Source organism: Furfurilactobacillus rossiae DSM 15814, assembly GCF_000428925.1.
Lineage (GTDB): Bacteria > Bacillota > Bacilli > Lactobacillales > Lactobacillaceae > Furfurilactobacillus > Furfurilactobacillus rossiae.
This window is the reverse complement of record NZ_AUAW01000008.1, coordinates 57,226-114,896: the sequence shown is the minus strand read 5'-3', so window position 1 is coordinate 114,896 and position 57,671 is coordinate 57,226. Positions and strand designations below refer to the sequence as shown.

50 protein-coding genes, 1 pseudogene and 1 CRISPR repeat array (2 of these 52 only partly in view) are annotated in these 57,671 nt (G+C 43.7%); of the genes and pseudogenes, 34 read left to right on the top strand and 17 right to left on the bottom strand.

The annotated features are described in order from the left end of the window. The 6 genes from G400_RS0106935 to G400_RS0106910 all read left to right on the top strand — a co-directional run. Positions 1-16, top strand: the 3' end of a protein-coding gene (locus tag G400_RS0106935; RefSeq protein ID WP_017261379.1) for a PTS ascorbate transporter subunit IIC. The gene continues 1,361 nt to the left of window position 1, outside the view; 16 of the gene's 1,377 nt are visible here — the last part of the coding sequence; its start codon lies beyond the left edge, outside the window; the stop codon is at positions 14-16. 60 nt (positions 17-76) lie between these two features. Continuing rightward, a complete protein-coding gene (gene tkt, locus G400_RS0106930; protein ID WP_017261378.1) occupies positions 77-2,062 on the top strand; it encodes a transketolase in 1,986 nt (661 codons plus the stop codon). Positions 2,063-2,284: 222 nt separating this feature from the next. Continuing rightward, positions 2,285-3,619: an MFS transporter gene (locus tag G400_RS0106925; RefSeq protein WP_017261377.1), complete on the top strand. Its 1,335-nt coding sequence runs from the start codon at positions 2,285-2,287 to the stop codon at positions 3,617-3,619. 69 nt (positions 3,620-3,688) lie between these two features. Further along, a complete protein-coding gene (locus tag G400_RS0106920) occupies positions 3,689-4,294 on the top strand; it encodes an NAD(P)H-binding protein (RefSeq protein WP_017261376.1) in 606 nt (201 codons plus the stop codon). A gap of 16 nt (positions 4,295-4,310) precedes the next feature. Continuing rightward, complete coding sequence (locus tag G400_RS0106915) at positions 4,311-5,351, top strand: zinc-dependent alcohol dehydrogenase family protein (RefSeq protein ID WP_017261375.1); 1,041 nt, start codon at positions 4,311-4,313, stop codon at positions 5,349-5,351. A 122-nt stretch (positions 5,352-5,473) separates the two neighbouring features. Then, positions 5,474-6,301, top strand: coding sequence for a histidine phosphatase family protein (locus G400_RS0106910; protein ID WP_017261374.1), 828 nt, complete (start codon positions 5,474-5,476; stop codon positions 6,299-6,301). A gap of 92 nt (positions 6,302-6,393) precedes the next feature. On the opposite strand, the gene G400_RS0106905 is transcribed toward G400_RS0106910, so the two are convergent. Together G400_RS0106905 and G400_RS14720 are read right to left on the bottom strand one after the other, a co-directional pair. Continuing rightward, entirely contained in the window at positions 6,394-7,068 is a 675-nt protein-coding gene (locus G400_RS0106905; RefSeq protein ID WP_017261373.1) for a hypothetical protein, read from the bottom strand. Between the two features lies 1 nt (position 7,069). Further along, positions 7,070-7,549: an NUDIX hydrolase gene (locus tag G400_RS14720; protein WP_017261372.1), complete on the bottom strand. Its 480-nt coding sequence runs from the start codon at positions 7,547-7,549 to the stop codon at positions 7,070-7,072. A 175-nt stretch (positions 7,550-7,724) separates the two neighbouring features. Between G400_RS14720 and G400_RS14715 the strand changes: the two genes are divergently transcribed. The 10 genes and pseudogenes from G400_RS14715 (at position 7,725) to G400_RS0106850 (ending at position 17,412) form a co-directional block, all read left to right on the top strand. Further along, positions 7,725-8,267 carry a PadR family transcriptional regulator gene (locus G400_RS14715; RefSeq protein WP_017261371.1) on the top strand — a complete coding sequence of 181 codons (543 nt, stop codon included), beginning with the start codon at positions 7,725-7,727 and terminating at the stop codon, positions 8,265-8,267. Then, on the top strand, positions 8,251-9,831 hold the full coding sequence (locus G400_RS0106890) for an MFS transporter (RefSeq protein ID WP_017261370.1): 1,581 nt from the start codon (positions 8,251-8,253) through the stop codon (positions 9,829-9,831). The genes G400_RS14715 and G400_RS0106890 overlap by 17 nt, the downstream gene beginning before the upstream one ends. Positions 9,832-10,434: 603 nt before the next feature. After that, positions 10,435-11,805, top strand: a complete 1,371-nt coding sequence (gene brnQ, locus G400_RS0106885; protein WP_017261369.1) for a branched-chain amino acid transport system II carrier protein — start codon at positions 10,435-10,437, stop codon at positions 11,803-11,805. A gap of 132 nt (positions 11,806-11,937) precedes the next feature. After that, the gene (locus tag G400_RS0106880) at positions 11,938-12,537 is read left to right on the top strand and encodes a TetR/AcrR family transcriptional regulator (protein WP_017261368.1); all 600 of its coding nucleotides are present in this window, start codon (positions 11,938-11,940) and stop codon (positions 12,535-12,537) included. Next, positions 12,527-13,105, top strand: a complete 579-nt coding sequence (locus G400_RS0106875; protein ID WP_017261367.1) for an NAD(P)H-dependent oxidoreductase — start codon at positions 12,527-12,529, stop codon at positions 13,103-13,105. The genes G400_RS0106880 and G400_RS0106875 overlap by 11 nt, the downstream gene beginning before the upstream one ends. An 11-nt stretch (positions 13,106-13,116) precedes the next feature. Next, positions 13,117-13,506, top strand: coding sequence for a hypothetical protein (locus tag G400_RS0106870; protein WP_017261366.1), 390 nt, complete (start codon positions 13,117-13,119; stop codon positions 13,504-13,506). A 73-nt stretch (positions 13,507-13,579) separates the two neighbouring features. Beyond that, positions 13,580-14,167: pseudogene (locus tag G400_RS16075) on the top strand (DJ-1/PfpI family protein). A 114-nt stretch (positions 14,168-14,281) separates the two neighbouring features. Beyond that, positions 14,282-14,830 (top strand): PadR family transcriptional regulator, encoded by a 549-nt coding sequence (locus G400_RS0106860; RefSeq protein ID WP_017261363.1) that lies wholly within the window; start codon positions 14,282-14,284, stop codon positions 14,828-14,830. Continuing rightward, the gene (locus G400_RS0106855; protein WP_017261362.1) at positions 14,823-16,187 is read left to right on the top strand and encodes an MFS transporter; all 1,365 of its coding nucleotides are present in this window, start codon (positions 14,823-14,825) and stop codon (positions 16,185-16,187) included. Before G400_RS0106860 ends, G400_RS0106855 begins: the two co-directional genes overlap by 8 nt. Before the next feature lie 421 nt (positions 16,188-16,608). Then, the gene (locus G400_RS0106850; protein ID WP_017261361.1) at positions 16,609-17,412 is read left to right on the top strand and encodes a MetQ/NlpA family ABC transporter substrate-binding protein; all 804 of its coding nucleotides are present in this window, start codon (positions 16,609-16,611) and stop codon (positions 17,410-17,412) included. A 140-nt stretch (positions 17,413-17,552) separates the two neighbouring features. Here the strand turns inward: G400_RS0106850 and G400_RS0106845 are convergent, their stop codons facing one another. The 5 genes from G400_RS0106845 to G400_RS14695 all read right to left on the bottom strand — a co-directional run bounded on the left by G400_RS0106845 (position 17,553) and on the right by G400_RS14695 (position 20,947). Further along, the gene (locus tag G400_RS0106845) at positions 17,553-18,137 is read right to left on the bottom strand and encodes a hypothetical protein (protein WP_017261360.1); all 585 of its coding nucleotides are present in this window, start codon (positions 18,135-18,137) and stop codon (positions 17,553-17,555) included. Positions 18,138-18,165: 28 nt separating this feature from the next. After that, entirely contained in the window at positions 18,166-19,590 is a 1,425-nt protein-coding gene (locus G400_RS14700; protein ID WP_049973571.1) for an MFS transporter, read from the bottom strand. A 56-nt stretch (positions 19,591-19,646) separates the two neighbouring features. Further along, entirely contained in the window at positions 19,647-19,859 is a 213-nt protein-coding gene (locus G400_RS0106835; protein WP_017261358.1) for a hypothetical protein, read from the bottom strand. Positions 19,860-19,925: 66 nt separating this feature from the next. Further along, a complete protein-coding gene (locus tag G400_RS0106830; protein ID WP_017261357.1) occupies positions 19,926-20,507 on the bottom strand; it encodes a hypothetical protein in 582 nt (193 codons plus the stop codon). 17 nt (positions 20,508-20,524) lie between these two features. After that, positions 20,525-20,947 (bottom strand): MarR family winged helix-turn-helix transcriptional regulator, encoded by a 423-nt coding sequence (locus G400_RS14695; RefSeq protein WP_017261356.1) that lies wholly within the window; start codon positions 20,945-20,947, stop codon positions 20,525-20,527. 350 nt (positions 20,948-21,297) lie between these two features. Between G400_RS14695 and G400_RS0106820 the strand changes: the two genes are divergently transcribed. After that, on the top strand, positions 21,298-22,251 hold the full coding sequence (locus tag G400_RS0106820) for an aldo/keto reductase (RefSeq protein ID WP_017261355.1): 954 nt from the start codon (positions 21,298-21,300) through the stop codon (positions 22,249-22,251). A gap of 385 nt (positions 22,252-22,636) precedes the next feature. Here G400_RS0106820 and G400_RS0106815 read toward each other — a convergent pair whose 3' ends face one another. Continuing rightward, positions 22,637-23,194 (bottom strand): TetR/AcrR family transcriptional regulator, encoded by a 558-nt coding sequence (locus tag G400_RS0106815; RefSeq protein ID WP_017261354.1) that lies wholly within the window; start codon positions 23,192-23,194, stop codon positions 22,637-22,639. A 114-nt stretch (positions 23,195-23,308) separates the two neighbouring features. Between G400_RS0106815 and G400_RS0106810 the strand changes: the two genes are divergently transcribed. The 3 genes from G400_RS0106810 to G400_RS0106800 all read left to right on the top strand — a co-directional run bounded on the left by G400_RS0106810 (position 23,309) and on the right by G400_RS0106800 (position 28,781). Beyond that, a complete protein-coding gene (locus G400_RS0106810; protein WP_017261353.1) occupies positions 23,309-24,343 on the top strand; it encodes an SDR family oxidoreductase in 1,035 nt (344 codons plus the stop codon). 192 nt (positions 24,344-24,535) lie between these two features. Continuing rightward, a complete protein-coding gene (locus G400_RS0106805; protein ID WP_017261352.1) occupies positions 24,536-25,651 on the top strand; it encodes an exonuclease SbcCD subunit D in 1,116 nt (371 codons plus the stop codon). Position 25,652: 1 nt separating this feature from the next. Further along, positions 25,653-28,781 carry an AAA family ATPase gene (locus G400_RS0106800; RefSeq protein ID WP_017261351.1) on the top strand — a complete coding sequence of 1,043 codons (3,129 nt, stop codon included), beginning with the start codon at positions 25,653-25,655 and terminating at the stop codon, positions 28,779-28,781. Positions 28,782-28,846: 65 nt separating this feature from the next. Here the strand turns inward: G400_RS0106800 and G400_RS15715 are convergent, their stop codons facing one another. From G400_RS15715 to G400_RS0106785, 3 genes are all read right to left on the bottom strand, one after another. After that, entirely contained in the window at positions 28,847-29,434 is a 588-nt protein-coding gene (locus G400_RS15715; RefSeq protein WP_017261350.1) for a helix-turn-helix domain-containing protein, read from the bottom strand. A 110-nt stretch (positions 29,435-29,544) separates the two neighbouring features. Then, the gene (locus G400_RS0106790; protein ID WP_017261349.1) at positions 29,545-30,639 is read right to left on the bottom strand and encodes a DNA alkylation repair protein; all 1,095 of its coding nucleotides are present in this window, start codon (positions 30,637-30,639) and stop codon (positions 29,545-29,547) included. Between the two features lie 74 nt (positions 30,640-30,713). Continuing rightward, positions 30,714-31,619, bottom strand: a complete 906-nt coding sequence (locus G400_RS0106785) for a helix-turn-helix transcriptional regulator (RefSeq protein ID WP_017261348.1) — start codon at positions 31,617-31,619, stop codon at positions 30,714-30,716. Between the two features lie 233 nt (positions 31,620-31,852). On the opposite strand from G400_RS0106785, the gene G400_RS0106780 reads away from it, so the two are divergent. Together G400_RS0106780 and G400_RS15710 are read left to right on the top strand one after the other, a co-directional pair. Beyond that, the gene (locus G400_RS0106780) at positions 31,853-32,284 is read left to right on the top strand and encodes a nuclear transport factor 2 family protein (RefSeq protein ID WP_017261347.1); all 432 of its coding nucleotides are present in this window, start codon (positions 31,853-31,855) and stop codon (positions 32,282-32,284) included. Positions 32,285-32,417: 133 nt separating this feature from the next. Continuing rightward, on the top strand, positions 32,418-33,209 hold the full coding sequence (locus tag G400_RS15710; protein ID WP_017261346.1) for a class I SAM-dependent methyltransferase: 792 nt from the start codon (positions 32,418-32,420) through the stop codon (positions 33,207-33,209). 100 nt (positions 33,210-33,309) lie between these two features. Here the strand turns inward: G400_RS15710 and G400_RS0106770 are convergent, their stop codons facing one another. Both G400_RS0106770 and G400_RS0106765 read right to left on the bottom strand, forming a co-directional pair. Beyond that, entirely contained in the window at positions 33,310-33,843 is a 534-nt protein-coding gene (locus tag G400_RS0106770; protein WP_017261345.1) for a PadR family transcriptional regulator, read from the bottom strand. Positions 33,844-33,905: 62 nt separating this feature from the next. Beyond that, the gene (locus G400_RS0106765; protein WP_026017084.1) at positions 33,906-35,648 is read right to left on the bottom strand and encodes an MFS transporter; all 1,743 of its coding nucleotides are present in this window, start codon (positions 35,646-35,648) and stop codon (positions 33,906-33,908) included. Between the two features lie 158 nt (positions 35,649-35,806). Between G400_RS0106765 and G400_RS0106760 the strand changes: the two genes are divergently transcribed. Further along, positions 35,807-36,751, top strand: coding sequence for a zinc-binding dehydrogenase (locus G400_RS0106760; RefSeq protein WP_017261343.1), 945 nt, complete (start codon positions 35,807-35,809; stop codon positions 36,749-36,751). Positions 36,752-36,805: 54 nt separating this feature from the next. Here G400_RS0106760 and G400_RS0106755 read toward each other — a convergent pair whose 3' ends face one another. Beyond that, complete coding sequence (locus G400_RS0106755) at positions 36,806-37,735, bottom strand: cation diffusion facilitator family transporter (RefSeq protein ID WP_017261342.1); 930 nt, start codon at positions 37,733-37,735, stop codon at positions 36,806-36,808. A 75-nt stretch (positions 37,736-37,810) separates the two neighbouring features. On the opposite strand from G400_RS0106755, the gene G400_RS14680 reads away from it, so the two are divergent. Together G400_RS14680 and G400_RS0106745 are read left to right on the top strand one after the other, a co-directional pair. Then, on the top strand, positions 37,811-38,413 hold the full coding sequence (locus tag G400_RS14680) for a TetR family transcriptional regulator (protein WP_017261341.1): 603 nt from the start codon (positions 37,811-37,813) through the stop codon (positions 38,411-38,413). Positions 38,414-38,701: 288 nt separating this feature from the next. Further along, positions 38,702-40,156 carry a YhgE/Pip family protein gene (locus tag G400_RS0106745; protein WP_017261340.1) on the top strand — a complete coding sequence of 485 codons (1,455 nt, stop codon included), beginning with the start codon at positions 38,702-38,704 and terminating at the stop codon, positions 40,154-40,156. Positions 40,157-40,202: 46 nt separating this feature from the next. On the opposite strand, the gene G400_RS0106740 is transcribed toward G400_RS0106745, so the two are convergent. From G400_RS0106740 to G400_RS16070, 3 genes are all read right to left on the bottom strand, one after another. After that, the gene (locus tag G400_RS0106740; RefSeq protein ID WP_017261339.1) at positions 40,203-41,036 is read right to left on the bottom strand and encodes a metallophosphoesterase; all 834 of its coding nucleotides are present in this window, start codon (positions 41,034-41,036) and stop codon (positions 40,203-40,205) included. Between the two features lie 46 nt (positions 41,037-41,082). Further along, a complete protein-coding gene (locus G400_RS14675) occupies positions 41,083-42,078 on the bottom strand; it encodes an agmatine deiminase family protein (RefSeq protein WP_049973570.1) in 996 nt (331 codons plus the stop codon). A gap of 121 nt (positions 42,079-42,199) precedes the next feature. Next, entirely contained in the window at positions 42,200-43,012 is an 813-nt protein-coding gene (locus tag G400_RS16070; RefSeq protein ID WP_017261337.1) for a MerR family transcriptional regulator, read from the bottom strand. 93 nt (positions 43,013-43,105) lie between these two features. On the opposite strand from G400_RS16070, the gene G400_RS14665 reads away from it, so the two are divergent. From G400_RS14665 to csn2, 9 genes are all read left to right on the top strand, one after another. Further along, complete coding sequence (locus G400_RS14665) at positions 43,106-43,714, top strand: NAD(P)H-dependent oxidoreductase (protein WP_017261336.1); 609 nt, start codon at positions 43,106-43,108, stop codon at positions 43,712-43,714. Between the two features lie 341 nt (positions 43,715-44,055). After that, on the top strand, positions 44,056-44,973 hold the full coding sequence (locus G400_RS0106720) for an aspartate carbamoyltransferase catalytic subunit (RefSeq protein WP_017261335.1): 918 nt from the start codon (positions 44,056-44,058) through the stop codon (positions 44,971-44,973). After that, the gene (locus G400_RS0106715; RefSeq protein ID WP_017261334.1) at positions 44,957-46,276 is read left to right on the top strand and encodes a dihydroorotase; all 1,320 of its coding nucleotides are present in this window, start codon (positions 44,957-44,959) and stop codon (positions 46,274-46,276) included. The genes G400_RS0106720 and G400_RS0106715 overlap by 17 nt, the downstream gene beginning before the upstream one ends. Continuing rightward, positions 46,263-47,348 (top strand): carbamoyl phosphate synthase small subunit, encoded by a 1,086-nt coding sequence (locus tag G400_RS0106710; RefSeq protein WP_017261333.1) that lies wholly within the window; start codon positions 46,263-46,265, stop codon positions 47,346-47,348. Before G400_RS0106715 ends, G400_RS0106710 begins: the two co-directional genes overlap by 14 nt. Beyond that, complete coding sequence (gene carB, locus G400_RS0106705; RefSeq protein WP_017261332.1) at positions 47,341-50,517, top strand: carbamoyl-phosphate synthase large subunit; 3,177 nt, start codon at positions 47,341-47,343, stop codon at positions 50,515-50,517. The genes G400_RS0106710 and carB overlap by 8 nt, the downstream gene beginning before the upstream one ends. Positions 50,518-50,708: 191 nt before the next feature. Further along, positions 50,709-54,818 carry a type II CRISPR RNA-guided endonuclease Cas9 gene (cas9, locus tag G400_RS0106700; protein WP_017261331.1) on the top strand — a complete coding sequence of 1,370 codons (4,110 nt, stop codon included), beginning with the start codon at positions 50,709-50,711 and terminating at the stop codon, positions 54,816-54,818. Positions 54,819-55,026: 208 nt separating this feature from the next. After that, entirely contained in the window at positions 55,027-55,932 is a 906-nt protein-coding gene (cas1, locus tag G400_RS0106695) for a type II CRISPR-associated endonuclease Cas1 (RefSeq protein ID WP_017261330.1), read from the top strand. Then, complete coding sequence (cas2, locus tag G400_RS0106690) at positions 55,910-56,215, top strand: CRISPR-associated endonuclease Cas2 (RefSeq protein WP_017261329.1); 306 nt, start codon at positions 55,910-55,912, stop codon at positions 56,213-56,215. The genes cas1 and cas2 overlap by 23 nt, the downstream gene beginning before the upstream one ends. Next, positions 56,212-56,880, top strand: a complete 669-nt coding sequence (gene csn2 / locus G400_RS0106685) for a type II-A CRISPR-associated protein Csn2 (protein WP_017261328.1) — start codon at positions 56,212-56,214, stop codon at positions 56,878-56,880. The genes cas2 and csn2 overlap by 4 nt, the downstream gene beginning before the upstream one ends. Positions 56,881-56,909: 29 nt before the next feature. Beyond that, positions 56,910-57,671: a CRISPR direct-repeat array (repeat unit 36 nt; unit sequence GTTTTAGATGTATGTCAGATCAATAGGGTTAAGAAC); it runs 105 nt beyond the window's last position.

Sequence of the window (57,671 nt, the reverse complement as noted above, 5' to 3'; positions counted from 1 at the left end):
AGAAGCAACAAAATAGTGTTTTTGACCCGGTCAAGTTATTCTACCGGGTCATTTTTGAAAGGAAGATAAAAGAGAAATGACATTTACTGAAAAAGATACCGCTGCCGTTAATGCAATCCGCTTTCTGAGTGTTGACATGATTCAAAAGGCTAACAGTGGCCACCCAGGTTTGCCAATCGATGCTGCACCGATGGCCTATGTTTTATGGGAAAGATTGATGAATTTCAATCCCGAAGATCCTAAGTGGCTTAACCGTGACCGTTTTGTATTGAGTGCCGGCCACGGCTCGGCATTGCTTTACAGTTTGCTGCACCTTAATCACTTTGGCTTAACAACTGACGATTTAAAACAATTTCGTCAGTTAGGGTCGCTAACGCCTGGACACCCAGAGGTAACTGAAACAGCGGGTATCGATGCGACAACCGGTCCTCTTGGACAGGGATTGGGAATGGCCGTTGGGATGGCCATGGCGGAAAAACATTTAGCAGCTATGGTGAACCGACCAGGATATAATGTGTATGATCATTACACGTATGCGCTTGTTGGTGATGGTGACTTGATGGAAGGCATCAGTCATGAAGCGATTAACATTGCTGGTGACAAGCGCCTAAATAAGTTAATTGTGCTTTATGATTCAAATGATGTGTCATTAGATGGTCCACTCTCATTAAGTGCCAACGATGAGGTCAGTGCGCGTTTTAAAGCAGCTAAGTGGGACTATGAACGTGTTTTGGATGGCAATAATTTGGACGACATCTACGCCGCAATTAAACAGGCCCAGCAAAACGATCGGCCAACTTTGATCGAAGTTAAAACAATTATTGGTTATGGTACGCCTGAAGCGGGGACAAATAAGGTTCACGGCTCTGCACTGGGTGAAGAAAATGTTGCCAAGATGCGTGAATTTTATGACTGGTCCGCTGCTCCGTTTGAGATTAGTGATGACATTTATGGTACTTATAATGCAGCTGTGGATGAAAAACAACGCGATTACAAGAATTGGCAACGCATGTTTGCTGACTATCAAACGAAATTCCCAGATGTTGCTAAGAAATATTTGGATAATAAGCTGGATTTAGCGAATGTTTCGTTGGACTATGACACGTACAAGAAGCCGACGGCAACTCGGGTGGTTAATGCTGATTTGATGCAACAGATTGCCGCAGAGAATGACAATTTCTGGGGCGGTGCCGCTGATTTGTCCTCGTCCAACAAGACGAGTTTGAAAGCCGACGAAGCCTTTACACCATTAACGCCAAAAGGTCGCAATATTTACTTTGGTGTGCGTGAATTTGGCATGGCGGCAGCAGTTAATGGGATTACGTTGCATGGCGGTACGCGTGTGTTTGGTAGTACGTTCTTCGTCTTTAGTGACTATCTAAAGGCGGCCGTTCGTTTGGCTGCTATCCAGCAAATACCATCAACTTTCATCTTCACGCATGATTCATTGGCTGTAGGTGAAGATGGGCCAACCCATGAACCGATTGAACAGTTAGCCGCTTTGCGAAGTATTCCAAACGTTAATGTGCTGCGCCCGGCAGATGCAAACGAAACATTGGGTGCTTGGCAGACTATTGCCCAGATGACTGATCGGCCCAGCGTACTTGTCTTGACGCGACAGGCCACACCACTGATTGAAGGGGCGGCCGCTGATAAAGTGTCAAAAGGTGCGTACGTGATCTCACCCGCTAAGAGTCAAACACCTGATGGCATTTTAATTGCTACTGGTTCAGAAGTAGCCTTGGCGATAGAGGCACAGCAAACCTTACGCGATCGGTCATATGATGTATCCGTTGTTTCGATGCCAAGTATGGATATTTTCAAACAACAATCGGCCGAGTATCAAGAATCCGTCTTACCTAGAGATGTCCAGTTGCGTATATCCATCGAAATGGCGTCTTCGTTTGGATGGGGTGCCTTCACGGGTACTCGCGGCGCCAACGTGAGTGTTGATCGCTTTGGCGCAAGTGGTAAAGGAGCAGAAGTTGTTGCTAAGTATGGCTTCACACCTGAGACGATTATTACAACCTTTGAGCAGTTATGGAAGGTGAATGATAAATAGCTGATTTTAAAAAAATGCCTTGGTCTATGACCGGTTTTAAGAATACAACACTGTGAAAGATTAAAAATAGAACTGCTAATTGATTACCTAATGAGGGTAGTGGTTAGCAGTTTTTTTATCCATATGAATGGCGATTCGCCGAAAAAAGAAACTTTTCTTGTTGCGTTGAAGTGCAGTTGAAGGTCTAAGCTTTCAAACATTGCATAACAACAGGAGGACAACATGACAACGAAGAAAAGATTTGATTGGATACTATTAGTTATTTTGATGAGTTACTTTATGATCCTGCTCGATAATTCAATTATTTTTACGGGAACTGTCAAAATTGCTCAAGATTTACAGCTAAATCAGCAAACTTTATCTTGGATTAGCAGCGCCTATTCGTTAACGTTCGGTGGATTTTTACTGCTTGGCGGTCGGGCAGGGGATTTGTTTGGTCGGCGACGTGTATTTCAAATTGGTCTGGTTATCTTTGGAATAGGTTCGCTACTAGTTGGATTATCAGTTAATGCACCGATGATTATCGCTTCCAGAGCCTTTCAAGGAATTGGCTCGGCCATTCTTGCACCAACGACCTTGGCTATTTTGATGGATACTTATGACGGTCCTGCACGTGTACGTGCCATTGCATATTATGGTGCTATGGCCGGAATTGGTGCGAGTGTTAGCTTAGTTATTGGTGGCGTGTTTGCCAGCCTGCTGACATGGCGTGTTGGATTTTTCATCAATGTTCCTATCAGTATGTGGATGTACTACTTATCTGTTCGTCATTTACAGAAGGATGGCGGTCAATCTGGAAAGCTGGATTGGCTTGGTACGTTAAGCTCTTTATTTGGAATGAGTGCGTTGGTGTACAGCATTGTTGGTACTTGGGGAAAGTTATCCGCGCTCATACTGGCAATTGTGCTACTGGTGATCTTTGTTTACCAAGAATATCGAACGAGCCAGCCGATTATGCCGTTACGGTTGTTTAAAAATCGTGAACGTATTGGCGCGTACTTAGGACGTTTCTTATATTTGGGCGCAATGCTTGGCTTTTGGTTTATTACACCACAACTGATGCAAAGACAATTAGGCTTTAGCGCGTTAATGGCTGGTGTCGCTTTCTTTCCATTGACGATCGTTAACTTTATCGTGGCTCTACAAGTAGCTCGTTTAACAGCGAAGCTTGGCAATGGGCGCTTACTGACAATTGGTATATTCTTAACGTTGATTGGTATGACATGGATGAGTTTCTTTACGGTTAGCACTGGCTATTGGCTTGGCATTGCTTTACCAATGGTTGTCATTGGCGTTGGGCAAGGACTCTCGCTTAGTCCATTTACTGCTGCGGGCGTAGCCCACACTGATGTAAGGGACGCTGGTGCGGCATCTGGTGTTGTCAACGTGATGCATCAGATTGGTGGATCCGTGGGGTTGTCAATTTTGGTTAGCGTTCAAGATCTGTTTAAAAATCAGGTGATAGGCTTTCACTATGCTATTTTAATCGGCGCAGGTTTATTGCTGATTTCGTTGTTGGCAGCGATTTTCTTAATTTTGCCAGAAAAGCAAAAGTAAGTGTTGCCTTCAAGTTACTGTAAGGTTGTAAAGTAATCATTGTTACACGTGAAACAGGAGGTAAATTAAATGGCAAACGTACTTATTATCGGCGCCACGGGCTCAATTGGTCAGGTGACACGTCAATATTTCTTGGAACACACGGATGATCAGTTAACGTTAATGGCACGCATTCCAGATCGGTTAGGCAAACTGAATGAGCAGCGCGAGCGAGCAATTCAGGGAAATGTGACTGACACTCAAATCTTAAACGATGCACTTCAAAAGCAGGATGTTGTATTCGCTGCTTTAAGTGGCAATTTACCAGAAATGGCCACGGCAATTGTGTCAGCGATGGATCGTGCCAATGTTGACCGACTGTTATTCATTACGTCGATGGGAATCTACAACGAGATTCCGGCCAGCGTTGGTGCAGACGGTAACCTTGAACATAATCCAATGTTGCAAACATATCGGGATGCTGCCGATATTATTGAGGCATCTGATCTGAACTATACGGTGATTCGTCCGGGATGGTTTGATAACCGGGATGATACGGACTATCAAGTGACGAAAAAAGGAGAACCGTTTGGCGGCCACGATGTTTCACGCGAAAGCATTGCTGACTTAGTGATGCATCTTGCCCATGACGCCACGTATGGGTCACGTGATAGCCTCGGTATTAATAGAAAATAATTGGAGGACGTTAATAATGAAAACAGCAGTGTTTGTAGAGCCAGGAAAAGTTGAAACGCAGGATTTACCTAAGCCAGAAATTAAGCAGCCAACAGACGCAATTTTGAAAATCGTTCGGGCCTGTGTTTGTGGATCAGACTTGTGGTGGTATCGTGGCATTTCTGACCGACCAAAGAATACGCCAGTCGGGCATGAAGCCATCGGCATTGTCGAGGAGGTCGGCTCAGAGGTAACTGACGTTAAACCTGGTGACTTTGTCATTGCGCCATTCACACACGGTTGTGGTCACTGTGCCGCTTGTTTGGCTGGTTTTGATGGTGATTGTTTGAATCCAAGTGACGATGAAGTGGTCGGCTATCAGGGTGAATATTTACGATTTAAGAATGCCAATTGGGCGCTGGTTAAGGTGCCTGGACAGCCATCAGATTATACAGATGACCAATTGAACGATCTGTTAACATTAGCCGACGTTATGGCAACAGGTTATCATGCTGCGTCATCCGCTGAGGTTAAGAAGGATGACACCGTTGTTGTTATGGGCGATGGTGCTGTTGGTCTGTGCGGTGTAATTGCCGCTAAGTTGCGTGGTGCCAAACGGATTATTGCGATGAGTCGTCACGAAGATCGTCAAAAATTGGCCAAGGCATTTGGTGCAACAGATATCGTTGCAGAGCGCGGGGGTGATGCAGTGAAGGCTGTGATGTCCCTGACAGATGGTGCTGGCGCCGATGCCGTTTTGGAATGTGTCGGAACGGAACAATCAGTTGACACAGCAGTTAAGGTCGCACGTCCAGGTGCCGTTGTTGGTCGTGTCGGTGTGCCACAAAAAGCGGACATGAATACCAATAATTTATTCTGGAAAAACATTGGTCTCCGTGGTGGAATCGCTTCTGTAACGACTGATGATCGGAACATTCTCTTGGACGCAGTGTTAAAGGGTGAGATTCATCCAGGTAAGGTGTTCACTAAGCAGTTCGACTTGAACCACATTGCCGACGCATATGCCGCAATGGACAAACGTGAAGCAATCAAGTCATTACTCATAGTGAGTCAATAATTTACATTATGAACATTTCCTAATAAAATTGGCGAGTTCTCTAATAAACAGAGAACTCGCCAATTTTATTTGATATGCTTATGTAAGCGGTTTCTAGAACACTTAATTGAGGAGATTTTCATATGTCATTTAAGAAGAAATTTGCACTTATTCTAGGTACTATTACAGCTTTAGGGACGTTTGGAATGGCCAACGTTACTAGTGAACCGGCTATGGCTACTAGCACAAAACCAGTGACCATTTACTTGACTCGGCACGGAGAAACGACTGCCAACGTTATGATGCGTGTCCAGGGCTGGAGCAACTTTCCACTGACTAAGAACGGGGTTAAAGTAGCCGATGATTTAGGCCGTGGCTTGAAAAACACTAAGTTCAAGGCAGCCTACACAGGGGACTTAACCCGACAAACAGTAACAGCGCAGGAAGTGTTGAAGTACTCAGGCAATAAGCATGTCTCTGTTAACCAGAACAAAGATTTGCGCGAAGGTGGTTACGGTAGTTTTGAAGGTGACAGTATCGCTGCCGATAATAACAAGATTGCCGGTGTATATGGCTACAAGACTGGCGATGAGTTCATGCAGAAAACGGGTAAGGATTACTGGAATCAGCTGCAGGACGCCTACCACAAGCTCGACACTCAAAACAGCCAGGAGACTAAATTAGTCAAAGCTGATCGTGCCGAAAGTGCTAAAGAGGTGCAGCAACGGATGACGACGGAACTTAACCACATTGCGAAGACAACTTCGAAAGATGGCGGTGGTAATGTGTTGGTGGTTAGTTCAGGAATGTCCATCAACGAATACTTGTCCACAATGAGCAAGAAGTACGAGGGCAAGCCATTAAAGAACGCGGCTGTCACTAAGCTTGTTTACAAGAATGGTAAGCTCCAAGTGTCTGGTCCAATTGGAACATTAAGCTACGTTGATAAAGGCGCAAAAGCCAGCAAGTAATTTTCACATAATGAAACAAATTTAGAAACCGCGAAAAGCCCTGCATAGGCGACCAAACATTGGTCGTCTAGCAGAGCTTTTTTGAGTTCAGTTCACTTTTGTAAAGCATCAGGAGTAAGCGAGTCTAGCTCCGTCAACCATTGAACACTGTCTTCGTCTGCATCAGCTGGAATAGTGTACGTGAGCGGCTGAAAAACAGTGGCGACGGCTTGCCAATCCAGACTCTGCTCAGTTTGGAAACTGTGACGCAATTGAGCAATTTGTTGATTGGATACATTGCTTAACTGCTGTTGATTCCCCTTAAACATCAACAAGAAACTGTTGACTGTCAGTTGTGTGCTAAGCGATGTATGCCAATCATTTGGAGTTAGTTGATTGTCTGTAAGACGTTGATCTGCAAGCGGCACTGCAGGCACTTCTTTGGTTAAAAAGTGCTGCAGATGTGACCATTCGTGATTAATGATTGCGTAGAATTGCCATGGCACCTGAATGGCGAAAGCTTTCAAAGTATTGGTTGTAATTGTCGCAATGTTCCAAACAGACGTGTTAGTTTGTTGAGCCTGTTCGAGCCAAGTGCGTAAGAAGTGCTGCGTGGTTTGTTCAACCAACTGCGTCTGATTATGCTGAGTTAAATGCCAGCGGACGAGCAAAAAGTCGACTAAATCGGCCTCACCAATCGTATGTTGGCCTTTATTGCTAATTCGCTGCCGTAAATTGCGTAGCTGCTTTTGCCGACTACTGCCAGCGTATTTACCCTGTTTAACCATGTTACAAATTGTCCCTCCATTGGATGTTAACGTGCTTTTCAAACTGACGTACAATCGCCAAGTCGACTGGATCAATATTGATTGTATTCAGGTCTTGGCTGGGCACAAACTTGATTTTATCCATTTCGTCACCCTTGTGAAAAATAAAGGGCGTTGGTTGTAAAATATCACAGGCACAGACGGCACGATTTCTGGTCTCTTTTTTGTCTTCATCGAAGATAGTAGCTATTCCGCAAAGCGTCAAGTGCTGTGCGGTTTGATGTGTTTCTTCACACAGTTCGCGAATAGCCGTTTGTAAAACTGATTCAGTTGGCGCTTCTTTAGGCTCACGTTTGCCAGCGGGAATTTCCCATCGCAAACGCCAGTTGTTAAAGCCGACGAGGTAACGTGCCTGAAATTGACAGATGACAAACGCACTGGAAAATAGGTCATCCGGATATTGTGATGGATCAGTTATAGTTGTGTAGTCTTTTAAAAGCATTAGGCCATCATCTTTCATATTGCGCTATTTTAAAACTATCGTACAAGTGTGCCGCTACGGATGAAAGCAATTTAATTAAAAAAAACCGTTTTAAGTTCATTATTGACGAATGTATCAGTCTGATATATGATAATTTCACGAATAACATATCTGACTGATATATGGAGGTGTCATAATGTACGAATTATTTGTTTTGGGACAACTGACAGATAAACCGATGACTGGCTATCTGTTACGGAATGTTTTACAACGAATTGTCGGTAACCGGCGAAAAATTAGTTTTGGCATGATCTACCCGTTATTGGATCGACTGGAAACAAAGGGATTTATTACATTGACGGATAGTCAGGATGACGCTAATCGTGGCAAAAAGGATGCCACACTGACTGAGCTGGGTAGAGAACGATTTGAAGAACTCATGACGGCTCCAGTTCCATTGAATCAAAACACTGATTTTACGTATGAAGTTAAGTTTCGTAATTTTCATCAAATTGAACCGAGTTTGCAACTCAGTATTTTAGGCGAATTTGAACATTATTTGGAAAATAAAATTGAAGATGTTGCAGATGCCGAAGCTTATTTACAGCAGACGAAGATCACGCCAGATGATCTTAAAGATGCCGTTCGGCTGATGGCGTTGACTAAGGTTCAGGCAACGGCGGCATTGAAATGGACTAAGTCAACAATTGAGGAGGTACAGAATGGAAACAAAGACTAATGTTGGTGGGGTTCGCCGCTGGTTGAGCTTGGCAACACTGTGTGTGGCGGTGTTTATGTCACTGTTGGATGTGACGATTGTTAACGTGGCGTTGCCAACGATCCAAAAAAGCTTTAATGAATCATTTAGTGACGTTCAATGGATTATCAATGCGTATACCCTGGCGTATGCTGTTGTCTTATTGGTTGCTTCCAAACTCGGCGATATTTTTGGACGCAAACGAATTTTCTTTATTGAATTAACAATTTTCACGTTAGGATCACTCGCCTCAGCATTATCAACAACGGGGTTACAGCTTAACTTATTCAGAACGATTCAAGGAATTGGTGGCGCAGGCATTATGGGGCTGTCGATGACGATTGTGGCATCTACCTTTGTCGGACGTGACCGTGGACTGGCGTTTGGTATTTGGAGTTCCGTGATTGGGGTCGCCACCGCTATGGGGCCGCTACTTGGCGGGTACTTAATTCAGCTATTCAATTGGCGGGCTATTTTTATGATCAATGTTCCGATTGGTGTTATCGCACTGCTAGGTGCCATTTACTTTGTCGATGAAAGCTACGGTAATCGACAGGGTTCAATTGACTGGATTGGCATGTTGATAAGTATTGCCATGGTGTTTAGTCTCGTATTTGGTCTGGTTCAAAAGGAGACCCATTCTGCATGGCATTGGTCAAACGTGCATGTTGCCAGTTATTTGATTGCCGGAATTGTGCTACTTATTGTTTTCATTTTGCTGGAACGTCACCTTAAGAGTCCAATGATTGATTTAGCCATTTTTAAATCAATTTCCTTTGATGGCACCATTATTGCTGCTTTCTGTTTGGGCGCTGGGTTATATGCTTTCTTCACGTATTTGACGATTTGGATGCAAGATTATCTTGGATATTCTGCTATGCAAACGGGGGTTAGACAGTTAGCAATCAGTATTTTCAGTATGATTTTGGGTCCTATTGCTGGCATGTTGTCCGGTCGTTGGCAAAAACGTTGGATGATCAGTGGTGGGCTGTTGTTAATTGGCTGCGGCTTTTTGATTATTTACCACGCTGTTAGCCTCAACGTTATGTATATTGACTTTGTGGCTGGCTTTGCGCTTTTAGGCATCGGGAATGCAATTGTGAACCCGCCTTTGTCCTCGGCAGCGATGGATAGCGTGAAAATGAGTCAGGTTGGTATGGCAAGCGGCGTAATGAATGTCTTTCGGCAATTAGGGATCAGTTTTGGAGTGGTTATTTACGGTTTACGTTTGAGCCATATTTATGACCCTGCAGTTACGACAAACATAAAAGCAATTAGCCAGTTACCACAACAAGCAGTGGCAGGAATTACGAAAGGCCTTCACCAGGCAGGACCAATGGCCGGCCATAGTGTTGTTGAAGGCGCAAAGAGATTTACTGCACATTATGTAAATGGATCGGAAGTTTTACGACAAATGAACAAAGCGGTGTTCAGCGCATTTAATCAGGGCTATAAAGGTGTTCTTGTGACAGCTATTACCCTAGTTGTTGTGGGCGCAATTGCTGCAGGTCTTATGATTAAGGAACCGCATCACGCGCAAAAATAATGATGTGACATTTCCCGGGAAATACATTTTACACTGTTTCAGATTAAAATCTATTGACATTTCTCATCAATTATTTAGAATATCTAACAATAGATAAAACAAGTTATGAAGCAGAGGAGTAACAGGCAAGATGTGCTTGAAGCGAGCCCTAGTTGATGAGAATGGGTGGCACAATGTTTGTGAAAGTAACCTGTGAGCTTTTGAATTCCAAACGAAATTCAGTGGGGTGGTGGCCATTATCGTCACCAAACTCTAGTCGATTGATGGCTGCAGTTTATGAGATTATGCTGGTGACAGTGTAACGATGCAAGGTGGTACCGCGTTCGCGCCCTTCGCAACAGAGATGTTGCGGGGGCGTTTTTTTGTTTAGAGTGATGCCGAAGCTCGGGAAGGGCCGAGCAATAACGTAAAGGTGGCAACGTGTAAGAGCATTTTGCTTGCATGTTGACAGCTTTGGGTTATGCACAGGGCCTTGAGCGACAGGTGCACGTTTATGTGAGTGTGACCAACTCCGGTTGGGAGCGCGTTATAGCCATGTAGCAGTAACCATTCCAAAGACACTAGTCTCCTTAAACTTGGACCACAGAAAGCGAGGTTGACCATATGGATCAACGAGAAAAACATTTAACAAGACGCGATTACTACGTCTTAGGATCACTACTATTCGGTTTGTTCTTTGGTGCCGGCAACTTAATTTTCCCGATTCACTTGGGTCAACTGGCCGGTAAGGGATGGATCACCGCTACAATTGGTTTCCTACTCTCTGCAATTTTATTGCCGTTGCTGGCGATTATTGCTATCAGTGTGACACGTAGCGATAGCATGTATGATCTGGCTAGACCAGTGAGTAGACGATTTGCATCTTTCTTTCTGCTAACGACCCACGCCAGTTTGGGACTGTTGATTGCCTCGCCCCGGACGGCGACGGTTACGTTTGAAATCGGCGTCGTTCCTTTTATTCCAAAAGGGACTGAAACAATCAGTTTAGCCATTTTTTCATTTTTATTCTTCTTGGCGACATTCCTGCTGGCCAGCAATCAACAAAAAATCACGCTGTATGTTGGCAAACTCCTCAATCCAATGTTTCTCCTGTTATTAACGTTTATTTTCTTCTGGGCCTTGGTAATCAAAGGTGATTTAACCCATGTGCCCTTTGTGAGCGCGGCTAATTCAATTGGTGGGCTGACAAACGGATTTCTACAAGGGTATAACACGATGGATGCTCTGGCCGGTCTTGGATTTGGGGTAACGATTGTCAATGCGCTCAAGTATATGGGGGTGCACAATGAGGGCGCTCAGTCACGGGCCATCGCTAAGATTGGTCTTTTCTCAATGTCACTAGAAACAATTATTTACACGTTTTTGATCATGCTTGGTGCCGTTAGTTTACGGTACACATCAATGAGTGCTAACGGTGGGCTAGCCTTTGGTCAGATTATGGAACATTATACCGGGCTGATTGGGACGGCCTTATTAGCCGCACTGACGTTGCTAGCCTGTTTGACCACCGCCATCGGGCTCATCACATCACTGGCACAAGACCTCAGTCGTCGTTTTCCACGTGTTCAGTACCGGACTTTTTTGCTGGGGACGACGGTGGGAGCTTTTTTGATTGCTAATATCGGCTTAACTCAGATTATTGCCTTCTCAACGCCATTATTAATGTTGTTATATCCATTGGCTATCAGTCTGATTGTGCTGGGGATCTTGCAGCCTTTGATTCATCAGAATGCCACAATTTATCGGACGACGATTTATCTAGTACTAATTCCGGCAATCTTTGACTTCATTCATGCATTACCACCAGTGTTTGCCAGATTGACGGTTGTTAAAGCTTGCAATCGTTTTGCCCAACAGTTCTTTCCCTTGTTCAAAGATGGACTGGATTTCTTACCGTTTATGCTTATCGGTTTAATTATCGGTCTGGGATTAGTCGCCTTACAACGAAATCCAAAGCAAAATTCGGTTGAATAGTGTTGCACCTAAAGTGAATTAACGAAGCGAACTTTATTGGCTAATGAGAATTAGGCCGAAGTTCGCTTCTTTTATTGTCAATTTAGGTGAACGGTGTTATCCTAAAATCAAAATTCAAAGGAAATGATAGATGTGGCAGATTTGAGGACAACGGATACGCGCCAGCGAATTGTTGAGTATGCCGTTGAGTTTGTCGGTGAGAACGACTTTCACCTGCTATCTTTACGGACGGCGGCTAAGACCGTTGGTATTGCGCCATCGGCAGTGTATAAGCATTTTAAATCAAAAGATGATTTGTTGGATGCAGCCTTGCAAGAGGTCTCACGTCAGTTTGAAACCGAGGCTATTCAAAGTGTGGCGCAACTTAGTCCCAAGGAACACCGGGAGATTATTGCAAAGCTAGGGAAAATGATTGTGTCTTGGGCAGGAATAAAACCGCACGCAGTGGCGTTTCTTTTCTTTAGTCCTAGGGCACTTGCTGAGTATCGGCAGCAGAATTTTTTCAGTAATACTGAGGAGCCCTTTTTACGTTATATGAGTCAGGAAGTCTCAGGGTTAAAGCATGACTATCATCTGACCGAAGAGAGTGACTTGTTGTTTACCAAGCTGTGGTCTTTCATCTTTGGCTATGCGCAACTCATTGTTAACGGTGCGCTAACTTATGATGAGGCTGTTGTGGACAGTATGATTGATGACATTGTGAAAAATGGGGGCGTTAACGATGCAAAGTAAAACAACAATTGTTTATTGCCATCCGTATGATAAAAGCTTTAATCATCAGGTGTTGATGACGGTTCAAGAAAAGTTAGATCAGTTAGGTGAGGCGTATAACGTTATTGACCTTTATAAAGATCAATTTGATCCACGTTACTCGGTAGCTGAATTGGCCAAGTTTAAAGATGGTGACACCACGGATCCACTAGTCATTAAATATCAAACGGTGTTGCGGAGTAGTACGAATCTTATTATCATTACGCCGATTTGGTGGAACGACCTACCGGGTATGTTGAAAGGTTTCTTTGATAAAGTTATGAAGCCTCAGTTTGCTTACATCAATACTCCTCGAGGTGTTAAGGGTCGGATGACGAATATCAAACGGGCCGATGTTTTAACGACGTCTACGTCACCAACCTGGTATTTGAAGTTGTTTTCCGGGAATGCAATTAAGCGTGTTTTTATGGGGGCAACGCTTAAACAGCTGGGAATCAAGCAGCGGCACTGGACCAATTGCGGCGGCATTACGAACAGCCATTTTAGTCAACGACAAGCGTTTTTAAAACAAATTGTGAATCAAATTTGAGGGTGATCTTAATGCAAATTGGATCTTTAGCGGATTGGTTTACGGGTGCAGCGACGTTTGCAGCGGTGCTCACGACATTACTTTTCAACTTTTTCGAACGACGACGGGCGGCCAAACAGAGCATTTACAGGGCTAAGACAGCCATGGCACGTTTAAGTTTGGATGTGATTCGACAAGTTGATGGTTTGACTGACAACGTTAGCGATGGTGATTCATTGAGTGCCATTCATACAATGAGGATCTACGTCTTTGTGCTAACACTGATTGGCAATCATCAAGTCAGTGAACTCTTGGAGGCTAGCGAACTGTTTTTGGTGACTGCCAACAAGGCGGCTGTCGGTAAAACAGATAAGTCTGAATTGAAGGAAGCTTATGATCAGTTAGTAGCAAGGACAATCTAGAGTGGCTCTAATAATTCCCCAAAGGGTGTACACTATAAATGCGAACGTACATTCGGGAAATGGGAGATTATTTATGAAAATAGCAGAGTTTGTCCTTTTGGATCAATATGCTGACTGGGAGGGAGCCTATCTTTCCAGTCAATTGAATCAGAAGAAAGATTGGCAGGTTAGGACGGCATCAATCAAGTCGTCAGTCAAATCTATCGGTGGATTTACAACCCAAGTCGATGATCTGATTTCTGATGTCCCTGAGCACATTGATTTATTGGTTCTAATCGGTGGCAATTCTTGGAGCATTACCGATGAGGCACTTTATTAGCTTATTTCTGGTAGTCTAACAAACGAAATTCCAGTTGGGGCCATCTGTGGGGCCGTTGATTTTCTAGCGAGAACAGGTTTGTTAACAGGATTTAAGCACACTGGGAATGCCCAATATTTGTGGAAAGATTATGTAGACTATAAAAACCCAACAGATTTTCAAAACGTTCAGGTTGTCAGCGATCGTAATCTCGTTACTGCCAACGGGACTGCTGCATTAGACTTTACAGAACGGGTTCTTAAAATGATTGGTTCCTCAGCAAAGGAGATTGCGATGGGCGTCGAGTTACATAAACTTGGTTTTTATGCTTATACGGAGAAGTACGGCAACCCTTATCAATAATGGTGCTGAATTACGCGGACACATCAAATGTGGCCGTTTTTTTGTTTGCTTTTTATATCTTTTAGATATATATTATTTGCATCTAAAAGATATAAAGGGACGGCAAATTCTAAAATGATGAATGAATTATATATTTTGGGCGAACTGATGGAGAACCCTAAAACTGCTTATCGTTTGCGTCAATCAATGCAGGTTTCACTTGGTCGTCACCGAAAGATTAGCTTTGGTGTCATCTATCCATTGTTTGAACGTTTGGAAAAAGAGGGCTACATTACGCTAACGGTTCAAGGCGATGACAAACGGTCGACAAGATTGGCAGCCATCACCAAGAAAGGTGAAACGCGATTCTTGAAATTGATGTATGAACCAGTTCCTGAAGGTGCCCACACGGATGATATTTTTCAAATTAAACTGGATTCAATGCAGCATCTGCCATTGACCGACCAACAGAGCATGCTGGATCAATATATGAATGAGCAGGTTGCCATTGTGGGTGACTGTCAAACGGAACTGGAGCACTTAAAGAAGCATGAGCACAAGGATCACTGGTATGCGGCACAGAAGATGCAGTTACGTCTCCGCCAAGCGCAGGTGACAGAGCAGTGGATCCAAGGCTTTAAAGTAGCACTGGAGAAGAACGGGGGCTTTCAGTCGAATGACTAAAGAAATCAAAATTGCGTTATTAATGGCGGCGAGCCTCTTCATGGAAATCATGGATGGAACGATTGTCACCACGGCGTTGCCGAGTATGGCGAAATATTTTCGGACTGGCTCAGCCACCGTCGCACTACTAGTGAGTATTTACCTAATTACCGTTGCGATTTTTATTCCGTTAAGTGGGTGGCTCGCTGATCGGTTTGGCAAGAAACGCATGTGGTTATTGGCCGTTGGCCTATTTACGCTGAGTTCGTTAGGCAGTGCGCTGGCGCCTACGTTTGCGATTCTGCTGGGGATGCGGGTGATTCAGGGAATGTCAGGCGCAATGATGACACCAACGGCTCGACTGATCGTGTTGGAAAAGACGGTCCCGTCACAATTGTTGCGAATGACGAGTTACTTAGTATGGCCGGCCTTGATTGCGCCAGCGATTGCTCCGCTAATCGGTGGTTTGATCGTGACATGGTGGAACTGGCGCTGGATTTTTCTGATTAATTTACCGATGGGAATTATTATTATTTTGATTGGGATTTTGCTGATTGATCAAGATAAGCAATCAGCAGAACATCGCCAGTTTGACGTTATCGGTTTTGTTGAGATCGCAATTGCATCAGGATTAATTTTAGCTGGGGCAGAATTAGCGACTCATGGTCGTTCGGAATGGCTATTAGCAACACTGATGGTGGTCATTGGCGCGGGGATGTTAGTCTTTTCCTACTTTCACTTACGCAAAGTCGAAAATCCTTTGTTTTCCGTTTCATCACTACGAATTGAATCATTTCGGTTCACACAAACGGGCGATAGCGTTTTGTGGTTATCAGTCGGGGCCATGCCATACTTAATGACGGTCTATTTGCAAACGATTTTTCAGTGGTCACCGGTTAAAGCATCAGGTTTTGTGATTTTTATTTTTTTGGGAAATATTGGCATAAAACCCTTCACGACGGTGATTATCAAAACGCTAAAATATCGTGGCGCACTCTTTAGCGCCTTCTTGATGGTGATGGTTAGTTCGTTCTGTTTGGCACTGATTACGATATCAACATGGCCATGGATAATCGCATTGTTGGCGTTTATCTCCGGGGTTGGGCGTTCCTTAGCGTTAACTGCCTACAATGGGCTGACATTTGCCGATGTGCCGTTGGCTGAACGTAACAGTGCGAACACGTTAACGGCCGTGATTATGACCTTAGCGCAAGGATTAGGTGTGTCCTTAATTACAGTGATCGTCTCCGTTCTCAGTCAAACAATGACGTTGGGACATGCTTACCAGTTTGGTTTTGTTTTCTTAGGATTGCTCATGTTGTGGCCAATGTTTGAGTTAACGACGGTCAGTCGAAATATTGGTGAAAGTACGATTTAGTTTTAAACGAGTTACTTTCAGTAGATTATTTTTTCTCATTGACTTTTAATGATAACGGGCGTATATTTTTGTCAATCAAACAACAAAACGAATTGATCAGGAAAGTAATGTTGATTGCCAGCGCTTAGAGAGCCTCTTTAGCTGAAACGGGGTCGCAGGGCACAATATGAAAATGGCCTGTGATTGGTGTCACCGAACCGCAAGGACAGGTGGCAATGACCGGCACTCATTATTGTGCACGCCATGAAAATGGCTAGTAAGCATCAAGATGCAAGTCTTGGTGAAACAAGAATGGTATCGTGCGCGAGCGCTTCTTAAGTGGTGGACTTAGGGAGCGCTTATTTTTGTGTTCAATTTTAAAACTGTCGATTATTTGTTTAGTTAACCGCCGTGAATTTGATTTGATAGGGAGAGGTTCAATATGAAAAAAACGGGACGTTTATTAGCAGCATTAGGAATCACTTTTGGATTAGCATTAACATTAGCAGGCTGTGGAAAGAGTAGTAATAAAACGGTAAAGGTCGGTGTTGTGGGCGACCAGGATGCAGCTATTTGGAAGGCCGTTGGCAAAGAGACTGAGAAGAAGGATCACATTACCTTAAAGATTGTGAACTTTACCGATTATACTCAGCCGAATGCGGCACTGTCAGACCACAGCGTAGACATTAATGCGTTTCAAAGTTTAAACTTCCAAGATGCGTGGAACAAAGCACATCACACTAACATCGTTGCTATTGGGAATACCTATTTTCAACCATTAGCGCTGTATTCTAATAAGTTGAAGAAATTGTCAGAAATCAAACGTGGTGCGCAGATTGCGATTCCGAATGACGCGGCTAACGAAACACGGGCATTAGTGCTTTTGAAACGGGCTGGATTTATCAAACTGAACAAGGCTAGCTTGCCAACAACTAAGGACGTCACTGAGAATCGATTGGGCTTAAAGTTTACAACTGTTGATGCGGCACAAACAGCGCGTTCTCTATCCAGTGCGGATGCTGCAGTCGTCAATGGTAACTACGCTTCGGCTGCTAAGCTGTCACTTAAGGATGCTCTGTATGCTGAACACTTAAAGACAGGTGGTCAGTACATCAATGTTATTTCAACCTTGAAGAAAGATAAGAACAACGCAACGTACAAAAAGATCGTGAAGGCCTACCAGACGGAGGCAACTAAGCAGAATTTGAAGAAGTACTACAAAGGAAATACGTTATCGGCTTGGTAGAATTAATGCTAAATTAACGAGCATCTGAGAACTTCATCAGACACAAAAATACCCCTGGATGAATCCGATTCGAGATTCATTCAGGGGTATTTAATGTCTAAGCAGATCAAAAAATGTTACACGTGAAACAGACAGCTCTTTTAGGCGAGTGCAGATGGTGCCTTAAGCTGTGGTCCTTTGCCTTCGCGAGCTAAGACCCAGTCATCAAGGTTCCACTCTTCTGTTCCACGACGCCATTGACCGAAGTCCCAGCGTGATTCACGTTCGATTTCAACAATTTCGTTGTTTGGTCCAATTGAGACCCAATTATAGGAACCGTTGTGATGAGCGAACTTGACCCACAGAATCGGTGTGGTTACGAGTTGACCAGCATCATTGGTGAAGGTGCGCGTTTCTTGGTCAATGCGCATGAAGCTCAGTTGATGAGCGTAGGCTGAATCAATGGATTGAAAGACCTGAGTCGCAAGGTTGATTGCTTGTTGACTCCTTGGCAAGTTGCCTGGTTCTTCGAAACTGAAGTTGTTGTAACTGATGAGGCGATTGTCGCTACCGTAAATAACCGTTACGTGAGCGTTATTGAGAACTACTGGACCTTCCTTTTGGTAGCGAACGACGGTTACCTGTTCGCCATTACGAGGGTGCTGTTCACGGCTAACTGCGACAAAATCATCTGGAATAACAAGGTTGCGGTTTTCTTTGCCGTTAACGTTCAAATACTTTGTCATAAGGAACTCCTCCAATTTTAAAGAGATATTAGTGTTGATGAGCGAGATTGGCGTTTTTAGCAATCGTCCGTTTGCGTGCACGATTGAACACAATGATCCCCGCGCCAGCTAAGAGCAATAAGCCAAACAGATAGGCGGTTCGTTGTGCGGCAATAATATTAGCTGCAGACTGACCGATAGCTGTGGTTGTTCGATGACCTGCATCAAACGAAAGGTGAACATAGAAGGTTAGTGTTGAAAGCGTAGTTCCCAACACGAGTCCGAATTCACGCATTAATGAGTTAATCGATCCTGCCATCCCACGGTCGGCGGTTGAGACACTTTGCATGATCAGCGTGTTGTTTGGTGTGCCGAAGACAGCCGTGCCGATAGCGATCAGTGCTGAAACACCGATGAAGACGATTGGTTCAACATGACCATTGCTGAGCACTAGGCCAATCTGAGCCAGCAGAAGGATGATTAAGCCAGCAGCCATAACACGCTGTTTGTTGAATTTATCCGTTAGTGTGCCGGCAATAGGGTTTGCTACTAAAGCGACAATCGGTGAGGCCATTAGTAGCAAACCACTGACTTGACTGGAATACTTCAACACGATTTGCAGGTAGATTGGTGCCAACAATGTGAAGAAGTAACCGACAACAAAGCTGATCAATGCGGCAACAACGTTTTGCGTAAACGCGTTGTTTTTAAGCAGGTTGAGATTTAATAATGGACGCGCTGCCCGACGCTCGTGATAGACGAACACAGCGATCATCGCAAAGAAGATGATCAGGCCAATAGTGGCCCACAGCGGATGGGTCATGATGACACTGGATGCAACGAAGAAAGAAATGGCCAGGATGATCAAGTCACCGACGCCCAACCAATCTACATTTGGCCTGGAAAGTTTGCCAGGTCGTGGAAAGATAAACCATTCGGCAAGGAGGCAGATAATACCCAGCGGAACGTTGATCCAGAAAATGTAACCCCAGGGGAGGAAGGCCAAAATGAGTCCGCCTAACCCTGGTCCCGCAAGTGATCCTAATGAGATGAACAAAGCTTCAATGCCAAGTGCACGTCCCAGATACTGTGGTGGGAAAGTATCCGTTACGATGGCATAGCTGTTAGCCATCGTCATACTGGCACCTACAGCCTGAACAAAGCGACCGAAGAGGACAAACGGTAAGTTGATTCCAAAACCTGCCAGTCCTGAGCCAATCAGGAACAGTGCGGTGCCAATTTCAAAGATGAATGGTCGACCGAGCTGATCGCCAAGTTGACCGAAAAATAGTAACAACGCACTGATGGTGATGAGGTAAATGCCAATAATTGTCGTTGTTGCGTTTGTTGAGACGCTCAAATCTCTTGCAATGGTCGGAATGGCGATGCTAACGATGCTACCGTCAATGATGACCATGAAGAAGAATGAGCCAAGAATACTTAAAATAAGCCATCTTTTAAGCAACGATTCCACTTCCTTTCTTTCACCTTTTTTAAACAGGATTGCGTAAAGTGAATGGGGGAAGGTGTTTATTCGCCGTCTTCATCGAGTTCACGTTCCAGTTGGCGAATCTGTTGCTCGAGATCCTTGATGGTGTCCCGAACTTCATCCAGCGTTAGACCCTCTGAGCTGTAGCCCTTGTAGTAAGCAGTGACGTAATCGTTGTCTTCGAGACGTTGCAGTTCATCGCGTAATTGGCCTAAACGTTCAACGTCATAATCGTACTTGTCTTCGTTTAACATGATGAAGCCTCCTCGGAATTGTGTGGTTTCAAACGGAAAATAGTGAGCGGAGTAGGGCAGACGGTGCTATCCCAATGGCTGTGGTGCCGGTAATTGCCGACGTTTGCCCTCACGAACCAGAACCCAGTCGTCAAAATTCCACTCTTCGGTTGAACGGCGGGAGAGCAGGTAGTTCCAGCGGGAGTCGCGCTCGACTTCAACGATTTGTCCGCCAGGTCCTACAGAAACCCAGTTATATGAGCCATTGCGGTGTGAGAATTTGACCCAGAGAATTGGTGTTTGAACGGTTCGGCCACCGTCTGTGAAGGTTCGTGTTTGCTTATCAATGCGCATGAAGCGCAGATGGCGAGCAAAGTTCGGATCAATCGATTCAAACGTTTGCTGTGCAATCTGTAATGCTTCTTCGCCGCGTGGCAACGGTGCGTCACTATCGATACTAAAGTTGTTGTAGCTTAGTAGCCGACCATCGTTGCCGAAGATAACGGTGACGTGGGCATTGTTGGGGATGATTTTGCCAGCTCGTTGATAACGAATTACTGTTACCGTTTTGTGGTTGCGTGGCCGCAAATCACGGGCAACTTCCACGAAATCATCTGGTAACGTCAACATCTTGTTTGGTTCATGGTGAATATCAACAAATTTTGTCATCAGGTATGCCTCCTTAATTACGTTAAACTGACGGCAATTTGGACTAAGGACTCTGTAAACGCGTCCACCTGTGCTGCAGATAGGGCGCCTAAACTTTCCTGATTAATGTGGGCTAACACATGTTTAAGAGCTGGAATCAAACGAGTGCCTTTGTTGGTCAAACTGATATTCCAGGATCGCTTATCATCTGTGGCCCGTGTCTTTTTGACTAGTCCCAGCCGGATCAGTTCATCCAAACGACGCGTCACGTTGCTTGGACTGAGATAAATTTGGTGAAATAACTGATCCTGTGTCATTTGTCCTACCAAGTTCAGTTTTAAGAGGAAATAGTAGTTACTGGCGGTTAGTTGAAGTGGCATGAGTTCATTATTTAACTGCATTTGCAACTTACGAGAAACGATATTGAGTTGTGCTAAAATCCCGTCATCTGTTGCCAGCATTGGTTTCACCTTCCTTACCTTTTTAGTGTCTAGAATTATAAGACCAAAGATTTATTTGCGCAAGCAAGTAAATATCAAAAACTTCGCAAATACAAATCTTTTTGTATTTGGCGATGTTCAGTTTACTTATTAAGTCAGTTAATGATTCATCACGCCCTGATGGGACAGCTTCTGACGGTTTTCTATTTGGATAGCTAGCCGGTGCTGTTTTTAACAAGGTTGATTATGGCGTTGAAATTGGTTTGTTGATTTAAAAGTTTCACAGTAGGGGTAACCACTTGACCGCACCCCCATTGTTAGTTTTATAGTTAAGGCGAGTACACAACAACTTTTGATTTGGAGGAAAAACTATGAAACAACGCAACATTGGCGGTACCGACTTTAAGGCATCCGCTGTCGCATTGGGAATCATGCGAATGGAAGCATTATCCGCTGACGATGCTGCTAAAACGCTAGACAGTGCGTTTGACGCTGGCATCAATTACATTGATTCTGCTGATATTTACGGGATGGGCAATTCTGAAAAGGTCTTCAAACAGGCCTTAGCTAAGTCATCTGTCAAACGTGATCAGCTCTATATTCAATCGAAGGGTGGGATTATTTTTGATCCTGCTCGCAGTCATGGCAGTTTTGTGTTTGGCCAACGTTATGATTTTTCAAAGCAGCACTTGATTGAATCAGTTGATGGTATCTTGGAACGGATGGGCATTGATTATTTAGATGCCTTTCTGTTGCACCGGCCAGATCCACTGATGGAGCCTGACGAAGTGGCAGCTGCTTTCGATGAACTGCAGGCGTCTGGTAAGGTGCGTCATTTTGGTGTATCAAACTTCAATCCTGAACAAATTGAAATGTTGCAAGCAGCGACGAGTCAACGTTTGCTCATTAACCAGTTACAGTTCAGCATTATGCATTCTGGCATGATCGATGAAGGTTTGCATGTCAACATGACGGATGATCGCAGTGTGATGCATGATGGCGGCCTGTTGGAATATTCACGTCGTAAGCATATGACCGTCCAGACATGGTCACCATTCCAGTATGGTTTCTTCGACGGAACATTCATTAATAACGATAAGTTCAAAGAGTTAAATGACAAACTACAAGAACTGGCTGAAAAGTACGATGTTTCTAAGAATGCTATTGCCACAGCCTGGATTTTACGTCACCCAGCTAACATGCAAGTGTTGTTAGGTACAATGACACCTGCGCACATTATTGATAGTGCAAGAGGTGCCGACATCGATCTCACTAAGCAGGAATGGTACGACGTGTACTTTGCGGCGGGAAATGATTTGCCATAGGAGAGCGTGACTGGCCCGTTTTTGAATCCGAGCAATAACGGGAAATCGTCATTGTACAAGCGTTGTTGGCTTGTGCGATGGCGATTTCTTGTTATGCACAGGATTCGGGGTCAGGATCGCGTTTTGGATATGTAGTAGCAAGGACAGCACGGATTCTATGGGGAGTGAGCGCGTTTTAGATACATAGAAATGGGTGCGTCACATAACGGTCAGAGACAGGATAGCGTTATATCAATAAGCGCAAAATAAACCCCCATCATTCGCCAATAATGATGGGGGTTTGACGACGCATTTCAATTTCAATGTGATAATACTAGCGTTGTTATGGAAAAGCAATCATTAGGATGATCATTGATTGACATCCTTGGACGACATAGAAAGGCTTTTACTCTTTAAGGGCCGCCAACGTTGATTGTTGAAACTTTGCTAGGATTTCATGAATTGTTTCTATAGACTCCCTTTGTCCGTTACTCAGCCATTCACGCCAAATTGCGTAGACACCAGCGCTCATGAACTTAACCCAGTAGGTTTGTTGGGCAACGCTGATATCCTTCCAATTGATGGTCTCCTTATAGAAAGTGGCCATGTTTTCGTTGAACACAGTTTGAATAATGGGTTCAAATCCACGTTTGGCAGCCAGATTAAAAGTATCAGTCATGTCCGTAAAAAATTTTCCTAATGCTGCAATTTTCTGATCCTGTGGCGTGTTGGTCATAATGTCATTAAAGCGTGCGTCAATCTGCGGTTTAAAATACGCGATCAGAACATCCGCTAGTGTCTCAAAGTTTCGGTAGAATGCCATGCGACTGACGCCGGCTCGGCGGACGACCTGAGCGATAGTAATCTCAGCTAGGTCTTTAGTTTCCAACAGTTGTAGTAAAGCTGTGGTGAGATATTCTTGCGAGTCCTGTTTGATTTGTTGCGCATGTTTGGTGGCTGCCATTACAATTCTCCTATTCTGTCACAGATGCCCGTTTTTGGCTTGTTTAGCTATAAGAAACACTCTACAATTCTTCTACAGATGTTACAAGTATAACGTAAGCGGAGGAATTCAAAAATGGATAAGAAATTAGTTGTTGTTACAGGTGGTAGCGGTTTTATCGCTGTTCATATTATTTTGCAATTATTGCAGCAGGGTTATGCGGTTCGGACAACTGTTCGATCAATGAAGAAGACAGACTTAATCCATGAAATGTTAGCAAAGGGTGGTGTGGCGGATTTTAGCGACTTGGCGATTGTTGAAGCGGATCTCACGAATGATGATGGTTGGGCCGAGGCTGTAAAGGGTGCAACCTATGTGATCCATCCCGCATCACCAACGCCAACATTAAACTTTAAAAATGAAGACGAAATGATTCGTCCGGCCGTGGATGGCGTGCTTCGCGTTATGCGTGCCTCACGTGATGCTGGGGTCAAACGTTTTGTATTGACCTCTGCTTATGGTGCGATTTTTGCCGGTCACAAGAACCGAACCACGCCATACACCGAAAAGGATTGGACAGATTTGTCGGCCAAGAATATTCATCCTTACCAAAAGTCTAAGACAATGTCTGAACACGCGGCGTGGAATTTTATTAACAGTGAAGGTAATGGGATGGAACTGGCCACGGTTAACCCAGTTGGTGTTATGGGTCCCGTGTTGTCCTCAGATTACTCACATTCAAACATTCAAATTCAAGATTTATTAGAAGGTAAAATCAAAGCTGTACCAAAGGTTGATTCCGGTTATGTTGATGTTCGTGATGTCGCTAGTCTGCATATTTTGGCGATGACATCACCTAAAGCCGCGGGTGAACGTTTCTTAGCAACGACGGGTGAAACATTGTCGATGTTGGATGTTGCCAATATTTTACGGGAGGCGTTCCCACAATTTGCGTCAAAGCTACCAACGAAGACAACGCCAAACGCACTGGTGAAAGCTGCTGCACTGACTAATCCGATGTTGAAAATGGTGGCGCTACTAGTTGGACAGTATGCCGAGACAAGTAACGAAAAGGCAGTCACCATGTTGGGCTGGCATCCACGTTCAGCACGTGAGGCAATTATTGCCACTGCACAGTCAATGATTGATTTGGGAATTGTGAAAGCTTAATTTAAATAGCAGTGAAAGACGGAATCCGGATAAGATTTTGTCTTTTTTTAGTCTGGCAAACATTGCGCTATCAAAATGCGTATGTAAATGTGTAAGAACCTAAATTACTCGACGTAAAAAGACTGTTCCACGATATTTGAGCTTGGGTGTAAACTTGTAGCACACGATTAACTCGGAAAATAGGAGACCATTATGAAATTTTTGCACACGGCTGACTGGCATATTGGTAAAAAGTTGCATGGTTTTGATTTACATGAAGAACAGGACGATGCGTATCAACAAATTTTACAAATTGCGTTAGCAAATAAAGTCGATGCGGTCGTTGTTGCAGGCGATTTATATGACCGATCATTGCCCAGCGAAGATAGTGTCAAACAACTGAATCATATGTTGATTGATTTAAATTTGACTAATCATTTTCCGGTTTTGGCAATTAGCGGAAATCATGATAGTGCCACACGTTTGCATGTCGGCAGTGAGTGGTATGCCCAAACCAATTATTTCTTAAATACCGAGTTGGCGGATGCATTCGAGCCAGTTGAACTGGGCAATACGCAGTTTTTCTTGTTGCCTTATTTTGAACCGTGGCAGGCTCGAAACGTGTTTGAAGACGATAGCATTAAGACGGTTGAACAAGCGATGACATTGGTCGTAAATCGTCAACAAAAAGCGTTTAAGGCAGGGATGAAACACGTCCTAATCGCGCATTTCTTTGCCGCGGGCAGTAGTCAAACGGACTCTGAAACGAAAGTCGTTGTTGGTGGGCTTAATGCGGTGCCACTGGATTTGTTGGGTGCATTTGATTATGTTGCACTTGGGCATTTACACAATCATCGAGCGCTAACTGACGACAAGATTAAATACAGCGGCTCACCCGTCAAGTTTTCACTGTCCGAGGCTGACGAGCAAAAAGGCGTTTGGATTGTGGATACAGATGCCGGAACAACAACGTATGTACCAATTAAGCCATTACGGGATGTCGTTAACTTAACGGGTTCTTTCGAAGAATTAACCGATCCGGAAACGTATGACAAGCTAGACCGCGATGCCTATTATGGCGTGACATTGACAGACAAGGCCATCATTCCAGATGTAATGAATCGCTTGCGTCAGGTTTATCCACGAATCGTTAGTTTGGATCGACAGAACGGCCGCGATGAGCTACCGACTGTCCAAACGGTGGACCCAACCTTGGCACCAATGGCGTTGTTTGGAAAGTTCTTTGAGCACGTCAATGATGACGAAATGAGCGAGCAACAACAGAAGTGGGCTGAACAAGGCCTGCAGGAAGCTGAACACGAGGATTAACATGCGACCATTACGAATTCGCTTAGTAAATTTCGGGCCCTATAAGGACCAAACAATTGATTTTGAAGATTTTAACGACGCACCACTATTTCTGATTAGTGGCAAGACGGGTAGCGGTAAAACAACCATTTTTGATGCGATGTGTTTTGCGCTGTTTGGCCGTTCATCTGGTGGTGACCGCAATCCCGATGAAATGCGCTCGGACTTTGCTGACCAAACGGAAGAGACGTTTGTAACATTCATTTTTGAACATCACGGGCAACAATATGTGATCAATCGCAAACCTAAGCAGACGCTTGCTAAAAAGCGTGGCACGGGGACAACTGAACAAGTTGCCAGCGTAGATCTGACCGTTACTGATCGCGATGGCAAAGAACAAAGCTGGACGAAACGCGGAACAGTGGATCAGAAACTATTTGATTTACTCCATCTGACGCCGGCACAATTTACTCAGATCGTCTTGTTGCCTCAGGGCCAGTTCAGACATTTTCTTGAGGCAAACAGTAATGATAAGGAAGCTTTGTTGGCCGATTTGTTTGGGACCGATTTATACAAACGCTGGGCCAACAATTTAAATGATCAGCTAAAAGCGATGCGTCAGGCCTCAAAAGATCAGAGTACGCAATTGGCGACGTATGCAAAAATGATTAAGTGGCAAGATGACACAGAAGTCCCAGTCGCCGATGCGCCGGCAACAGACATTTTGGCCGCTCTGATTCAGCAAAATGAAGCGATGAAGCCGGAGTTAGCACGCAGGCGGCAAGTAAATGACAAGGAATCAGCCCGGTTGAGCCAATTGACGACCCAGGTTAAAACAGAAGAAAGTTTGTTAGCTGTCTTTAACCAACGTGAGCAAGCGCAATTGGCACTGACCAAGCTCAATCAGCAGACGGCTGATATAGAAAAACTAACTGCGCACATCAAACAGTTGGAGTGGGTTCAACAAACTGTGCCACTGCGAGAAAAGGCAGTAGAAACGAAACAACAGGAAATGCGGACCACGGAACGACTGACCTCGACTAAGACTAGTTTGACCACCGCTCAACAGACATTGACTGACGCTGTAGCAGTTGTCGAACAATTAAATGCGCAGAAACCAGAAGAGGTCAAACGGCAATCTGAACTGACACGCCTAAGACAAGTGCGACCGTTGTTTGAAACTGTGGCGACGTTGAATAAACGGCAAGTGGCACAACAACAGCAGTTAAAGACAGCTCAAACAAACGCTGAGCTAATTGCTAAGCAACTCAGTGAACAACAGCAATTACGCGATCAGCTGGATCAGCAACTCACGACACTGCAATCATTGGACGCTAAGCAGTTAACGGTTAGAGATCAACAGCATGCGTTAAAAACGTTAACTGATCAACAAGCTGACCTCGATCAACAACAACACGCGTTGCAAATGCGACATCAACGAATAGATAAAACAGCGCAACAATTGGCTGAACTGACCGCCAAGCAAAAAGATACGGCGGATCGTTATCAACAGTTAGATCACGATTGGACTGTCGGGCAAATTCAGCGTTTGAGTGCGAAATTGGAAGATGGTGAACCCTGTCCTGTATGTGGTTCTACAGAGCATCCTAAGGTTGCGGTAGCAACAGTCACAGCTGTAACCGAAGATGAACTGAAGGAAGCGGATAAACAGCGACAAGACATAAATCAGCGTGTCGCTAATGTTACAGGACAGCTCAATGAATTAAAGGCAGCGCAAGAAAAGGATCAGTCTGCTTATGAGGAAAACGAGTTAAGTTGGGCTAAACGTATTGATCAGCTAACGAACCAGTCAGTGGTTACTGATAATGCCCGCGATGTATTGTCACAATTTAGGCAACAGTTAGCTAACATGGTTCAACAACTGAACGATGCCCTGGAACACCGTACGCAACTCCAGCAACAATTATCCGTCATCAAACCGCAGTTAGAAACGTTGACTGCCCAGCGTGATGAGGCCAACAAAAAGGTACAACATGTGCAAACGGAATTGACTACCGTGACGGCACAACTTGAAGACCGTCGTCATGATCTTCCAGACCAATTCAAAGATTTAGCTTCCTTAGATGCGCATATTAAGCAAGTTGAACAGGCGAGTCAGGCTTATATAGAGCAGACGACCAAACAACAGGATGACCAAAATAAGGCACAACAGAACGTTACACAATTACAAACTCAGGTAACGAGTCTGACTCAGAATCAAGCTGAACAGCACAAGACTGCCACGGCCGCCCAGCAGACATTTGATGAGGCATTAAATAAACGGCGTCCCGTTGTGGAACTGGAAGCGTTTAATCAATTGGCAAATGAAGTTGATGAACTTGATGAGCAAAGAAAAGTTCATCAACGTTTCTTAACAGATAAAAGTCGTGCTACTGCGCAAGTTGAGACACTGACGAAACAAATTGGTGACCAAACCAGGCCAAATGTGGAAGAAACTGTCAAAGCCCGTGAAGTACAGACTGAAAAGCAACGGACTGCCCAGCAAGCATTCTATGACTTTCAACAGGTGGTTCAAAGTAATGAAGATGTGGCGACCAAGATGAAGACGTTAATGGGTGAAAGCCGTGAAGCACAACAGCAATTGGCCGAAATGGCTGAGTTAGCTGACACTGCTACTGGTAGAAGCGATATGCATCTGAGTTTGGAACGGTATATTTTACAAACTTATCTTCAAAAAGTGCTGACAGTGGCCAATGTGCGACTGGCCGTACTGACGAATAGACGCTATCAATTCCGTTTGGATACGTCGGCTGGTTCGCGGGCCACAGATACTGGGTTAGAGATCAACGTATTTGACGATCAGGCTGGCAAAGTCCGTAGCGTGCATACCTTGTCGGGCGGCGAAAGTTTTATCGCAGCATTGTCACTGGCCTTAGCGCTAGGCGAAGTCATTCAAAGCGAAGCGGGCGGAATCACAATTGAAGCACTCTTTGTGGATGAAGGCTTTGGTTCACTGGATGGCGAGGCTTTGCAGATGGCGATGGAAGCTTTACAGACCATTGAAGGTAATAATCGGATGATTGGTATTATCAGCCACGTGACAGAAATGCAGGAACAAATTCCGGATCAACTGCAGGTTGTTTCGTTAGCGAATGGGCAGAGCACGATTAAGTATCAGCATGAACTGTAGTTAAAGATATTTCCTGGGAAATAAAAAATCGACCAATTTGAGAAAATTGATCGATTTTTTGAATTCTATTTGAAGAAAATTGATTTAAAAAGAAGGATTACGCCTAGATAACCATCTTTTTCACTTTGCATGATACCAGCCCACATTCCTGAAATCATATCATGAATAGACTGCGTTATGCTCGGAATAAGCAGAAATGTTAAACAGAGTCCGCCGATTATTAACGTTTTCTTTGACAAGATTCGATTCATTTGTGTCCAGTTGATTGTACAAAGGAGCCAAATCAATGTAATGATGAAAGGCAATTCTAACCAATCACGAAGGTTACTAGCAGACATGTGCAGTGCCAAGCCAATCAAGTACCCAACAATTGATAGGCCTGTCACACTAAGAACAAATTTGCTTAGTCTTGATAACGGTTCTGGCTCGTGTGACTCAAAGTTGTGAATCAGCTTGTCGTCGCCCTTAATTAAATCATCTAATGATAAATCAAAAAGTTCACCGAGCTTAATGACATTCGTGAAACTTGGTAACGCAGTGTCACTTTCCCATTTCGAAATAGATTCACGCGAAATATTCAAACGTTTAGCCAGATCAGCTTGTGACCAATGTCGTTGTTCACGTTGTTGCTTGATTTGTTGACTGATTTTCATACGCTTCGCCCCCTCAATTTCTCCTATGACCCAAGTGTAAAGAGTATTTCGCGGAAGAGGTAGGACTTTATAGTTACATCAAGCTGTTATTGACATAAAAAATTAGTTAACTAGGAAATTGTTAAATCAACATTTGTGTCGGCGACTGGTACTGTATTGACCAATAGCTCAATGTGATGCACCCCAGCATATAACGTGCGGGTGGTAAGCTGCTTCCACTTTATTGAGAAATGCCCGTTTATCGCTTGTTGTGATTTTAAGTTGACACGTTTGATAAAGAAATCCTTGGCAGATGTTTGCTGGTTCTTCTTAACATAGTGTACGCGGTAACCGAGATAAAGTGGTGAATCGTTCTTTGTTGAATTCGTGATCTGATAAGTAAAGTCAGAATTTTGATTTAGGGAAACGGTCGGTGAGGATGTTGTTAACGAGACGGTTGTCAGTAATGATGCATCACGTTGGCTGTAGCCTAGTAGTGCTAATACATCCGGATTTCCCGCCTTAAACAGCGTTCGCAGGGCTCGGTTAATAATCCAGTCCGTCGTTTGGGAGTCATGCCAGTGTGTCTTACAGAAATCGATGACCAACTGGGGATGATCTTTACTAATGTCGTTTAGGTTATTAGCGACGCTTTTTTGAACGTACGCGCTTTGATCGTGAACTAAATTTTCCAGAATCGGGAAAATTGGTGTTGGATCTTCCACAAACTGTTTGAGACGAATCCCCCAGGGCAGACGTGGCCGAATGCCTTCGCTAGCAAGGCGACGCTGATCTTCATTTTGACTCTGAGACCAAGTGACCATTTGCTGAATTGTTTGTTCTGGTGAGTCGACTAGAAAGGGACGGATGGCAAATTCTGCCGAGGATGTTTCGGTCAGAACGCCCAGTGTGCTCATGGAGGTTTGCCAATCGTTGCGGCCATAAAGCGCCACGTAGTTTGGCAGACATAGTGCGGCAAAGCCGGTAATAGTTGTACTAATATCACACAGAATACCGGCAGCCTCTGTAAAGTCGCTTGGTAACTGATGATGCAGCGCCCGTGTGATTTGGTCGCGACGTTCCATTAACTTGAGTGCCGGCCATTGCTCATCAACCGTGTCTCGAATAAATGTCGGAACATCAAATGTTGAATAGTGTTGTGTAATCGCTGTGCCTAGCTGGGTTAAGAAAGGTGTTGAATATACATCCTTTAGAGCATCTGCCATGATTCGTCCTCCATAAAAAGTTGATTATATTCTGATTATCATACAGTACAAAACATGACACCCTTTGTCAGGCTTTAATAATGAACCAAACATTTCTGAATTTCATCTTTCATTCGCTGCCGTAGTGAGCTTGGTTGTACCACGGTTAAGTGTGATCCAAAAGACAACAAGTAAGTAACTAACCAGTCATCGTCATTCATCTTTGTGTTAACCAGATAGTCACCGTTTGATTGTTGCACAATTTGATTTGTTGGAAAGGCTTCAAACAAGCGGTACTTCAAGACTGCATCCGCGTGCAACTGAATGTCGATACGGTTGGATGCGCTAGACTGTTGAACAGAATGGTTAGTTAACCACGGTTGTTTGCCATCTGCCAACGATTGTTTGTTCGTCACGCGTAGATGATCAATTCGTGACAGTTTAAAAAATCGGTCTGCCCGACGCTCTACTGAGTATCCCCTTAGATACCATGCTTTATCTTTAAAAATGACTTGGTAGGGAAACACTTCACGGGTCAAATATTCATTTTTAGCGCTTAAATAATTAAACGTAATTAGTCGAGAATGAATAATCGCATCGCGAAGCTTAGCTAGTGTGCTCTTTTGGTTACGTGAGTCAGACCATGTCGATGGGTCGATCGTAATCCAGGCAACGGGCTGTTGATGAAATAGAGCGGATAACTTTTCGACTGTTTCATTGTTATCGACACCGAGGTTTTTTAAGCCATTCAGAGCGGCTAAAATAGTCGTTTGTTCCTGCTTATTAACGATTGTATTATCGATTTTATATTCCGGCAGGAGGGCAATACCACCATTACGACCTTGTAGGACATAGATAGGGACACCGGCGGCCGACAAGTCGTCGACATATCGGTATACGGTTCTGACCGAAACATCCAGTTGCTCAGCTAGAGCCGGCGCAGCGACTTTATTATGGTTCATTAGTAGATAAATCATTTGGAATAATCGATTGGACTTCATGAGATTTGGCCCTTCTATAGAGGATAGGCGTTATTAATCTGCGTTAAATTGACTGCGATAACGGAGACGAATAAAAGTAAACTTGCTCAATTAAGTTTGCTCTTTTTTGGAAAACATGACAGTCTATTGTCAGGTTTATGTTGGTAAGCTGAATTCAATCAGTAAGGCAGCGTGCGTTTGACACTAAGCCATTTGATTATTTATGACACACGAAAATTTAGGAGGAATTAGTTATGAGTAGTGAACAATTTGCATATAAACCGGGTACCGAGGCATTTTTCAATATTGTCATGGAAGGTCTAAAGGGTGAGGTAGACACAGATAATTACTGGGAAGCCGTTGATGAAAATGCTGTTTTTGAATTCATGTACAATATTCCTGGTTTTGCCAACAAAATTGAGGGGCGTCAGGCCTATATGGATTGGTTTGCCGGTTATTCAGCGGTGTTGGATAGTGCGGATGGTTTGCGAGTTTACAAGGATGCTGACAAACACGCGGTGATTTTAGAATATGCTGTTCACGGCGTGGTACCCAGTACAGGTAAGAAATATGACAACAATTTTTGTTCCATCGCAATTCTGAAAAACCGTAAAATTGTTCACTGGTACGATTACATGGACACGATGGCCGTCATGCTCAGCAACACGCCGGAAGATAAGAAATAATCGTTAACTTTGTTTTGAAGCAAAAGGAATTATTGTCTTGCAGGCAGCTTACCAAAAGGTGATAGTTAGACTATTAAAAGCGAATATAAGGTTATGGGTATGCTATTATTCGTTAATTTGGGAGAGTGCCTACATGACAATCCAGCAGCCAGAAGACAATGCACAGTATCAAACGGATAATAACTTATCAATTCGACAACGCCTGCATCAGCAATATAGCACAAATAAGCGGGGACTAATGCCATGGCTGCGTCACCAAATGACCATTCACTCAGGTGATTGCATCTTAGAGTTAGGCTGTGGCAATGGTAGCTTGTGGCAAGGATATTTGGGGCAACTGCCTTCAACGGTTGCGTTAACGCTGTCTGACTATTCACAGGGGATGGTCGATTTAGTGACAAACCAGTTTGGAAACGACCAACGAGTCAACTGTATGAAAATTGACGCACAATCAATTCCTTTTTCTGATGAATCATTTGATATTGTTATCGCAAATCACACGTTGCACACTGTGCCTGATATTGCACTGGCTATTCGTGAGATTGCTAGGGTATTGAAACCACACGGAACCTTTTATACCGCGGTCAATGGCAATCAGGGGATGGAACATTATCTGCATGAAGCGATTCAATCAATTCAACCGACGAACATGGCGTTTGCCGAGCAGTTAAGTTTTAATTTGCAAAATGGCGTGCCACAGTTAGACAGGGCTTTTAGTCAAGTTCATCGACGGGACTATCCCGATAGTCTGCATATTACCAAGACGCAAGATTTAATCGCGTGGATCCAGTCGACTAACATGGCAGATGATGGGATTGATGATAAGTTACTGCAAGAGCTGACCGCTTATTTTGAAACGTTAAGACAGCGTAATGGTGCGATCGATATTCCCAAGCAAGTCGGGTTATTAATTGCTGAAAAATAAACTAGGCTTAACAATGCTTGACTAAACAAATAGGCTGACGAGGAAATTAATCTTCGCCAGCCTATTTGCTTATTCAGTTTGGTGCTTAAAAACGAGAATTTTACTTACCATCTGGATGTTCCTGCAACCATTGTTTCAAAAAGGCGATTTCTGTTTTGCTCGAATTAATGCCGTATGCAAAGGCTAATTTTTGCCCGGTCGACATGCACCGATTATGTGATGGCAGATAGTCGCTAAGTCGCTGTTGAAGTTGCTCAATTTCTTCCGATTCCTGCTGGATTTCATCCTTAACGATTTGTACGATTCGTTCTGGATCGACAAATTCGCCAAACATTAACCGTGCCAAAAAATCGGATTTGACGCTTTCTGCTTCTACGGGCGAATGAAGGTACTCGGCAAATTCCGCTTCACCTGCTGGCGTAATCGAGAAAACGTTTTTATCAGGTTTACCCTGCTGGGGGACAATTTCCTTAGTGACCATTCCGTCTTTTTCGAGTTTTCGTAGCGCAGGATAGACCATTCCGGCCGAGCTATCAAAGAAGAATGCAAAACTTGTTTGAAATAGTTGGGTGATGTCATAACCTGTTTGAGGACCGCTTTTTAAAATACCGAGGACGATTTGCCGACTTTTCATGGTCTATTAACTCCTTTAGTGATTAAGTACAGGTTATCATAGAATCTTCAAAAACCGCTTTTTTATCGCGCAATTTTAACATCGTGCTTGATAATCGCCAAGTAATCTTTGCGCCGGTAAAACAAGAGCGCCACAAAGATGAAGCTAATTGCAAACGGAAAGGCGTGTCGATATAAGACCAGGAAGGCCTGCGATATCAGTGATTTAGTGTGCTTAGCAATACTGTCACCTGTGCTTTTGATTTCGTAATTATCCTTTTTCACAATAGCGACAACCTTCTGTGTTACCCGTTCTTGAATTTGTTTACGTACAATAACTTGTTGTTGAGCAGAAAGCTGATTAACGTGCGCTCTTTGGGTCGCAAGTTTTGTTTCCCGGGAAATAATCTGTGCCTGTTGGTGCTTGCTGATACCATTGCTCTGGTGAGTTGAGGTCTTGGCTCCTGTACCTATGAAACGTTGTTGAGTGGCACTTAGCATTTTCTGTTTGGTCGTTTGAGAGAGGGAAGTTTTCTCAATTTGGGTTTGCGCGTCATGCCAGGCGGTTGTTTTGGCCGTACTGATGTTACTAGTGAGTAGTGAGACAAAGATGGCGACGGCGAGAACATTGCCGATTTGACGCAGAACACCCATCACAGATTGAGACGCAGTTAGCTTTTCACCTTCAAAGTCGGAGGCAGCCAAGACGGTGATTGGACCGATAATCACACCATAACCAGTGCCAAGCAGCATGAGTCCAATCAATGTTTGCCAATAGTGGTCTGGGTTCATAAAGCCAAGGATGCCATAACCAATCGCCATAGAAAGGAAGCCAAAGCCAATAATCAAACGGGGGCCATAATGTTCAATCAAGGTACCGGCGATGGGCGACATAACAAAGATCATAAATGAAGCCGGCGTGATGAGTAATGCGGCCACTAGCTCCGTTTTCCCCTGAACCTGTGTGAAAAATGTCGGCATGATTACCATGACTGACACTAACAGTAGACCGGCCAAGATAACGGTCAGGGATGCGCCGGAAAACTGCCGATCTGCGAAGAGATCCAGCCGAACCATAGGTGATTTGACGCGCGACTCTAGGAAAATGAAGGCGACAAAAGCAATGATGGTTAGCCCGGCAAGAGATAAAATACGAGAGCTTGTCCACCCCCAGTCAGTGCCTTGCGTGAGTGATAGTGTCAAAGAGAATAACGTGATCATTAAGAGAAACATGCCGCCAAAGTCGATTTTAGCGTTGGTTCGTGGCTCGTGTCGCAGTGGTAACTGCAATGTCACGCCGATAAAGGCAATAAGTAATAATGGCAGGTTAATGTAGAAGACCCAACGCCAGCCAAGAAACTCTGTTACAACACCGCCAATGGTTGGTCCTAAAGTTGATGCCAGTCCTTGTGTGAGGCCAATGGTAAGCAGTGCCGTTTTACGTTTGGACTGAGACGTTGATGCAATGGCGATGGTCATGCTAGTTGGGAAAATGATGGCAGCACCAATACTTTGGATACCACGACCAATGATCAATGTTGCGGGAACGTTGGCATCTCCGGAAACAAATGAACCAATCGCAAACGTCAACAACCCAATCAGATAAACTTTGTTGCGCCCGAAAATGTCGGCAATCCGTGCTAGTGGAATTGTGAGCACGGCAAACGTAATTGTGTAAATGTTAAGCGCCCAAGATAAGCGATCTAAAGGCACGTTCATGCTAGTCTGAATTGCTGGGAGCGCAATGTTCATTACCGTTGTATCCAACATGCATAAGAATGTTCCGATACACATGGTTAGGATTAGTAGCATATTTTTATTTTTCATATTCAATGTCACTTTCATATTAACAATTATAGTATTGTTCGAACGTTTGATACTATAATTGTTAATAGTAACATTGTCAATATAAACTTGTTTTTCTTAAATCAAGAAAAGGCTTACAGTAGAAGTGAACATTAAACAAATCGAATGGAGGAGTTAAGATGCGTTCAGTTGTTATTAATGAGCCAGGGGATTCAAGTGTCTTAAAAATTGAGGAACGGCCAATTCCTAAGGCGGATGCTACGCACACCGTAATTCACATCAAGGCTTTTGGGATTCATCGCTACGAAGTATTGACGCGGGCTGGTGGTTCTCCATCGGTAAAGTTTCCACGGGTTATCGGTGTCGAGGCTGTTGGGGAAGTGTCTGAGCCAGCGACAAACTCAAGATTTACTAAGGGGCAACGTGTTCTTGTTATCAATGGTGGTTTTGGTCGTGAATTTGATGGCAGTTATCAAGAGTACGCATTGGTTCCAGATGATTTATTGTTTGCTGTTGATTACGATGTTGACTGGCAGACACTGGCACAGTACCCGGAAAACTTTTACACAGCATTTGGTGCTATGAAAATGACACGGGTGCAAAAAGGTCAATCATTGCTTGTTCGGGGCGGTACTACGGCTGTTGGCATGGCAATGATTGGACTGGCAAAGTCACTTGGAATTGAAGTTTCGGCAACCACTAGGAAGCCAGAACGAAAGCAATTGTTACTGGATCAAGGAGCCGACCATGTGGTCCTTGATAAGGATAATCAACTGCAAACAAGCGAAAAGTATGACGGCATTGTTGATATGGTGGGCACGGTCAGTTGTCAAAACTCAATTGAACACGTCAAACGTGGTGGTGTCTGCTGTATGATTGGTTTGTTAGCTGGTGAATGGGTCTTTAAAGAGTTTGACCCCTTCACATTAGGTGGTGCATATTTGTCTGTGTTTGACGGTGGCGAACCGAGTCAGGCATTATTTGATGAAATTTTCGATTTAATCAAACGTAATCACCTCAGTATTCCTATTTCCAAAACGTTTAAACTGTCGGAAATTGCTGCCGCACAAGATTACGTCATGGCCAATCCTCAACCAGGACAAGTGATTGTCACTACGGAATGATGCTATTTAGGTCAAAAAATAACGTGTAACCCATTCAAATTTTTGGGTTACGCGTTATTTTTTTGATTCAAGAGCGTTGGGGCGAACTTGAATACAACAATATAAAACTGGCAAGTGCGTTTGAATTTCCCCTTCAATTGCTTTGCAAAGGCGGTAACTATCCGCTGTTGTGAGGCGATTATCGACCATGATTTCAGCTTCGATGATAATGTTGTCACCTGTGAATCTACCATTGACATAATCTGTGTGAATAACGTCGTCGAACTGATCAATGAAGTGCCAAATTTGGCTTTGCAATTTGGGATTGAATCCATTAGACAATTTTTCGGCACTGGTACTGAGAATTTGGTTGCCATTAATGATGATGTAAAGGCCTAATATGAATGTTGACAGGCCATCAAACCAGTTGATACGTAGCCAGTAAGCAAGTAAGATTGCCAGCATGGTCCCGTAAGATGTGAGTGCGTCACTGAGCGAATCACGTGCTGAGGCGATGAGTGAACTATCATGTGCACGAACACCAATGAGGTGGTTAATGTGACTGATGACGAGCATTAAGGTTCCTGAAATCGCTGCGGCGTAGGCGGCAATAATACGAATTTGGCTTGCTCGACCGATGATAATGGCGGCGATGCTTCGACCTGCAGACCACAAGCAGTTGAGACCGACTAAGTCCATAATAATGCCAGTTAAGAATACTGCGATAGTTTCATACTGCCAATGACCTTCCTGGTGCATGGTGTCTCTTGGCAAACTTGAAAAGTGCAAACCAACCAACAGCAAAATAGATGACATGACGCCAGTAACGTTATTTTTACCATCTGCGACTAAGACCATTGCGTGGCTAAAGTGGCCGACAATCAGTTCGCCAATTGACATTAACAGGTAAACGCTCATATTGAGGTAAATTAGCCGTTTGGCAATGGCCATTTTGCGTTTACTATTCGTTTGTAACTTCTGTGAGACCGCGACTTCTTTTGACATAGGGCTCCTCTGGGTTTTATTCGCAAAAATGAGTAAAATAAATATATTAGGATGCATCAGAAAGAGGGTGTTGGCATGACGGAGAGCACTAAGGAAACTAATACAGAATCGGCACTTAGAAAGGCCTTTATTAAACTAATGGCCGCTAAGAGTTTTCGTAAAATGACCGTCCGTGACATTGCCACGACGGCACACGTTAGTCGTGGGACTTTTTATCTGCACTACGTGGACAAATATGCCATGCTGGACGCCTATGAAGATCAATTGGTAACGGGAATTGCGCAAATATTTGATACCTATTCGAAGACTTCCTGGGAAGTTGGTAGTCGGGTTGAAGATAATGTTTTTTATCACATGTTCGTTTACCTCAATCGTCACAAACAGATGGTGCAAACGCTGTACCGAATTCCGGAGTCAGACGTAATGCGGAAAATGACGGCGTTTATTACTGCCGAGGTTGCCCGTGAGACAGTCGCATCTGTTTCTAGTCCCGATGGTAAAGATATCCCACTAGATTACGCGCAAGCCATTCTTGTGCAGAATGTTTCTGGCATCATTACACAGTGGTTTCAAAAAGCACAACCGGAATCGCCCCGTGAGATTTTTGCCATTTTCATGAATAGTCGAACGTTATCGCCGGTTGATTTAACCTTACTTGTTCAGAGTAACAATCAATAAGTTGCTGCCATTTAGTCTTGGTTGCAACTTATTTTTAGTATAGGGACGAGCAGCGAGCACAAACAATGAGCATTTGGGTAAAAAGTGTTCATTTGGCGTTGTAACTTGAAGATATGAAACGGTTCATAACGCTGACATAGCAAGTATTTATGCCATTTGAGTGATTAATCAACCCCGTGCCAAATTGACACTTTCGGCTATCTTGCACATTGATTGGCCTTCTTTTCTCACTTAACATCGACAACCGAAATGAGTTACGAACTTCAGTTGAAGGAGAGTTTAAGAGAGATGATTAAAAAAGAATGGCAGCAATTATGGCATAGCCGCAGGATGCTCATTGGATTAATTTTAATTGCATTGATCCCGGCGATTTATTGCCTTTTATACCTATCGTCGATGTGGGATGCCTACGGAAAAATGGACCGGATTCCCGTTGCAATTGTGAATCAGGATCAGCCGCAGAACTATCGTGGCAAACGGATTGCGATTGGTAAACAATTAACAACTAAACTACGTCGTTCGGATTCACTTGATTATCATGTGACAACGGCTAAGATGGCTGCCGCAGGGATTCGGAACGGTAAATACTACATGGTCGTGACGATTCCCAAACGGTTTTCTAGGGACGCGACAACATTATTAACAAGTTCGCCACAACGTTTGCATATCCGCTACACAGTTAATTCTGGGCGTAATTTTGTCGTTTCCAAAATGACCTCCGGTGCGGCAACAGCGATTCAGTCTAAAGTTTCAAACCAGGTCAGTACGATGTACATCAGTGTGTTGCTGACGACAATTGAACACGTACAAGTGGGGATGGCGAATGCAGCTAAGGGCAGTAATCAGGTGACAACTGGATTGACCAGTTTAACTAATGGCATTCAGCAAGTTGGGACGGGAACAACTAGCTTGCAGCAGGGATTGCAAGCTGCTAACGTAGCGTCACCAGAGATCGTTGGTGGTGTGGGTAAAATGAATGCTGCCCTAGCAAAGCTCCATGATGGTAGTTCGGCGCTCACTCTAGGAAGTACGCGACTTACCACTAGTCTTGCAGGTAGCACTCACCAACTACAGCAATTGCATGAGCAACGTCGGACAGTCGATGACATTGCCTCGCCAGTGGTTGCTAACACAACAGACGTGGCGAAAGTGCCAAACAACGGAACAGGCATGGCACCATTCTTTATTGCCATCGGACTGTTTGTCGGCGGCATTGGTTTAGGAACTATGTTCGATGCCTATTTACCAAAGTCACGGCCTAAGTCTGCTGTTGCTTGGTGGTTGTCAAAATTTTCAGTTATCGGCGCACTTGGTGTTGTACAAAGTGGTTTACTCTTATTGGCGTTGACTTTGGGTAATCACTTAATGCCGACTTCCCAGATTAAATTGGCAAGTATGCTGTTGTTAGGTTCGCTGACTTTCTTGTCATTGATATTTTGTTTGCGAATTGTGCTTGGCGGTTTCGGTACCTGGTTGATCACAATTATCTTGGTGCTCCAACTGTCTGCTTCGGCAGGTGTGTATCCGGTCGAACTGACAAGTGGTTACGCTCGAGTTATCAATCCGTATCTTCCGATGACTTATCTCATCGACGGGTTGCGACAGTCAATTTCGCTCAATGGCAGTATTGCAACGGATGTACTTGTTTTGAGTGTAATGATGATTGTTTTTAACGGGTTGATAATTATGAAGTACCGATCTGACTTGCGGCGAGACGTATTTAAACTAGTCGATTTTGCATAATTCCATCAAAAGCACGGGCCGGTTGGCTCGTGCTTTTTTGGTTGTTTCAATCAGCAAGTTCGTTCTCGTTCAAAATTTGGTCGCCATCATAAAGTTGTTGTTTAATGACGCGTTTGCTTTGCAATAAATTACCCTTGTCGTCGAAGGTGAGGGCAGGGATGCCACCATCAAAAGCGCCGGATCTACTGCCTGAATCAATTAGGTAGCGGGGTGTATCATGCACGTTTGCTTGCATTTTAATGTAACCAGCATTTGGCTGTTGAAGTGATTGGACTGGCGTGTGTCCGGTGATAATAACTTTATTCAATAAATTTTTGTGCCATTGGTCAGGATGCAGTTCATTTTCGTAGTAATAAGGTTCTCGGATCCATAATAAATCATCGCGTGTTTGTTGCGAAAAGTCGTGTTGATGCCAGTAAAGACCAGCATGAACAGCTAGCATATAGTCATTTGACCAGTAAAGTGGTAATTGTTCTAAAAACTGTGTGTAAGGTTTTAATACCCCTTGTGTGAGTGATGTCCGAACGACCATTTCCATACTTGAATGAATTCCCAATTTACGCCATGTGTGTGCACCACCATTGGCACGCCAGAGTTGAAATTGGTAATCATCACCTCTGACGGTTTGTACCCAAAAATCATCGTGATTACCGAGCAATGCAATGTCGCCATGACGATTAACACGCTCCATAAGAATATCCAGCACTGCCAAGGGATCATTTTTCATTGTTTCTGTGTGGTTAGAAAAGTGTCGTGTCGTGACACCATCAATGTAATCTCCCATAAAGACTAAGCGTGTCTTCTTTATCACTGAGTCATCCAGCAGAATTTGTAAATCGTCGGCTGCAGAATGAATGTCGCCTATGAATGTATAGTCCATACTAATCTCCTAACATGGTTTTAAAATTGTTACACGTGAAACGCGGTTACGGTTTTGGCGCAAACTTCTTTGGCACATCCCAGGTAGTGCAATGAACCGCGCCACCAAGTGTAGAAACCTTGGTGATGGGGATGCCGACGACGCGTTTAGACGTGTGTGCTTGAATGGTATGGAGTGCTTCTTTATCTCTGGCCAAATTGAACTGTGGCACATAAATCGTGTGTGCCGTTTCCAGCATGTTGATATACAAACCGCGGGCAGACGCAATTTTTTTGTCATATTGTCCGGCATCAGTATAGGCCGATTTGAGCGTAATCAAACGGACGTGAGGGAGCGACTTTTTAACAATCTGTTTGAATTTGTTTTGGAAAGCTTGATTACCTTCAAAATCACTTATAAACGCGGTGTTTGGTGTCAGAAACTTGATCATACCATCGGAGTGGGCAAGCGTATCACCAGGCTCTGCGGGCACAATGACAACTTTGTTGACGTTAAGCTGGTGTTTAAGTTCGCTAATGATGTCATGATGTGACCAGTGTGGATTATCTTTAAACACCCGATTGGTAATTACTACTGCGTTGCCTTTGTTCCATTGGACATTGCCACCGTCTAAGACCAGCTTAGATGAGTGATAGTTGAAATGTGATTGGTTCAGCCAATTGGTGAAGCTCGTATTCAAGTAGCCACTATCGGCTTTGGGTAAATAGGCAGGTGAGTACCGGAATTTCACCATTGTTGTCGTGATAATTGGTGCCACATCACGGACCCAAATATCGTCATACGTGTAAGGAGTGGTTGCAAACTTACCACGCTGATTAGATTTGGTGAGGCTGGTTAGTTGGTCGGCGCTAGCCAATCGCTCAGAGAATGTTTGATTATATTGAATTAAATCTGGATAAATGCGGTGGTAATAGTGATCCGATTGTTTGGGCAGGGCCGTATAAATCATGGTTGAATCTCCTCGTGCGGACATTGGCAGGAACAACAATAGACTTGCCAGTAGAATACTGAACATGAATATCGATAACCGTTGATACTTCATATGTCTGACCACCTTTCAAGATGGCCTAAGTCTAACATGAGGTTTGGTTTATATATTTATATAAAAATATAACCCCGACAGGAGTGGAAAAGGTCGGGGTTGACAAGTTTGGTTTATATTTTTAATTAGCAATTAAATATTCCAGTCGTAGCACCGCAGTGGTGGCTTCTGGTAAACGGATATCTTCATCCATGTTGATTTGCCACAGTGGGCCACGGAGCGTGAGTTTATGTGCGACAGCGTATTGATGAATCAAATCGATTCCGTTACAAATAGCGGTATCGTCATTGTCGATATCGATGGCCAGATAATCGCCAGCGGGTCGATTGACCGTAGTAATGAACGCGTTATTAATATCCGTAGTCGCTTCTTTAATCAAATGGAAGGGCGCATTGATGAATTGAGCTGCATTTGCATTTGGCAGATCGAGGACAAAACCCGAACATTTACCATTAATACTAACGAGTGGATCCAGCCGTTTGTAAAACTCTGCAAAGGCCTCGGCAATTTGTTGGCGGGAACAGTCGTGTAACGTCGTCGATTGCCAAAAAGATTGCGTTTTATGTTCATGAATATAGGGCGCGTCGCAGTGAATCGGTGTCTCTGAATTAATAGCCGTCATTCTGCTGCCTAACGACTGTTTGACCGCTAATAAATCGTGAATTTGTTCATCAACGCGAGACTGCAGGTTTGTCAGTAGAACGTTTGGTGATTTCTTACTCTCGGTCGAACTAATTTGCTTGATCTCATCGAGTGAGAGACCGAGTTTGCGTAGCGTCAGAATGAAGGATAACTCATACAGCTGATCATAATTGTAGAATCGGTAGCCTTCATCGCTAACTTCAGCTGGTTTAAAGATGTTTTGCTCATCGTATAGAATTAACGTTCGCCGCGTCGTTTGCGCAAGCTTAGCAAACGCACTAATCTTCAACATAAAATTTCTCCAAATAATTTGCACTTTCGAATTGACTGTAACGTAGCGTGACAGTTTAGTGTAGGTTACATCAGTTAGAGGAGGAATTCAATTATGAGTGATAAGGCACAAGTGACGATTATTTACGTGCATCCGTGGGCTGGTAGCTTTTCGCATGCTGAACTAGAACAAGCTACGCAAACGTTGGCTACACGCCAACAGGATTACAAGCTTATTGATCTGTACGCGGATGGGTTTGATCCCGTTATGCGTGCCACCGACCTTTCCGTTTATGGCAAAGGTGACTTTAAGGATCCGATGGTGGCTAAATATATCGACATCATTCAGAAGACCAATAAGGTCATCGTGATGTTCCCAATCTGGTGGTTGAGTATGCCTGCCATGTTGAAAGGTTTCTTTGATAAGGTCTTTCTGGCCAACCATATTATTAATTTTGTTGGCAAAAAGGCTGTGCCACATACTGCAGTTAATAGTGCTATGGTATTATCCACTTCGGAATTAACCAACGATGAATTATTCAAGGGTTATGAAGGTTCTGTTGAAAGAATTGTGAACTTCCCGTTGGAATCGATTGGTGCAAAACAAGTGACGTGGCATAACATGGGTGATATTATTGTTGCCAAGCGTCCAGCATTAACGGATTATCTCAAACAGATTCCAGGTTTTGTGAACGCATTTTTGGACGAAGACGACACTAAGTAGTGATTGTTAGTTTCAAATTAAGCACTTCAAATTCACGATGATGTGACCAAGTTGGCTCATCATCTTTTTTATAATCGCGTATGTTAATTACAATAACGACCGGATTTGTTCGTAAAAGTCACAATTTCCTCTTTGCAAACGAAAAGGACAGTGCTACACTAAACCAAATTAAATAACCTTTAATTAAGTCCGAGAGGCTTAAAAGGAATTCGGTTTGGTTGCAGTACTGCATGACAATACTCGCAGACCATTTATAAGCAAACACAGCGAAGCCCCTGAAAGATTCTCGGAATTTTTCAGGGGCTATTTGTTTGCCAAAAAACAAATGAAGGAGCTGCAACATGAATCAATTTACGAATTTGAACAGGTTGACGAACGAAGAGGTCATGCAGTTAATCGAGCAAGCGATAGCGTTTAAACAAGGTACCGCAGAGATTCCAGAACAAAAAAGAACCGTTGCTAATTTGTTTTTTGAAAACTCGACGCGCACCAAAAGTAGTTTTCAAATGGCAGAGCTTAAACTTGGCTGGTCGCAGATTGTGGTTGATCCAAGTAGCAGCTCAACGGCAAAAGGTGAAAGCCTGTCGGACACCCTTAAAACCCTAGGTGCGATTGGTGTCGATGCCGTCGTGGTTCGCCATCGACAAACAAACTGGTATGAACCTTTGCTACATGATGAATCCGGGCTAATGCCAATTTTGATCAACGCCGGTGATGGTTCTGGACAACATCCTTCACAAAGTTTGCTTGACCTCATGACGATCTACGAAGAGTTTGGTCATTTCGAAGAGTTACATATTCGTATTGTTGGCGATTTGAGTCACTCACGAGTTGCACGTTCAAATGCAGAAATCTTGCAACGGTTGGGCGTTAGCGTCAGCTTTGCCGGTCCAGCCAGTTGGTATCCGGAGGATTTCAATCAGTTTGGCCAGCGTGTTGAGCTTGATGATGATTTGTCAGCAATCGACGTGATGATGATGCTCAGAGTTCAACACGAACGGTTGTCAGAAGCAGCCGATGAGCAGTTTGACGCGGCATCTTATCATGAAGCCTACGGTCTTACGGTAGCTCGGTATGAACGTTTGGCACCACAAGCGATTATTATGCATCCCGCACCTGTGAACCGCGGTGTTGAAATTGCGGATAGTCTAGTTGAATCACCAAAGTCACGGATTTTTAAGCAAATGGCAAACGGTGTTTTTGCCCGGATGGCCATTTTGACAAGTGTTACGGAGGCCAAACATGCGGTTACTAATTAAAGGTGCCACGATTGTTGACGAAACAGGTGCAGTGGCCCGTCGAAATGTTCTGATTCAAGGTGACAAGGTAATGGCAATTGTGGACCATGATCTTGAACCAAACGATGACGATCATGTTATTGAGGCACAAGGAGCAGTACTAATGCCCGGCTTAATTGATGTTCATGTTCATTTCCGTGAACCAGGTTTTGAGGATAAAGAAACGATTGCTACAGGGAGTCGAGCCGCTGCACGAGGTGGTTTCACAACTGTGCTGGCGATGCCGAACTTAAATCCGGTACCAGTAAAGGCAACACTATTGCGGCAACAATTGCGTCGTAATGAAGAATCGGGATTGATTCACGTGAAACAATACGGTGCTATTTCCGCCAATCTGACGGCTGAGACGGTGAGTCCTATCGAAGAGCTGGCAGCGGCTGGGGCCATTGGCTTTACGAATGATGGCAAGGGGGTCCAAAGCGCCGCTACAATGTTGGCTGCGATGAAAGCTGCTAAGGCTGTTAACCGACCACTCGTTGCCCACCTTGAAGATCAATCGTTGATGAATGGTGGTGTGATGAATATGGGCGAACGGGCAGACCAGTTGGGATTGCCAGGTGCAGATCCACTGGCGGAGACATCTCAATTGGCGCGTGATCTGGTGCTAGCGCAAGCAACGGGCGTTCATTATCATGTTGCCCACCTCTCAACGAAGGTTGGTGTGGAACTCGTCCGGGTTGCCAAGACGATGGGAGTGCATGTGACTGCTGAAGTTTCACCACATCACCTATTGCTGGATGAGACGGACATTCAATCTGCTACACAAACAAACTTAAAGATGAATCCGCCATTACGTACACCGGCTGACCGTGAGGCGGTTATTGCTGGTTTGCTGGATGGCACGATCGATATGGTGGCGACTGATCATGCACCACATAGTGTGGCGGACAAACGTGGCGATTTTCGCACTGCAGCATTTGGTATCACGGGATTGGAAACGTGTTTCCCACTGCTTTACACCCACTTCATTGAGAGCGGCTTGGCTACTTTGGCGCAGTTACAACAATGGTTAGTAAAGGCACCTGCATCGGCATTTGATTTAGATGCGCCAACTGTCCTGAAAGTTGGGATGAAAGCTGATTTAGCGATGTTTGATATTTCGCATCGACATACAATCAACGCAAATGAGTTTGCGTCTAAAGCGGTTAACAGTCCGTTTGTCGGCCAGACAGTGACGGGGATGACGGTATTAACGATGGTCGATGGTGAAATTGTGTATGACGCAACAACTGATAACACAGGAGGTCATGATGACAACGAATAAACGGGCACTGGTGTTAGAAAATGGATCAGTTTATTGGGGAGAAGGCTTCGGTGCAGACTGTGATGCGATGGGTGAGTTAGTGTTCAATACGGGCATGACCGGTTATCAGGAATCTCTTACAGATTTGTCCTACCGCGGTCAATTACTGACGTTTACGTATCCGCTAATTGGTAATTATGGCATTAACGCAGTCGATTTTGAATCACTAAAACCAGCTGCCAGTGCGGTGATTGTTCACGAAGTCGCCACTCAGCCATCCAATTGGCGTGCTACGCAGTCGTTACCGGAGTGGGCTAAAACGATGGGGTTACCAGGGCTAACCGGCGTTGATACACGGACGCTGACGAAAGAAATTCGCTCACTCGGAACAGTTAGGGCAGCACTGGTCGATGCACCATCAGATGACATTTTTGAACAGTTGAAGTCGTTTGAACAACTGGACTTAGTTGAACAAGCCACTACAAAATCTGTTTACGTTGCGCCGAATACAGGCTTGAACGTTGTCTTAATTGATTTTGGGATGAAAAGTTCCATCCTTCGTGCATTGGCTAAACGGCAAATCAATGTCACTGTGTTCCCGGCAGATACGGATGCTGAAACGATTTTGAACACTCATCCTGATGGCGTTTTGCTCTCAAACGGACCTGGCGACCCACGGACGATGACGTCTTGCCTGACACAGATCAGAACACTTGAAACACGCGTTCCATTGATGGGTATTTGCCTAGGCCATCAATTATTCGCACTAGCCAATGGTGCCGAAACATTCAAAATGCACGAAGGTCACCGTGGCTTCAATCATGCGGTGAAAAATCTAAAGACGGGACATCTTGCTTTTACCTCGCAGAATCACGGCTACGCGGTGGATGCTGCATCAGTGGCCGGTACTGCACTGGTAGTTACGCATGAGGAGGTCAACGATCACACCGTTGAAGGATTGCGGTTAACTGGTCAGTCAGCATTTTCCGTTCAATTTCATCCAGATGCAGCGCCTGGTCCACACGATGCTGACGACCTGTTTGACCATTTTGTTGACTTAATGACGCAGAAAGGAGCCCCTCAACATGCCTAAACGGACAGATATTCATAAAATTATGGTCATTGGTTCTGGCCCGATCGTGATTGGTCAAGCCGCTGAATTTGATTATTCCGGTACGCAGGCGACGATGGCATTGCGCGAAGAGGGCTATGAAGTCGTACTGGTAAATTCAAATCCGGCGACGATTATGACTGATCCGGAGATTGCCGATAAAGTCTATTTGGAGCCATTGACGTTACCATTTTTAAAGCAAATCATTCGTCAGGAACGGCCGCAAGCAATTCTGCCAACACTTGGTGGACAAACAGGTCTGAACATGGCCAAAGCGTTGGACGAAGACGGTATTTTGGCCGCATTAAACATCGAATTATTGGGCACTAAGCTCACCGCTATCGAGCAAGCCGAGGATCGTGAGCAGTTTAAAGAACTTATGGCCAAACTGAATGAACCGGTACCTGCTTCGAAAACGGTCACGGAATTAGCGCCGGCATTGGCGTTTGCAAAACAAATTGGTTATCCCGTCATCGTTCGGCCAGCATACACACTTGGTGGCACTGGTGGGGGGATTGCTAATGATGAGGATGAGTTGCGGGCAATCGCTGCAAATGGACTGGAATTATCCCCGGTAACGCAGGTTCTTATTGAACGTTCAATTGCCGGTTACAAGGAGATCGAGTTTGAAGTAATGCGCGACCATGCGGATACCGCACTTATTGTGGCATCTATGGAAAACGTTGATCCCGTGGGTGTTCACACCGGTGATTCGATTGTTGTATCCCCGGTGCAAACATTGTCTGACCGTGATTATCAAATGATGCGTGATTCGGCGCTAAAGATTATTCGCGCTCTTAATATCGAGGGTGGCGTCAATATTCAGATGGCGCTTGATCCAAACAGCGATCATTATGACATTATTGAAGTGAATCCGCGGGTGTCCCGCTCGTCAGCACTAGCTTCCAAGGCCACTGGTTACCCCATTGCAAAAATGGCCGCAAAGATTGCGGTCGGATTGAACTTAGATGAAATCAAAAATCCGGTGACGAACAAAACTGTAGCAGCGTTTGAACCAGCAATGGACTATGTAGTGGTTAAGATTCCGCGCTGGCCGTTTGATAAATTTCCATTAGCTGACCGTCAATTAGGGACTCAAATGAAGGCAACTGGCGAAGTGATGGCGATTGGTCGCAACTTCGAGGAAGCACTCAACAAAGCGGTACGGTCATTAGAAATTGGTGTTACGGACTTAAGAGAGTTGCGCTTTGAGCAGGTTACCACACCACTCTTGTTAGCGAGTTTAATGCCTGCGCGGGACGATCGACTATTCAGAGTTGCAGAATTACTGCGACGAAATGTGTCACGTGAAACAATTCATGGCAAAACGAAAATTGACATGTTTTTCTTGAGTAAAATTCAGCATGTTGTAGACCTTGAACAGTTGTTGGTTGATCACATTGGCGATGAAACCACGCTACGTCTCGCCAAACAAAACGGGATTAGTGATGCACTGATTGCGTCACTATGGCACTGGTCGTTTGACCAAGTTCGCAGTTGGCGAGAAGAACATCAAGTTACCGTCAGCTACAACATGGTTGACACTGTCGCAGCGGAGTTTGATTCGCAAACACCTTATTATTACGCAACGTATGATGGTGCCAATGAAGCCGTGAAGAGTGGCCGGACGTCCGTTCTGGTGCTGGGTTCCGGCCCCATTCGAATTGGGCAAGGAGTTGAATTTGATTACGCCACTGTCCATGCGGTTAAGGCAATTCAGCGTGCCGGCTACGAAGCAATTATCATGAACTCTAATCCAGAAACAGTTTCGACGGACTTCTCTATTTCGGACAAACTGTACTTTGAACCCTTAACGCTGGAAGACGTTTTGAACGTGGTGGCACAAGAACAACCGCTGGGTGTCATGGTTCAGTTTGGCGGGCAAACGGCAATTAATTTAGCTCAAGGATTGGCTGACCATGGCATCAAAGTTTTAGGTACCAGCGTGACTGACATGAACCGGGCGGAGGATAGACAGGCGTTTGACGACGTGATCAAGCAGCTGCAATTGCCGCAACCGGTGGGCATGACGGCGACAACGGTAAATGGTGCGGTCAGTGCAGCCAGTGAGATTGGCTACCCCGTGCTGATTCGGCCGTCGTATGTTTTAGGTGGCCGAGCGATGGAGATTGTTGCCGATGAATCGGAACTGCGTGACTACATGGTTCGAGCGGTGCAAGTTTCAAACGATCACCCGGTACTGATTGATTCGTACTTAGAGGGCACTGAAGCAGAATTGGATGTTATTTCAGATGGGGACACTGTTGTTATTCCCGGACTGATGGAACATATTGAGCGGGCTGGCGTGCATTCCGGCGATTCAATGGCCGTTTATCCGCCACAGCATTTGAGTGAGCACGTAAAACAGTCGATGGTGAAAGCCGCCATTGATCTGACTAAATCCTTAAACGTGTGCGGCATGATGAACGTGCAGTTTGTAATTCACGACAATAAAGCATATGTGATTGAGGTCAATCCACGTGCGTCACGGACAGTGCCGTTCATTGCTAAAGTGACGCATACACCAATTGCGCAGTTAGCGGCACGCGTAATGCTTGGCGATAAGTTGGCTGACCTCGGTTTCGAAACGGGATTGTTGCCTAACAGTAGTCAGGTTGCGGTAAAAGCACCAATCTTTTCCTTTACCAAACTGCCAGATGTTGATGCATTGCTGGGACCAGAAATGAAGTCAACGGGCGAAGTTATGGGGATGGCACCAACGTTTGAAAAAGCGCTATACAAAGCTTTCGTTGCGGCTGGGATTCAGGTGCCAACGTTCGGTCGGGTGCTGATTACTGTTGCCGATCGTGATAAACAGGAAGCATTGGCACTTGCCCGTCGTTTGACAGACCTCGGCTATGATCTGGTTGCCACAAGTGGAACCGGAGCAATGCTTGAACAAGCAGGTATCAAAACTGATGTGCTCGGTAAGGTATCCGAGTCTGACGATAATGCTGTAACCGCCATCCACGCGGGAAAACTGCAAATGGTGATCAATACTTCGAGATTAGATGAGTCTGCGCAAAGCGACAGCCTCCAGATTCGTGAAGCCGCAATCGCAAATGATGTACCGTTGTTTACGGTGCTGGATACGGTGGCAGCATTGCTGACGGTGCTGGAGTCGCGGAGTTTGGGTGTAGCGGCGATGTAAAAACAACAAAATTTGGCATCATTGATTTGTGTTTTACAATCAATGATGCTTTTTATTCAGTTATACACAGATAAAAATATTAATAGATCGTAAATGCATTGGTTCTGGGCGAAAAGTTCTTATTGTAAGGTTCAGTGAATGTAATAAAATGTAATTGTACAGCGATGAAAACGTTTGCGGAGGAATACGTGATGGATAAATCAAAACCATATGGAATTGGCCTAGATATTGGTACAAATTCTGTCGGGTTCGTGGCGACTGATGCTGAGGGGCACCTTATCCGATTGAAAGGAAAGACGGTTATTGGAGCGTACCTGTTTAATGCTGGAATATCGGCAGCGGAAAGACGGGGGTTTCGGACGACAAGACGTCGATTATCGCGGGTTAAATGGCGCCTAGGACTTCTTAGAGAAATATTTGAGACTCATTTTCAGGAAAGTATGGGAGAAAATGAGGATAATGATTTCTTTTTACGTTTCAAATACTCGAATATTTCACCTAAAGACCCACAATTTTCGACGGCTAAGGGTTTATTTAATGATCGAACGGATAAGGAATTTTATGATCAGTATCCGACTATTTATCATTTGCGTCGGGCTTTGATGACTGAAGACCATCAGTTTGATATTCGGGAAATATACATCGCAATGCATCACATTGTGAAATATCGTGGTCATTTTTTAAAAGAAGGACGCGCCAAAGACTTTAAAGTTGGGGATTTAAGACTGCTGGATAATTTCAAAATGATGAATGAACAAATTGAAGAAATTAATCCTTTGTGGCAGTTGAAATTACCAACTGATGACGCCTCTATTAAGTCGATAACCGCTATTTTACTAGACAATACTCAGAGCCAAAATGATCGTCAAAAAGCAGTGACGAAAGTAATTCTGGCAACACTTGTTAAGGCGAGTGACAAAGACATTAACGCTGCACGTAAACGGTTTGTTGGCGAATTGAGTAAGGCTATGGTTGGCCTTAAAACAAAACTTTGGGTTCTTGCAGATGTTTCGCAGAATGGTGATTGGGAAATTAAGTATGAAAACTACGCTGACTTTGCGGAAACGATCGGTTCCGGTGAAAGTGACACCATTCAAAGTCTTTTTAACGAGATTAATGATCTATATGGGGTTATTACGTTGGCTGGCATTATTCCCAAAGAAGCTGAGTCATTTTCTGACGGAATGGTCCGCAAGTATGAACATCATCGTAAAAATCTAGAACTGTTAAAAGTTTATTGTGCGGAACAATCAGATGGTAAACGGGGACGACAGATTCGTCAGACTTATGATAAATATATTGATGGGGTAGATAGCAAACAGTTTACGCAGGAAGACTTTTATAAGGCATTAAGCAAGTTCACTGCGAAGGATGAAGCGACTAGTGAAAATGCCAAATTAATTGCTCAGGAAATTGCAGTTGGAACTTTCATGCCTAAGCTGCGAACAAAGGCTAATGGCACCATTCCACATCAGTTGCACCAAAAAGAATTGGATGCAATTATTGAAAATCAAAAAAAGTATTACCCATGGCTTGGTGAAGTCAATCCCGTTGAGAGTCATCGTCGCGCATTGCCATACAAATTGGATGAATTAGTCAGTTTTAGGATTCCATATTATGTTGGACCAATGGTTACGCCAACAAAGGGAGATCCAGAAAAAAGTAAATTTGCCTGGATGGTTCGAAAGGAACCGGGTACCATTACGCCATGGAATTTCGATCAAAAAGTAGACCGATCGGCGTCTGGTGAAGCGTTTATTCAACGAATGAAAACGACTGATACATTTTTAATTGGCGAAGATGTATTGCCACAACAAAGTCTGCTGTATCAGAAATTTGAAGTACTAAATGAATTAAACAAAATTATGATAAACGGTAAGCCAATTTGCAGAGAACAGAAACAACGGCTTTTCAAACAACTGTTTATGCAATATAAGACTGTGACAGTGAAGAAAGTTCAACAAAATTTAATTGCGAATGGTGAAGAGTCTGAAAATGTGCCAATTACTGGCTTGTCAGATCCTTTACGGTTTAATAGTTCATTCAGCACTTATATCGATTACAAAGATATTTTGGGTACAGCTGCTGTTAACGATAATGCAAAGCAAAGCGATATTGAGCAGATAATTGCATGGTCCACAATTTTTGAAGATGCAGCCATTTTCCGAGAGAAGTTAAATGATATTACTTGGCTTAATGACGATCAACGCAATAAGCTCAGTCATAAACGTTATCGCGGTTGGGGTCGTCATTCTCGCAAATTGTTAGCTGGTCTTCGTGACGGAGAAGGCCAGACTATCATCGAACGGCTATGGAACACAAATGACAACTTCATGCAGATTCAAAACGATAGTGAAATAGCGCGTCAAATTACCGAAGCAAACTCAAGCAAGATGGCAACCGCTGAGGGAACAGACGAAATTATCGATGGCTTCTACACTTCACCCGAAAACAAAAAGGCCCTGCGTGAAGTAATGAAAGTTGTGAAGGATATTCAACGTGCGCATCATGGTCAGGCACCTGCTTGGGTTTATATTGAAAGTCCGCGAGAGACACCAAGACCCGGTCAGCGGACAGTTAGTCGAGAACAACAGTTAACAGATTTGTATGAGGGTGCAGCAAAAGAAATCGTTGATGATGCCGTTTTAAATGAACTAAAGGACAAGGTTAAATCCAAGGAAAACTTTACGGATAAATTAGTTTTGTATTTCTTGCAAAATGGACATGATATTTATGCGAATGACAGTATCAACATTGATAACCTTAATGCATATGATATCGATCATGTTTTACCGCAAAGTTTGATAAAAGATGATAGCCTAGACAATCGGGTTCTCACAACACATGAAAGAAATCTTAAAAAATCTAATCGGTTTGCTACAGAACTGTTTGCCGATCAAAGGAAAAAATGGGAAAAATGGCATCGATTAGGATTGATTTCGTCACGTAAATTAAAACATTTAACTATGCAGCCCAATTCAGTAGAAAAATTTGCACATGGATTTATTGCACGTCAACTCACTGAAACGAGGCAAATAATTCATTTAACGGCGAATGTACTTTCAAATTTATATCAAGAAAATGACACTAAAATCGTTATGATTAAGGCGGGATTAAACTCGGAGTTTAGGCGTACATTTGATTTTCCAAAGAATCGTAGTGTAAATGATTACCACCATGCCTTTGATGCATTTTTAACGGCCAAAATTGGACGTTACTTATTAGCGAGATATCCAAAATTAGAACCCTTTTTTGTTTATGGAAACTTCGTTAAGAATCCTAAAGCAATGAAGCGATTGAGTAGTTTTGATTTCATTGCTCAGTTAGCTGCTAAAACTGATGATACTAGTCATATAGATCAACGCAGTTTAAAACAAGTTCCCGTTGTTAATGAAGAAACAGGGGAAATTGTTTGGGATAAGGATATTGAGCTTGCTGAACTGGACAAGACGTATAACTACAAAACTATGTTAGTGAAACGTGCTCAGACTGAAAATAATGCTCAAATGTTCAAACAAACAGTTTTTAAGGCTCGTGACAATCAAAATAAAACGCTAATTCCTGTCAAAAATGGATTATCTACTGACGTTTATGGTGGTCATTCACAACAGGCGATTTCTTACTTATGTATCGTTTGGGTTGGACAAAAGAAAAAATATCGCGTTTTGGGAATTAGTACCGCCCATGCAGGCATATTGAACAATTTCGAAAAAAACTACGGCCGGTTTGAAGCGAAAAAGAAACTACAAGAAATTGTCTCCAATACACTAGATAATGCGGACAGAAACGATTTTAAGATAGTTGCTCCTAAAGTTTTGTTTGAACAAGTGGTTGAGGACGATAACATGAAGTTTGGGTTGGGTAGTGCTAGTGACTATAGAAATGTTCAACAGTTGTTTTTATCCCGGAAAAATCAGTTGCTATTGGCTAATATGATGACTGACCAAATACACGACCAAGATTTAGTCCACCTTTTTGACGAAATAGTTGGTCAAATGAATGCGCATTTTCCCATTTTTGATCGCGGAGGCTATCGAAGTTCATTGACCCAATCTCGTGATAAATTTTTGAAATTACCTTTTAAAAAGAATGAGGATTTGATCACGAAACAAGAGGTTATTCGAAGAATTTTAGATGGATTACATGCTAATGCAAATCGTAAAGATCTTAAAATCATTGGTAGTAAAGGTGATTTTGGGAGATTGGGAACAAAGAAAATCTACTTATCGAAAGATGCGAAGCTTATTTACACCTCACCAACATGTCTTTTTACTCGTACTGTTCCACTCAGTTCTTTGTAAAACTAAAGGGCGCCATCGAATTTGAACTCGATGACGCCCTTTTACTATGTACGGTCCGAATAGCGAACCCAAAGATTTAAACTTGGCTCGAAAGCCTTGCTTGATTTTAACGCTGTATGTCAGATCAATAGGGTCAAAAGTTGAGGTATGTCGGTCTCAACAACAAAAATATAGCACATAATTTTTCGAACTACAAGGAGGAACATATATGGGGTGGCGTAACGTGGTTATCACACAACATTCAAAGTTATCTTTATCAGCTAACAATCTTGTTGTGCAGACGAATCAGAATGTTTATCGAATACCAATTGATGACATTGACGTGTTACTAATTAGCACTACTCAAGCGGTCATTACAACTGCAGTGATTGCTGCACTGGCAAGTACACACGCTAAAATAATTTTTTCTGGAAAAGACGGCCAACCGGTTGGCGAATTTTGGGGAACTCAAGCACGTAAACGAACAGCTGACTCAATTACAAATCAAGTGAACTGGGAGACGGATAGATGTCAGCGACTTTGGACAAATGTCGTACAGGCCAAGATAACAAGTCAAATGCAGGCGTTAGATAATACGGGAATAGATACAACACCTTTGGTAGATGAACTAGATCAGCTGGAAGTAGGAGACATCACTAATCGTGAAGCAGTGGCAGCACACAAGTATTTTCCACTACTATTTGGCAACAAATTTTCTCGTCGCCAGTTGGATTCTACAAATGCAGCATTAAACTATGGCTATGCAATTCTATTGTCATTAGTAGACCGTGAAATTGTTAGCAACGGGTACTTAACTTGTATTGGTATGCATCATCGGAGTGATGAGAATCCGTATAACCTGGGATCAGACTTGATGGAACCTTTTCGTCCAATCGTTGATTACTGGTTGAGTCAGCAGAAATTTAATGAGTTAACACCAGATGTGAAGTTCGGTTTGGTCCAGCTTCTGGATTTAGAAATTCATTTTAATGGCAAAACGATGCTGGTACGAAATGCTTTAAGCGAACACGTTCGTAACTGTGTGAATTACCTAACTGGCGATGTGGAAAAAGTTGAAATCGATGTGGAGGTTCCAAATGAGGTATCGAGTCATGCGATTAATGGTCATGTTTGATTTGCCAATGGATACAACTGAAGATCGCCGAAATTATCGGCACTTTCGAAAGGCGCTGATTAACGAAGGATTTTTGATGATTCAATATTCAATATATGTGCGTGTTTGTGTTACACGGCAGTCGGCCGAATTGATGGAAAAAAGAATTGCAATGGTGACACCATTACAAGGGATCGTTCAGACTTTAATGGTCACCGAAAAACAATATCAAGCGATGAACTTTCTCGTTGGTTCTCCAAAAGAAGATTTGCGAAATTCAGCTGAAAGGACGTTGATTATATGAACTTGGCTTTTGCATCTTTTAAACCCTTTACTTTGGAGGACAGTACTATTTCAGTAATTGATGTTGCCAGTTCAAACTTATATTTAAAACTGATTCAAAGTTTTAGGGATGAAATCGATTTTGTTCATGTTAGCGATAAGGAATGGAAATTGCTACCAGTGACAAAGCTTTGTGAGTGGACAGGCGATTTAATGCTAGATGTGGATCTCGATAAACTATTATTACGAAAGGTACTACTGCATTTTGGAACAGTTATTGGGGATGAGTGGTCCAAAATGGCCGATGAAGCTAGGCAACTGAATACGCATGTGCTTGAAACCAGTTATTTAATGGATTTGCCTTTGGAAGTTAAACCGATACTCGATGTCGAAACAGTGTTGAAGAATACAGGATTGTCGTTTTCCGATGACGTGTCTAAGGATCCATATGCTAAAATAGAAGCATTAATTAAAACTTTTTCTGAAATTAATGAGCGTCGAATTATTGTTCAAACTAATCTGAGCCATTATCTCAATGTCACCCAGTTTTGTCAGCTGGAGGAGTTAGTGGAAACGATTGGTACCCAATTGCTTCTAATAGAATTCTCAGACCGCGACCGTCACGAGTTGTTTAAGAAATGCGATTATACCTTCATTGATGCCGATTTTGTTGATTGGCGTAGTTAACAAGGTTAAAAATGCGTGATAGAAAAACGGTTTTAGATGTATGTCAGATCAATAGGGTTAAGAACTTGGTGGATTGAGTATTTATTAAAATCAGTGTTTTAGATGTATGTCAGATCAATAGGGTTAAGAACCGGGTTTCCTCGGTGACGGCTCAGCGGCCAGTTTTAGATGTATGTCAGATCAATAGGGTTAAGAACCAGGGTCGTCCATTGCCTTAGCAATTCTCAGTTTTAGATGTATGTCAGATCAATAGGGTTAAGAACATTAAGTCACTTAATCTTTGAGCGACATTTGTTTTAGATGTATGTCAGATCAATAGGGTTAAGAACAAGTATCCCGAAAGAGAAATACAAAGGAGAGTTTTAGATGTATGTCAGATCAATAGGGTTAAGAACGTTATCCGCCTGCTGACCAACTGCTACAGCGTTTTAGATGTATGTCAGATCAATAGGGTTAAGAACTATTTTGAAGAAAAGTGAGCCACGTTGATCGTTTTAGATGTATGTCAGATCAATAGGGTTAAGAACATTAGCAGAAGTTAAAAAGATTGCAGGATTGTTTTAGATGTATGTCAGATCAATAGGGTTAAGAACCGCCAATCCTGCATTAGGGCCTTGGAACAAGTTTTAGATGTATGTCAGATCAATAGGGTTAAGAACTGCAGGTGCTTGGGTAACATCCATGCCTATGTTTTAGATGTATGTCAGATCAATAGGGATAAGAACGTGAGAATCAATAAACATATCCGCAATCATGTTTTAGATGTATGTCAGATCAATAGGGTTAAGAAC

Coding starts and splice junctions, on each gene's coding strand:
- tkt (WP_017261378.1), top strand. CDS start 77: ATGACATTTACTGAAAAAGATACCGCTGCCGTTAATGCAATCCGCTTT.
- G400_RS0106925 (WP_017261377.1), top strand. CDS start 2,285: ATGACAACGAAGAAAAGATTTGATTGGATACTATTAGTTATTTTGATG.
- G400_RS0106920 (WP_017261376.1), top strand. CDS start 3,689: ATGGCAAACGTACTTATTATCGGCGCCACGGGCTCAATTGGTCAGGTG.
- G400_RS0106915 (WP_017261375.1), top strand. CDS start 4,311: ATGAAAACAGCAGTGTTTGTAGAGCCAGGAAAAGTTGAAACGCAGGAT.
- G400_RS0106910 (WP_017261374.1), top strand. CDS start 5,474: ATGTCATTTAAGAAGAAATTTGCACTTATTCTAGGTACTATTACAGCT.
- G400_RS0106905 (WP_017261373.1), bottom strand. CDS start 7,068: ATGGTTAAACAGGGTAAATACGCTGGCAGTAGTCGGCAAAAGCAGCTA.
- G400_RS14720 (WP_017261372.1), bottom strand. CDS start 7,549: ATGCTTTTAAAAGACTACACAACTATAACTGATCCATCACAATATCCG.
- G400_RS14715 (WP_017261371.1), top strand. CDS start 7,725: ATGTACGAATTATTTGTTTTGGGACAACTGACAGATAAACCGATGACT.
- G400_RS0106890 (WP_017261370.1), top strand. CDS start 8,251: ATGGAAACAAAGACTAATGTTGGTGGGGTTCGCCGCTGGTTGAGCTTG.
- brnQ (WP_017261369.1), top strand. CDS start 10,435: ATGGATCAACGAGAAAAACATTTAACAAGACGCGATTACTACGTCTTA.
- G400_RS0106875 (WP_017261367.1), top strand. CDS start 12,527: ATGCAAAGTAAAACAACAATTGTTTATTGCCATCCGTATGATAAAAGC.
- G400_RS0106870 (WP_017261366.1), top strand. CDS start 13,117: ATGCAAATTGGATCTTTAGCGGATTGGTTTACGGGTGCAGCGACGTTT.
- G400_RS0106860 (WP_017261363.1), top strand. CDS start 14,282: ATGATGAATGAATTATATATTTTGGGCGAACTGATGGAGAACCCTAAA.
- G400_RS0106855 (WP_017261362.1), top strand. CDS start 14,823: ATGACTAAAGAAATCAAAATTGCGTTATTAATGGCGGCGAGCCTCTTC.
- G400_RS0106850 (WP_017261361.1), top strand. CDS start 16,609: ATGAAAAAAACGGGACGTTTATTAGCAGCATTAGGAATCACTTTTGGA.
- G400_RS0106845 (WP_017261360.1), bottom strand. CDS start 18,137: ATGACAAAGTATTTGAACGTTAACGGCAAAGAAAACCGCAACCTTGTT.
- G400_RS0106835 (WP_017261358.1), bottom strand. CDS start 19,859: ATGTTAAACGAAGACAAGTACGATTATGACGTTGAACGTTTAGGCCAA.
- G400_RS0106830 (WP_017261357.1), bottom strand. CDS start 20,507: ATGACAAAATTTGTTGATATTCACCATGAACCAAACAAGATGTTGACG.
- G400_RS14695 (WP_017261356.1), bottom strand. CDS start 20,947: ATGCTGGCAACAGATGACGGGATTTTAGCACAACTCAATATCGTTTCT.
- G400_RS0106820 (WP_017261355.1), top strand. CDS start 21,298: ATGAAACAACGCAACATTGGCGGTACCGACTTTAAGGCATCCGCTGTC.
- G400_RS0106815 (WP_017261354.1), bottom strand. CDS start 23,194: ATGGCAGCCACCAAACATGCGCAACAAATCAAACAGGACTCGCAAGAA.
- G400_RS0106810 (WP_017261353.1), top strand. CDS start 23,309: ATGGATAAGAAATTAGTTGTTGTTACAGGTGGTAGCGGTTTTATCGCT.
- G400_RS0106805 (WP_017261352.1), top strand. CDS start 24,536: ATGAAATTTTTGCACACGGCTGACTGGCATATTGGTAAAAAGTTGCAT.
- G400_RS0106800 (WP_017261351.1), top strand. CDS start 25,653: ATGCGACCATTACGAATTCGCTTAGTAAATTTCGGGCCCTATAAGGAC.
- G400_RS15715 (WP_017261350.1), bottom strand. CDS start 29,434: ATGAAAATCAGTCAACAAATCAAGCAACAACGTGAACAACGACATTGG.
- G400_RS0106790 (WP_017261349.1), bottom strand. CDS start 30,639: ATGGCAGATGCTCTAAAGGATGTATATTCAACACCTTTCTTAACCCAG.
- G400_RS0106785 (WP_017261348.1), bottom strand. CDS start 31,619: ATGAAGTCCAATCGATTATTCCAAATGATTTATCTACTAATGAACCAT.
- G400_RS0106780 (WP_017261347.1), top strand. CDS start 31,853: ATGAGTAGTGAACAATTTGCATATAAACCGGGTACCGAGGCATTTTTC.
- G400_RS15710 (WP_017261346.1), top strand. CDS start 32,418: ATGACAATCCAGCAGCCAGAAGACAATGCACAGTATCAAACGGATAAT.
- G400_RS0106770 (WP_017261345.1), bottom strand. CDS start 33,843: ATGAAAAGTCGGCAAATCGTCCTCGGTATTTTAAAAAGCGGTCCTCAA.
- G400_RS0106765 (WP_026017084.1), bottom strand. CDS start 35,648: ATGAAAAATAAAAATATGCTACTAATCCTAACCATGTGTATCGGAACA.
- G400_RS0106760 (WP_017261343.1), top strand. CDS start 35,807: ATGCGTTCAGTTGTTATTAATGAGCCAGGGGATTCAAGTGTCTTAAAA.
- G400_RS0106755 (WP_017261342.1), bottom strand. CDS start 37,735: ATGTCAAAAGAAGTCGCGGTCTCACAGAAGTTACAAACGAATAGTAAA.
- G400_RS14680 (WP_017261341.1), top strand. CDS start 37,811: ATGACGGAGAGCACTAAGGAAACTAATACAGAATCGGCACTTAGAAAG.
- G400_RS0106745 (WP_017261340.1), top strand. CDS start 38,702: ATGATTAAAAAAGAATGGCAGCAATTATGGCATAGCCGCAGGATGCTC.
- G400_RS0106740 (WP_017261339.1), bottom strand. CDS start 41,036: ATGGACTATACATTCATAGGCGACATTCATTCTGCAGCCGACGATTTA.
- G400_RS14675 (WP_049973570.1), bottom strand. CDS start 42,078: ATGAAGTATCAACGGTTATCGATATTCATGTTCAGTATTCTACTGGCA.
- G400_RS16070 (WP_017261337.1), bottom strand. CDS start 43,012: ATGTTGAAGATTAGTGCGTTTGCTAAGCTTGCGCAAACGACGCGGCGA.
- G400_RS14665 (WP_017261336.1), top strand. CDS start 43,106: ATGAGTGATAAGGCACAAGTGACGATTATTTACGTGCATCCGTGGGCT.
- G400_RS0106720 (WP_017261335.1), top strand. CDS start 44,056: ATGAATCAATTTACGAATTTGAACAGGTTGACGAACGAAGAGGTCATG.
- G400_RS0106715 (WP_017261334.1), top strand. CDS start 44,957: ATGCGGTTACTAATTAAAGGTGCCACGATTGTTGACGAAACAGGTGCA.
- G400_RS0106710 (WP_017261333.1), top strand. CDS start 46,263: ATGACAACGAATAAACGGGCACTGGTGTTAGAAAATGGATCAGTTTAT.
- carB (WP_017261332.1), top strand. CDS start 47,341: ATGCCTAAACGGACAGATATTCATAAAATTATGGTCATTGGTTCTGGC.
- cas9 (WP_017261331.1), top strand. CDS start 50,709: ATGGATAAATCAAAACCATATGGAATTGGCCTAGATATTGGTACAAAT.
- cas1 (WP_017261330.1), top strand. CDS start 55,027: ATGGGGTGGCGTAACGTGGTTATCACACAACATTCAAAGTTATCTTTA.
- cas2 (WP_017261329.1), top strand. CDS start 55,910: ATGCGATTAATGGTCATGTTTGATTTGCCAATGGATACAACTGAAGAT.
- csn2 (WP_017261328.1), top strand. CDS start 56,212: ATGAACTTGGCTTTTGCATCTTTTAAACCCTTTACTTTGGAGGACAGT.